This is a genomic window from Lishizhenia tianjinensis, assembly GCF_900116425.1.
Taxonomy (GTDB): Bacteria; Bacteroidota; Bacteroidia; order Flavobacteriales_D; family Crocinitomicaceae; genus Lishizhenia; species Lishizhenia tianjinensis.
In genome coordinates this window covers 1,038,087-1,095,757 of sequence record NZ_FPAS01000001.1, presented here as the reverse complement: position 1 = coordinate 1,095,757, position 57,671 = coordinate 1,038,087, and the positions used below count along the sequence as shown (strand labels likewise).

The window sequence follows — 57,671 nt, the reverse complement described above, 5'->3', positions numbered from 1 at the left end:
TCAAATCTGGAGAATGTAAGGTGTTGATCACTACAGATGTTGCTGCGCGAGGAATAGATATTCCGGGTGTGGGTTATGTGGTGAATTATGATTTACCAGAAGAACCAGAAAACTATGTTCACCGTGTAGGTAGAACAGGACGTGGTAAAGAAAAGGGATGGGCCATCGCTTTTTGTAGTCCACAAGAAAAAGAATACCTAGAGGCTATAGAAGAATACACCGGTAATGAGATAGAGGTTTACGAAATCTCAAAAATGGAGTATAAATCGATAATAGATGACAGTGATGACGGTTCAGACGATTGGCAGAGTCTACTCAACAAAGCCAACGAAGAATTCGGCACAAAAGATAAATGGTAAAAGAAGAGAAGCAGATAATAAATCAATCTGCTTTTCTTATTTTTGGGCCTAATCAGAAAATCATTTCTTAATATTTTTGAGACAACTAAAATGAAGAAAGCATTATATATTTTCCTAGGAACTGTAATGATTGCAGGCTGTGCAACGAAAAAAGGTTTTGAAGCCATGCAAGCGTACAATTACTTCGAAGCAAAAGAGAAGTTAGAGAAAGTAGTTCAAAGAGATTCTACGCTAGCAAGTTTTGCTTTGGCTGCTTTGTATAGTAGGGGAGACAATCCTTTCACAGATTTAGATAAGGCCTACCTAATGGTGAATACGGCGATAAACGCTTATGTAGATTTAGAGCCCAAAACCATATTGGAGTACAAAGAGAACTATGATTATTCCATAGATTCTTTAAGAAGTTTAAGGGCAGACATTAACGAGAAATACTTCTTGAAAGTTCAAGAAGAAAATACCATAGCGCGTTACAATTACTACATCAATACGCATACAGAGAGCAAGTATGTAGATAGTGCGGTTTTTTTGCGCGATCAATTGGCATATATTATTGCTAAGGCGGATGACAGTAATAAGGGATATCAAGAGTTTTTAAGTAAATATCCTACCTCAGTATTTGCCGACGAAATTCAACGTGATTATTTCAGAACTCAGTTTTCAGAAAACACAAAAGAAGGTACAGTAGAGGCTTTCCATAAGTTTTCTTTGAGTTATCCCAACTCGCCGTATAGAAAGTATGCGCAAGATCAAGTGTACGAATTAAGTATTCCTAATCATTCTATAGAAGAATATGCGCAATTTGTAAGTAGGTATTCTAATCACCCAAGGGTAAATGAAGCTTGGATGAAGTTGTATAAACTTTCTACCGTAGATTATTCCAAAACAAGTATAGAGAAGTTCAAAAAGAAATACCCTGCCTTTCCTTTTGGAGATAAGGTAGAAAAGGAGTTGGCTTTGGTAGAGGAAGATTTATTGCCGATACAAATAGATGGGAAGTATGGTTACATGGATTCTAAAGGAAGCTTAGTGGTGGAAGCGCAGTTTTTATCTGCAGGTTTCTTTAAAGAAGGTATGGCCATAGTAGAAAAGGATGGATTATACGGTTATATTGATAAAACCGGAGTGCAAGTGGCCGACTATGTTTTTGACGATGCTTATGACTTTGTGAACGGTAGAGCAGTGGTTGAAATGAACGGTAAAATGGGAATGATAGACAGAACAGGAGAGATGGTAATTCCTACCATTTTTGAAGATTTAGGTCCGTTTATGGAAGGTATGTGTTACGGTAAGAAAGAAGGTCAACTCTACGGTTACTACGATGCCTTTGGAAGTACTTTGTTAGATCCTATTTACCAAGAAGCATATTCCTTCAATGATGGCGTTGCAAAAGTTACAGAAAATGGTAAAGTAGGCTACATATACAAGGATGGTACTTATTATTTACAACCGAGATATGAAGATTTAATTTGGCTTTCTGATGAGGTGTTGAAGGCGAAAAAATATGGGTATCAAAAACTGGTTGATGTGAACTACGATGAGGTTATCTTAGAACCTTTGGACGAAATAGGAGTGTTGTCAAGTAATCGTATTTTATTCATGAAAAATGGTAAAATAGGTTATGTAGACGCACGTGGAAATATGATTATTGATGCACAAACCTTTGACGTATTCGATAATGCACAGGAATTGGCTGAGTTTAGAAATAACTATGCTCGTATCAATCAGGCCGGAAAATACGGAATGATAGATTCATTGGGGAAAGTAGTGATACCAGCTGTGTTTAGTTACATAGGAGATTATGGAAAGCTAATAGCGATAACCAAAGGAAATGGATGGGGCTATACCAACTTAACAACACGTTTGATTATTCCTTACCAATACGAATATGCCGAGAGCTTTAGATCGGGCATAGGTATTGTGCAACAAAATAGTAAATACGGTGCTATCAACGAGATGGGCGAGTTTGTTATTCCTGCAGAATACATGGATATCCGCTATTTAACAGATGAATTGTTGGTGGTTAACCAAAACAATAGAATGGGAATCATTAACGTTAAAGGAGAGGTAGTTGTTCCGCCGATTTATCATAGAATTAAACAACAAGATGAGGATTTGTTTATCCTTTACGCAGGAGAAACTTTTAGTTATTATCAAATCAGTACAAATCGTTTTATTTCAATTCAATAAGTGTATAAGTTTACAGCCTTCATAGAGAAACATAAATATGGTATACTCGCAACTTTGGGAGTACACGTAGCCCTGTTTTTTTATTTTCAAATCGCAACCTATGAAGAGAAAGTAGATTACGAGAAATGGAATTTTGAAGGTCGATACGATGAGAAGGACGATATAGAAATTACCCCCGATCAAATTGAAACTCCAGCCGAACAAGAACTTTACGAAATGACAAAGGACGTAAAGAACATGGTTCAAAATGTAGATGATACCCGAGAAAAAGTAGAGCAACCAGAAAATTATACTTCGTCCGTAACAGATCCTTCTCAAAATGCCTATGATGTAGAAGAGGCGATGAAACAAGAGATTGCCGGACAAAAAGAGGGAAGTAAACCTACTGAAAGCAATATGGATGTTACGGAGAATGAAAGTAAACCCAAGCCTCAACCGCAAACCAAAACGAAGACGCAAAATCAGGCCTCTAGCTCTACGGGTATAAAAGCGGAGACTATGGTGAGCTTTCAATTGTCTAAAAGAACGCCGCTGAACAACAACGATTGGTATGTAAGAAATCCCGGTTATACCTGTGGAAATGTAGATGGAGTAGTGGTTGTGGATATAAAAGTTGGACAAAATGGTAAGGTGATTTCTGCCAAATACGACCCGAAAAGAAGTTCTAATGCAAGTCCTTGTATGATAGCCAAAGCAGAAGAATATGCGTTAATTTCTCGTTTCAATTATGCCGAAAGTGCTCCAAGGAGCCAAAATGGTTACATTAAATACACCTTTATCTATCAATAATGGCACTCAAAGATTTTGTGAGAAGTAATACTCCTCAGTTCTTATTAAATGCATTCCGCAAATACAAAAAAAAGAAGGTGAATGCAGCCCTAGAGCAACAAAAGCAAAAGGGGGATGTACTTACAACGGCAGATCTAATTCAAACTTTTAAGGCCATAGGCATAGTAGAGGGTGATAACCTTTTGGTACATTCTAGTTTGTCTAAAATAGGTTTTGTTGAAGGTGGACCTCAAGCGGTAGTAGATGCTTTGTTACAAAGTGTTGGCGAAAATGGAAATTTATTGATGCCGAATTCTCCCAATGCATCACTTCAATTGGATTACATCAGAAATTTAAAGTGTTTTGACGTAGTGAATGATAAAAGTGCGCTGGGGGCAATCACTGAATATTTTAGAAATTTACCCCAGGCCATTCGAAGCTTACATCCTACAGAACCTGTGAGTTGTATAGGTAAAGATGCCGAGTATTTTACCAAAGATCATCAATTGGATAATACGCCTTATGCCCAAAATTCACCCTGGTATAAGTTGGCAAAAAGGGGAGGGAAAATTCTCTACATAGGCGTTAGTTTAGACAATGCAGGTACAAGTTTACACTGTATGGAAGATGCGGTGGCAGATTTTAAATATCCCGTTTACTTTAAAGAAGAATTTACAGTTGATTTAAAAGATGTGAACGGTAACCTAAGCACTATTACAACAAAGGTGCATAACCCAGAATTTTCGGCTTTGAGAAAATGTGATGAATTGCTGCCTTTATTTATAGAGAAAGGTGTGGCCAAGGAGGTACGCGTTGGGAAAGCAAAGACCTACTTGTTTGATGCTGAAAAAATGCTCGAACACATGATTTATTACTACGAGAAGGAAGGGATAACAATGTATACACCGAAGGGTGAAAGTTTAGGAAACTAGGGGCAGACGAAAATAAAACTCTGTTCCCTCATCCAATTGGGAGGAAACTCCAATTTTACCTCCGTGTTCTTCGATAATTTTTTTGCAAAAAGCTAATCCAAAGCCTGTGCGCTGTGCACTTTCCTTATCTCCACTTTTGAAGAGGTTAAATACCGTATGTATTTTGTGTTCTGCTATACCAATTCCATTATCCTTAATTTTTATCACGCAATGTTTGTCTTCAATTTCTTGGTGTATCTTAACCTGTAATAATCTATCTTTTGACTGATAGGTAATTGCATTAATTAATAAATGTTCTAGAACTAAAGAAATATCTGATTTATAACCATATAATTTTAAGTTATGTATCTCCGAAGTATCAATTTTTTCATGACAATTTATCTTTGATGCTACCTCCGCAACAAGTGTTTTAAGATCAAAAGATTCTTTGGTATGCTTAACTCTACTGCCCGTGTAAACAAGAAGGTCAGACAAGAGTTTGTTGGCTTTACTTATACGTAAGTTTAAGTGATCAATGATTTTTTCGTTGAATATAATTTCACCCTTCTTTTTCTTCTTTTGGTACCGATTGAGTAGGGATTGAAACATACTTATAGGCTCCTGAATATCATGAGAAATGGCATAAGTAAGTTGCTCCAATTCGTGTTTTCTTTGGGCTAGGCTTTCATAACTTTTTTTCAGGGCTTTAGACTTTGCGGTAAGATCACGTATAAGTGGACCAAAAACAAAATAGAATTCTAAGAAAAGTAGGAGTAGTGATAATCCAAAGAGCAAGAATTCCACCTGTCTGATGTTGCTCAATTTTTCATCTGCTTTGTGCTGATACTCCAACACCAAGTCATCCATGGTTGTTAAAAAGTACTGCATAGATGAGTTTAATTGTTCTATGTTAGCTCTTGTAGGAAAACTTTTTAATAAGGGTTCTTGCGTTTCAATAAGGTGACTGAGATTTTGTAAAGTGCTAAAATCATCCTCTTTATTATCTAAGGAATGTTCGAGTAACTCTTCATTTTTCAATTTCCACTCCCTATACAAATCCATAAGGTCTGCTGGAGGGGTACCACTGATATACCACAGCTCGTATTCATGTAAAATCTTTTGACTGTACATACGTTGTTTCCCCGCTGTATTAATCAAAACTGCATCTTGGTTCTTTAAGTTTAAACAATACTGTATGTAGCCTTGATTAAAAGCGAGTACAAGTACAGCAAGTACGATGGCCAATATGTATTTCTTTTGGTGCATGCTTTGATTTACTTAGGTGTGAATCGGTAAAGTAAAGTTGTATGAAGTACCCTGCTCACCATCAGATTCAACCTTAAAGTCGCCTTGATAGTCGTTAATTATCTTTTTTAGAAGTGAAAAATGAAAAGCATTTACAGCTTGTTTTTCTGGGTTATACTCCAAAGTAGAACTAAGCTTAAAAAGTTTAGCTAAGTTTTCAGGACGTATTCCTTTTCCATTGTCTTTCACATAAATATGAACAAAGCCTTCTTTTATTTCATGATGAATAGAAATTTTAAGCGCCTCATTTTCTTTTTGGTTTTCCTTACAGATTTTGAATAGGAATTTGGCGAACAATAATAGGTCTTGGTTTTCGCACTTCACCCTTAATTCTGAAGGTAAATCTATTAAAGTGTTTTCTTGTAAATTAAAGTAATCAGCTATTTGATGAAAAGGCTTAGATAAATTAGTAGAAACATCCGCCTCTTGCACGCTAGATTGAAAGTACAAGTTCAAAGTGTTTAAGGCATGTTTAATTTCGTAGAGATTATCATCAATGAGCTCCTGTGCTTCTTGGTCAACATTTTCTAAATTGGGCAGCAATTGTTCAAGGTTACTTAAGTGCTCTTTTATACCAAAGGTTTGAACGTAGATGTTTTCACCTAAATTACTTTGCTGTGATTTTAAGTCGTCTATGGTTGACTGCTTTTTCAAGTTTTCTTCCGAAAGTTCTTGGTTTGTTCTAAAAATACCGGCATAAAAGAGGTAGCCAATTACTAGAAAGATTGCGATGTTAAAACTTAGTTGCCAATTTTGAATGGATGTAATATCATCTACCTCCTCTTCTTCAAAGTGGGCGATGATCATATCTAACTTGTCTTGTATGCCATTAATGGTATTGGCAAATAGGTAGGGAGTTAAATTATTTTGCTCTTTTTCATTTAAAACCAATAGTTGCTGAATACTCGTGTCTAGTATCGCTTTAAACGTTAAATATTCTTGACAGGTATTCTTTTGCATGAAGGTATCATTCCTGCGCTGTAGCTCAAGAATATTGCTTTTAAGGTTGATTTTTACTCCACCAGAATACAGCGGGTGGTAATACTCTGAAAGAATACTTTCACTCAGCAATTTTTGGTCGTGAGCCTGTTTTGTCCATGTACTGAACTTGTTGTGTATTTGATTCTGATTTGAGGTGAACTCCGCATTCGAGTAGATGACCAAAAACAGTATAAATACATAAATGATGTAGTTTTTATAACGCATTGAGAACCTAATATGTAATGAAGATAGATATAGATATAGGCATTCAACTTTTAATTCGATGAATAGACGTATCTAATCTGTTGAAAACACCTTAAAGCGTGTCGAATCGTTGGTGAAGTTAAAGGGAAGATACTAAGGAGGCTATGTTTATAAGTTTAGTGTATTTCCGGTTGGATGAAGCCGAGAAATTAAGAGCTTTATACCGTGATTAAGCGACTCAAATATTTCAGGAATAAATACGTAATAACATTCAGTATTTTCTTGGTGTACATCTTGTTTTTAGATGATGTGGATATCATTACCATTTTTCACCAAAAAGCTAAATTAAGCGAATTGAAAGAGGAGAGAGATGAAATGGAAATTCAATTGCAACAAACAAAAATGGTTTTGGATGAATTGAGTGATATTAACGCATTAGAAAAGTTTGCGCGCGAAAAAAAGATGTTCAAAAAAGAAGATGAAGACATCTTTGTAATTACCTACGAATAAAGGGATATACAATTAAAATTGTTGATCTATCAAGTAGATTAAAGCGGCCATACTTGCACATCCTAATTCCAACTCTCTTTTGTGTACATTCTCAAATACATCATCCGCTGTATGGTGAAAATCAAAGTAACGTTGAGAATCTGGTACAAATCCAAATAAGGCAATAGAAGGGTAGTTGTCTTTTAAGGGATTGATATCCACACCACCATAACCTTTTTCAAACTTATGTAACTCATAGGGTTTTAGCAGAGGTGCTAGTGTCTTTAACCAAGTAACATGCTCAGCTGTTCCAGCACAAGAAAAACCTCTAGGCGCAAAACCTCCTCTATCACTTTCAATGGCGGCAATTTGAACATCCCCACGTTCTAAGGTCCAGTCGGCATAGGTTTTTCCACCCATGTTTCCATTTTCTTCATTCATAAAGAAAACACATCTTAGGGTATGTTTGGGTGTATAGTTAGCTGCTTTTAATAAGCGCAAAGCTTCCATAGAGTGAACAATACCAGCTCCGTCGTCGTGTGCTCCTTCACCTACATCCCAACTGTCTAAATGTCCCCCAAAGGTGATGATTTCATTCTTTTTTTCACTTCCCCATAGCTCGGCTATTACGTTGTATGATTTTCGATTGGGAAGTGTTCTGCAGTTTAATTGAAGAGAAAGCGTGAGTTTTTCTTCCTGTATTCTTTCGGCAAGTAAATTGGCTGAATTTGTAGAAAGAGCAGCTGCTGGAATTTTTTCTACATCCTCATTGTACACCATAGACCCCGTGTGCGGATGATCATCCTGAGGGAGTCCTAAAGAACGAATGACTACTGCGTGAGCTCCTTTTTTAGCAGCTTCTATAGCTCCTAAACCGCGCATAGGCCAACACATGCCGTACGCATTAAAAGTGGTTATCTGCGTGGCATCCATAGCTTGGTTAATGAAAACAATCTTTCCTTCTACCTCTTTCTTTTTGGCTGCTTTTAAAGCTTCTAAATCTTTGAAGTATACAAGTTCATGATGCACGAGTCCTTGAGTAGGTACAGAACCACCCAAAGCTAAGATGTCCAGTTTAATAATTTCGCCCTTACTCGTTTCTACCCATGCTGCCTCTTTAGAACCTCTTTCCCAATGCGGGATTTCAATTTCTTGGAGGTAAACGGTATCGAAATCGTAAGACATCAGTTTATTCATTCCCCATTTAATGGCCATATCTGCCTCGGCTGAACCCGATAAGCGCGCGCCCACATCTTTACACAGACTTCTCAAATCTTCATAAGCTTTTCCTTCTGTTAAGGCGCTATTGAATAGTGATTTGATGAAAACGCTGTCTGTTTGCTGCGCTTGGACAATAGACAATGAAAAAAGGAGAACAAATAAACTGATGTACTTCATAATTATTTTATTAAGGTCATTTCATCAACAAGGTGACCAGCATTGGCGTAAGTATCCATGATCCATAAGACGTAACGAACGTCTACGGTAATGTTTCTACAACGAGAAGCATCAAACATGTAATCACTCATGGTGCTTTCCCAACTTCTGTCAAAGTTTAATCCGACTAAGTTTCCTTCAGCATCTAAAACTGGAGAACCTGAGTTACCACCTGTAGTGTGGTTAGACCCTGTAAAACATACCCATAACTCACCATCTTGTGCGTACTGACCGTAGTCTTTGGCTTCGTATAATTCTATCATACGTGGCAATACTTCAAAGTCAGGATTTCCTGTATTGTGTTTTTCTATCAAACCTTTAAGAGTAGTATGTGGTGTGTATTTTATTCCATCTGTAGGGTAGCTACCTTCTAATTTACCGTAAGTAACACGTAAAGTACTGTTGGCATCTGCCCAATGCTTATCGTCTGGGAACATTTCGTATTTACCCGCTACGTAAGTTTTCATCAATTCGTTCTTTTTCGTGCTGTAAATTCTTACATCGTTCAAGACCTTAGATCTGAAAGTGTTGTCTACATCATGGTACAATTGGAACATAGGGTCTTTCATGAATTTTTTAGCTGATTTCAAGCTTAATTTTTCAATGAACTTGATGTATTTTTCCTTGTTCGCAGTAATTGATTTTTCGTAAGCTTCTTCTGCAAATGAGTTCACATCCATGCCCTTTAAAATTTCAGGCATCATGCTTTCATCTAAATGCTTAATGTATTCAGCCGTTTGTAATTTGAAAATCTCTTTATCTATGTTGGCGTCGAAGTTTTTAAAATGACCTTCTGCTCCAGCGATTAAATCTGCTTTTAATTGAGCCAATTTCTCTGCATTTTGAAAGATTGCCGTATCTATAAGTTTTCCGTAAAGATTACGAGCTGTACGTATAGCTTCAGGACCGTAGTACATGTATTCTATGAACATCTCGTAAGCAAAATTGGCGTTGTTGTATTTGGTTGCCAAAGCATTTAAATCTTGAACAACTGTACCGTATTTTTCTTTCCAGTTTCTGTTTAAGTTGGCTTGTTCAGTGTAACGCTTTTCGTAGGCTAATTTTTTAGCTACGGCGTCGTTTCTCTTTAAACCATCAATTTGTCCTATCCATTTTTTCCAAGCGTTCGCAATTCTAGATTGCTTAGAGGCGTATTGTAAAGTGGTAGCTTCAGAAGCTTTCATAGCAGGCTTGATAACCGACAATGAGTGATCTCTCATTCTGATTTGAGCAGGTCTTTGTGTATCAATAATAAAAGCTAATTCGCTTGAGATTGTGTGTTGGTAAGTTCTTCCTGGAAAACCAAACACCATAGTAAAATCATTCTCTGCTCTATCCTTGATAGATACAGGAAGGTAGTGTAAAGGCTGGTAAGGCTTGTTGTTAGTACTGTATTCTGCAGGCTCGTTGTTTTCACCAGCGTAAATTCTAAATACAGAGAAATCTCCTGTATGACGTGGCCATACCCAGTTGTCTGTATCTCCTCCAAATTTACCTACTGTTGACGGTGGTGCACCTACCAAACGTACGTCTAAAAACTCCTCTTTTACCAAAAGGTAGTAACTATTACCGTAATCAAAAGGCTTGATTTCCGCTGTATAATGTGTTCCTTTTGTAGCCTCAGAAACTAGAAGTGCAATGTTAGTTCTAATTTTTAATGCCAAGTCGTTACCTGATAAATCTTCGGTACCAGCAAGGGTAGCTCGGGTAACATCTTCTATGCGAACCATACGCGTAGCTGTAAGTCCAGGATTGGCTAATTCGTCTTCCTTTGATTTGGCCCAGAAACCGTATTTTAAATAGTTGTTTTCTAAGGTAGAGTGGGCATTGATTTGTGAAAATCCACAGTGGTGATTGGTCAACATTAAACCTTGATCAGAAACGATCTCAGCTGTACAACCTCCTCCAAAATGCATAACGGCGTCTTTAATACTCGCGTTGTTGGCGTCATAGATATCTTCAGCACTTAATTTCATCCCCATGGCTTGCATGTCCGATTCAAAAGCTGAAAGTAGGGTAGGTATGATCATACCTTCTTCAGATCTACCGAAGAATCCGATACCTACACATAAAATCAAGAGTAATTTTTTCATGTAATTGTTATTATAGTTGTGCTTCATTTTTCCGCATGGTAAATATACCAAAGTGTCTAGGAAAAGCCTAAAAATTGCTTTGTAAATGGTTTAGAAATTGCATTTTTGTAGTGTGGATACATTGAATTTTATATTTCGTTTAGGGGTGGTGTTTGCCATCTTTGGTTTTATCTGGTGGATAATCAATGCAGGAATTAACTTGCTAAGAGGAGCAGCTCCGAAATCTCAAGTGGAGACCTATATTTTGAAACTCATTCGTTATTTCTTTTTGGTGGATGTGACCTTTATGTTTTGCATATACCAAGAAGATGGACTTATCAATTACCCGCGATTGGTGGTTGCAGGAGGAGTTTTGTTGATGTATTTCTTGGGGAAATATCAAAACGCAGAAGTAAGAAATGCCTTTGTTCAATTACAAGGAAGATTGATGAATAGAGGGGTAGGTGATACGTTTAACAAAAGAACTGAAGGAATAGTGATCTTGTTAGCCCTTGCTTTCTTTGTGCTGTTTGTAGTAGAACCTAGTTTGTCGCAAAACCCTGTAAGTAATTGGTTTTATGATAGCATTCTAAACATAGAAGATACACCTATTTTTGGTTTCATTTTTAAGGTGGTAGGATTCTTTTTCATGGTTTCAATAATATTGAAACTGGTTAATGGAATTCAAATGCTTTTAGGAGTACCCGCAAGAAATAATTCGGGGGGACCTCAAGGTTCTAACCACAATAGTTTGGGGAATAAAGGTGAGGATGAATTCGACGACTACGAAGAAGTTGAATAATTCGCAATAAAACTCAAAACCTGTGGAAGAACTAGTTGACTTCCATCATTAATAATTTCGAAAGGAGCAAAGGAGCGTTTTTCCGCATCGCTCATTTGGTTGGCTAAGCGCGCCTTAACCGCTTCTTCTGTAACCTTATCTCTGGCCATCGTTCGCTGAATTTTGATGTCCTCATCGGCGGTTACGAGAATAATATGGTCGAAGTTTTTATAGGCTCCTGTTTCGTATAAGATTGCTGCTTCATTGAATATCATGGGAGCCGAGCTATTCTTAGCTGCTTGGTCAAAGGCCGCGCGAACCGCCGGATGTACAATTTGATTAAGCGCTTCTATCTTTGACTTGTCTTTAAAAACGATGGCTGAAAGATGTGCCCTGTTAAGTTGGTTGTTTTCATAAGCTTGTTCACCAAACAAAGCAATGATTTGCTGTTTTAATTCTGAATTGTTTACCATTAAATCTTTGGCAACTTGATCTGAATTAAAAACAGGGTAGCCAAGGTGCTCGAAAATCTGAGAAACTATTGATTTTCCCGCGCCTATTCCACCTGTTATACCAACTTTTAAAGCTGTCATTTAGATTTCGTCTACTTCAACCATGGTGAAAGGAAGTTTGATAATGGCTTGGTAATCCTCACCAGCTTCTTCCATATCCTCGTCGTCTTCTTCGAAGTACCAATTAACCTTAATATCCGTTCCCTTACCGTTAATAGCTTCTAGGGCTTTTAATAAGTCTAATATACACTTGGAAGAAGAGGTGTTGAAATATTCTAATTTTATGTCAACCGTGGTGCTACCTTTAGGCTGCTCACCATAGTTTGCTATCCACTCATTAATTGGTTTGTAAAACTCTATAGAGTTTTCAGGAATGGATCTTCCTTTGATTTCCAAAACTCCAGTTTCTTTCGAAAAATGTATGCTAGGTGTTTTTTGTGTCCCTTCTATGATTAAATTTTCCATAATTCGAATTGTTTATAGTGTGTGTATAGTTATGTCTAAACAGAAAAAGCTTAGTTCTGAATTAAGCTTGTGAAAGTTAACGCGTAAAGGATTACCCGATTTTCTTCTCATATCAATAAACCCTAAACCTGCCGTTCCTTTTTCGCTTTGCGTAAGGGTGGCCAATTTACTTTGATAACTTTCTTTTATTTCAGTTTCACTTAAATTGTTAATCTCTTCAATTTTACGTTTTATCCTAGCTGTTTCACTAGCCTTCATAAAGTTACCCGTATGTACGTGATAATTGTCATCCTTGAAGGTAATGATGAAAATCATATTTCTATGCTTCTCGTTTATGCTCTTGGGATATTGCGTAGGATCAATTTGATGGTGATAGAGGTTTTGTAAACTCTCTATAACTATGTTACAGATGCGTTTGACTATGCGTTTGTTTTCTTTTCTGCTGTTAAGTAGATCTTCTGACTTTGTAATCAACTCTGAAATGACCTGAGGCGATATCTCTCCTTTGTAAGAAAAGAGAAGATAATCCCTTTCAGAATCTTCGTAGTAGTTAATTATATTGTCTATGTTCATCAAACGTGTTGTAGTCGTAGTGTCTATATACTCAAGTTGAGCAAATATAAAAATATCTTTTAGTAGACTTTCTTCTGATGCTTTTAATTTTTTACAGCTCGGAACTTTGATTATTTTTGGCCCCTGTAATTAAAAGTACCCATACATGTCAAAACCGTGGTTTGAGCAATGGTTCAACACAAAATACTACCATATTCTATACAAGAATAGGGATTTCGATGAAGCTGAATTATTTATAGACAATCTGTACAATTTCATGGGGTTAAGTAACGAACATGTTTGTGATTTAGCTTGTGGAAAAGGACGTCATTCTATCTATTTAAATAAGAAGGGGTTAGATGTGGTAGGGCTTGATTTAGCAGTCCAGAGTATAGCTCAAGCCAAAGTACATGAAAATGAAAAACTTCATTTTGATACCCATGATATGAGGGATGTGTATGAAGGAGCCAAATTTGATGTTGTATTCAATTTATTTACAAGTTTCGGCTACTTTGATGATCAATCCGATAATTTACAGGTGCTAAAATCTGTTCATCAGATGCTAAAACCAGGAGGAAGGCTTTTGATAGACTTTTTCAATGCAAAGCACGTGATTACCAATTTGGTAGAAGATGAAGTGAAAGAAGTGGATGGAATTTCTTTTCATATCGAAAGAAGTTTTAACGGAACACATATTTTAAAAAATATTCAATTTACAGCAGAAGAGAAGGAGTTTGATTTTACCGAAAGGGTGCAAGCTGTAAGTTATGATGATTTTAAACGACTACTTACCGAAGCTGGTTTTGAGGTGAAAGCCACTTTTGGAGATTTTAAGTTAAATGCCTTTGATGAAGAAAATTCTGAAAGGTTAATTATTGTAGCGAATAAACAAGATGGATCTAATTAATATATTATTCCTTATACTCTCTGTGTTTTTTGGAGGGTTTATTGTTGTTTTTTTAAAGAACAAAAGTCAGGATAAAACCATAAAGCTATTTCTTTCCTTTAGTGGAGGGTTTTTATTGTCTATCGCTTTTATCCATTTTATTCCAGAAATCTATTCAAAGCATGAGTTTGGGATAGGTTATTACATCTTGTTAGGTTTTCTTATTCAACTGTTTTTGGAGTATTTCTCAGGAGGTATAGAACATGGACATATACACGCCAAAGCGGGAGGTGCCATGCAATGGGGCTTGTTTATTTCTTTGAGTTTACACTCTTTTATAGAAGGTATTCCACTTACGGCTGAAGCCAGTGATACAGCAGAGTTTTTTCACCAAGGTCATGGTCATTACCACGGCGCACATACAGGTTTAAATACTTTATTAATGGGGATAGTTCTGCACAAGATTCCTGTAGCTATCGCTTTAATGACCTTACTCTTAAGTTCAGGTTTTAAGCAATCTAAAGCTTGGGTTGTGTTGGCAGCTTTCTCAATAATGGCGCCTTTAGGGATGTTGTTTGGAAATTATGGTTTTCCGGAGATAGGAATAGATTTGGATATTATCCTTGCCGTTGTTGTGGGTATGTTTTTACACATTTCAACAACCATCATCTTCGAATCTTCAGAAAACCACAAATTCAATTTTGTTAAACTAATTAGTTTAATTGCAGGGGTTCTGCTTTCTATTCTAGTGCATTAAGCCCATAGCAATCTTTGCTCTAATTATACGCTTGCAGGCTGTGTTGACTTGATTTCTAAAGTCTTCGTCTAAACTGTACAACCCTAATAATCGTTGGTGCGCCAAATCTGCGTCTAATGGCATTAATAAAATGTCACATCCAGCTTGAACGGCCAATACTTCAGCTTTGTCTACGTTTCTAACTCCTCCCATATTCATGGCGTCTGTTACGATCAAACCTTCAAAGTTTAAACTGTCTCTAAGAAGATCAGTTACTATCTTTTTAGAAGTTGTAGCTGGCATGTCATTGGTGTTGTAAGTAGGGTTGTTTTTCACAGCGATGTGCGCAACCATTATACTTAATACACTGTCAGCAATTAATCCTGGATAGTTGTGAAGTTCCTTAAGTTCTCCATCTATATAAACCAATTGTTTATGCGTATCTCCGGTAACGTAACCGTGCCCCGGGAAGTGTTTGGCTGTAGCAATGATGTTATTGCTTTGTGTTTGTTGGATAAATTCAGATGACCATGAAATAACGCTATCTGGTTCATGTCCAAAACTTCTCCAACCAACTGTTTTGTTGGGCGACATATCCACCACCGGAGCGAAATTGTAATTGATACCTATCTCTGTTAATTCATCAGAAATCTCTTGTGCACACTTGATAACTTCCGCCTTAGTTTGAAGTGTATTTGCTTTTTGTATGGTGGGTGTACCAGAAATTTTTCTGTTGATTAGAGAGGGTTCTGCATCGGCGCTGTATAAGAAAGGTAAATAGTTTAAACTGTCGTTGATGGCGTTTAAATCTTTGATCCAATTAGCAAATTGAACTTTACTACCGTTTAACATCAATACACCACCTATTTTTCCCTCTTGGGTAAGACGTTCTATTTTAGAATATTCTTGACCATAACGTCCCACAGCAGGCATGAGTAATTGTCCCACGCGTTCACCGTATGAAAGTTGGTTAAAGTGCATATCCACTAAACTGTCTAGCACTGCATTTTCCCCAAAAAAATCTCCTAACTTAAAGGTGAGTGGAGTAGTTTCTGTACTGAAGATGGTGTTTACAGGTATAAATTGTTCTCCTGGTTTTGTTCGCTGACCAAATGCAAATGCTGTGGCTGCAAGTGTAACCGCTGTTATTATCGTTTTCATGTTTAAAAAATATAATTCTTGTAAGCCTTAAAATTAGCGTCTCCTATCTTATGTATGTCGGTAAGTTTAAACATACTACTCACACCTTCTTGTTGAAGAACAAAACCGTAGCCCATCAAGGGACTTAAATTTTTACCTGCAGAAAGTTTACTGAGGGTTCCAAATTTTAAGTCATATACAAATAAGGTATCGTGCTTTTTTTCGGCAGCATAATAGCCCTTGGTTAAAAAAGCTATTTTCTCAATTTGTTTTGGACTTAAATACCTGTCGAGTAAGTGATGATTTTTAGGTATGTATTCTTCCCAAACAAAAGAGCTATCCTTTATCAAATTCCTATAACCAATATCAAATCCTTTTTCTCCTTCTAACATGGCAGTCCAGTATAAGGAAGTCAAGGGCATGGGTTTTACTTCGTGTTGAATGAAATTCTCGTGTACAGGGTTATTTGCTACATCCCTATATAAGGACTCTTTTATCCCTAAAGTGATGATTAAATAGGTACAGGAAAGTACCAGACCTAAGTAATTTAATCGTCTACGTTTTTTGGAAGTTTTAGGTAAACATATGGCCCAAAGGCAAAGAATAAGGAAGGGGAGGGTATAAATGGGATCGATTACGAAAATAGAATTGAAAGCTATTCTATCCTGAAGTGGCCAAAAGAATTGGGTCCCCCATGTTGTAAATGCATCGAGCATGGGGTGGGTAACGGTACTTAAAAAAGCTAAACTAAAAAGTCTGACTTTCGTAATTTTTCTATTGAATATTTTAAGTAGTAGGGGAGTTGAAATCAAGGCGAGTAAAAGGGCAAATACAATGGAATGACTAAAACCTCTGTGGGCTAAGTCTTGGTCTATCACACCATCTATAACGTATTTGAGAAATACGTCCAGATCGGGAATGGTGCCAAAAATAGCACCTATTAAAGGTGCTTTTCTGCCGATTTGTTTTCCAGCAACGGCCTCACCAACCGCAGCGCCTAATACAATTTGACTTAAAGAATCCAAAAACTAGAAGTTATACGTTAATTCAACTTCTACATTATCCTTTAGCGTAATTGCTACAGGACAATTTTCTCCTGCATTTTTAATCTTAAGTTGTGTTTTATGATCCCAGTTATTTCCAGAAAAATCTAGGTCAATTACCAACTTTGAAATTCTTCTTGGACCGCTGCCCATAATCTTTGTAATTTCTGCCTCACCATGTTTAAATTCAATATCATGATTGTTACAGAATATACCTATTATAGTAAGCATACAAGAAGCGTATGAAGTTGCTGCTAAATCTGTAGGTGAAAACGTGCTTCCCTTACCGTTGTTATCCACTGGTGCATCGGTAATAATTTCTGTACCCGATTTCACATGTGTGCATTTCGTTCTTAGGTCACCTAAATAACTTACTCTAGAAGTTGTCATAGTTTATACTTTTATTATGCTTAATTTTGTGGTTTATTACGAAGAGGTAAAGATATTATTTTGAACGGATAGCCCTTTTACTTTTGAGGTAAAAGCGAGAATTATCCATAAAGTAACAAAAGATAGATGACGGAAGTATTGGCCGAAGACGGAGAAAAAGTACGTATTAAAAAACCGAAATGGTTACGTGTTAAATTACCGACTGGAGAAAACTACAGAAAAGTTAGATCACTTGTAGATGAGCACAAGTTACACACTATATGTGAAAGTGGAAGTTGTCCGAACATGGGAGAATGTTGGGGAGAAGGAACGGCTACTTTTATGATTTTAGGGAATATCTGTACACGTTCTTGTGGTTTCTGTGCAGTGCAAACAGGTAGACCTGATGCTGTGGATGAATTTGAACCAGGAAGAGTGGCAAACTCTGTTAAGTTGATGGGAGTTAAACACGCCGTATTGACTTCTGTAGATAGAGATGATTTGGCAGATGGAGGAGCAAACATTTGGGCACAAACCGTTAGAGCAATCCGTCACCAATCTCCAGGTACTACCTTAGAAACTCTAATTCCTGACTTTGCGGGTAAATGGGAGAACTTAAAAATCGTAACAGATGTAGCCCCTGAAATCGTTTCACACAATTTAGAAACGGTAAGACGTTTAACCAAACAAGTTAGAATTCAAGCCAAATACGATAGAAGTTTAGAAGTTTTGTTCCGCTTAAAGAAAGCAGGAATGAGAACGAAGTCGGGGGTGATGTTAGGTTTGGGAGAAACTGATGAAGAAGTAATTGAAACCATGCAAGATTTAAGAAGCGTTGGTTGTGACATACTTACATTAGGGCAATACCTACAACCTACACCAAAGCATTTGCCAGTGGCTGAGTTTGTTACCCCAGAACGTTTCCAAAAATACTTTGATTTGGGAATGGAAATGGGATTCAGGTATGTAGAGAGTGGACCTCTTGTTCGTTCTTCTTACCACGCCGAAAAACACATTTTTGATTTAGACGAAAAATAGACATGTAAAGTATTGAACAATCTTTAAGGGATTGTTGTTTTTATTGGAGAAGTGATTCTTTAATTTTACATGATGATGCGGTCAAGTTATCCGAAAATTTAATTTCTGTTAAATTAATTATTTGTAACTTGGCGCTTGCTTTAACTATTAATAAAGGAAATAAATAACTTATGAAGCGTAACAAATTGTTATTAGGAACCTTGTCTGTGGCTGCAATTGCTTCAGCTGCAATGGTTTGGTATCCTTCATCTTCGGAGGAGAGTCAATATACCCCGAAGAGTTTACAGTCGTTCGAGTCTTACTCTGCTTTGTCTGAAAGACAAGAGTGGTTCCAAGCTCGATTGATAGACCATCAAACAGGAGAAGTAGCTACTCCTGAAAAAATAGGCCAAATTATGGAGCAGTATAAATATGCTGCAAAATCGAATGTAATTAAATGGCAAGAAGAGGGTCCTGCAAACATTGGGGGTAGAACAAGAGCTATCTTAATTGACCACCAAGATGAAAATAACGTTTGGGCAGGTTCAGTTTCTGGAGGTTTATGGTATTCACCTTGGAAGGCGAACTACTGGACAAGAGTTCAAAACTTCCCTGGAACGAATTTTATTTCTTCTATGGCACAAGACCAGTCTGGTAATATTTACGTAGCAACTGGTTTAGGAAGTGCATACAGTGAAGATTTACAAGGATTAGGAAACGGTTTATGGATGTCTCCAGATAAAGGAGCAACATGGAGTTTAGTACCTGGAACTGATAGTTACAATGTAATTATTGAAGTTGTTGGTTGTGCAAATTCAAACACAATTTATTTTACTACTCAAACAGGATTAAGAAAATACACTTCAGGAGCTACTCAAACAGAGTCAGTAGACTTAGGAACACCAGGTTCAATTTCTGCATTGAAAATGTCTAATGACGGTATGGTTATAGTTGCAGCTGTGGGAACAAGAACTCATGTTTCTACGGATGGAGGTTCAACTTGGGAGAATAGAGCTGGTAACGGAACAGGAGAAATAATTCAATCTTTTGGTAGAGTTGAATATGCAATTTCTCATGAAAGAGTAAATGGAAAGTACAAAGTTTACGCTGCACTTACTTACCCTGCAGGAGGTTCACCAACTTCAGGAACTAATGCCGGACAATGGTTATCTGTGGATAATGGAATTACATGGGAGCAACACACTCCTCCAACAGCTGCAGATCCATTAAATATTTACAGCAACCAAGGAGTTTACAACTCAACAGCTTCATTTGATCCAACTGACGCGGACAGAGTAATTATCGGTGGAATCGATTTATGGGAATGGCAACAACAAGTAGCTTCACCAGCCGCAGGTTCTTGGGATAAAATTTCTGAATGGTTTAGAAGTCCTCAAGATCCTTTATATGTTCACGCGGACAACCACGAATTAAAGTGGAGTAATTCAAATACACTTTACGTTGGTAACGACGGTGGTGTTGGTAGATCTAGTGATTTAGGAACTACGTTTACACCTGCAAATAGAGGTTTTAATGCAACCCAGTTTTACGATATCGCTTACGGTTTAGATATGTCTGTAATCGGTGGAGCACAAGATAACGGTACATTATATAATGACCACACGAATGCAACTTACCAAGACTTTATCGAGTTTTCTGGAGGAGATGGTTTTGATTGTGCCATTTCATCTTTCAACCCTAATGTTGTATTCTCTTCTTTATACTACCAAGTAATCTATAGATCAGCAGATAGAGGAGAATCAGTTAGTCCAATGCCTTTAGGATTACCAGCTTCAATTTACGGAACAAATGGTTTAGGAGGAACAGGTACACACTACTTCTTCCATACTCAAATGGAATTGGCGGAATACTACGATGAAAATTCTGAGGATAGTGTTTTGTATGTACCGTTACAAAGTTACGCAGCAGGTGATGCGTTAAAAGTGCCTTCTGCCTCAACTGGTGATACAATTGATTACATTACTCCTATAGATTTAAGATATGATGATACTTTATACTACAATCCGTCTTTAACAGGACTTGATTATTTAGTCGAAGATTCAGCAGGAAATCAGTTTGACTTAGGTCAATACCCTTACACAGCAATTACAGGTTCTGGTTACCCACCAGCAGTTGGAGATTCAATTGTTATTGATTTACCAGCAGGAATGGATACAGTAATCGTAGAAGGTGTAACTGCATACGACCACTACTACGGAAGTAACTCGATTAACCCTTCTGAGATTTATGATATGGGAATGGATACTATCGCTATAGGTGTAGCATGGGATACATTAACTGTTCAGGATCCTTTCCAATCTTGGTTTGTTATTGCTACTACGAATAATGGTGGTGAATTATGGGGTACTAGAGATGCCTTAAGATTTGCAGAGCAAAACCCAAAATGGGTTAGAATTGCTGAGAACTTAGGTTCTGTTAGTGCTGGTTCTATCAACAGAGGTATGGATGTAGAATTCTCTGAAGATTTAAATCACATGTTTGTTGTAGCTGGTGGACAATTACACAGAATCGATGGTTTAGGTTCAGTTTACTCATCTGACGATGATTTCGAATTGAAATGTGATTTAGATGAAGGAGCAACTGCTACATCTGTGGTACAATTCTCAGGAGCAAACAGTTTAAGAGCTTTAGGTATTGATCACAAAAACCCAGATTTATTAGTTGTAACTCAAGCAGGAGTTAACAATGGTGTATTTAAATCTACAAATGGTACTTCTGCAACACCAACTTTAACTCAGGTTGGAACAGAAGCAATGCCAATTTACGATGTAGTTATTGAAAGAAATAACAGTCAGTTATTGGTAGCAGCAACATACAATGGAGCTATGGTTTCAGAAGATGGTGGTGCAACATGGTCTGTAGCAGCAGGTGGTAAAGACTTGTTTGAAGGAACACCAGCTTTCACTGTTGAGCAAAACTGGAGAGATGAGAACTACTTAGGAGGTAACCCAGGTTACGGAGAAATCTACATCGGAACATTTGGTAGAGGTATCTTCAAAACAACATCTACTGTTAATGTTGAAGAAACTACTTCTAACAATCCAATGAATGAAAAAGTTGAGAAGGAAGTATTAACGATTTATCCAAATCCTTCATCTGGATATGCTGCTGTAGTATTGAATGATGTTGAAGCTTCTAACGCAACGATTTACTTCTACAACCTTGCTGGAACTGTTGTGAAAACGGTTGATGCAAAAGGTTTAGTTAAAGGTAAAAACAAAGTTAACTTCGATGCAAGCAATTTACCGAACGGTACTTACATTATCAAAGTAGCTGGTCAATCAGCAACTGGTAAGTTTGTGAAGTTATAATACAATAATTTATTTCCTTAAAAGTCCGACGTGAAAGCGTCGGACTTTTTTGTTGCATGAAAGTTTGTTTCGGAGTAAGAGTTTGAGATTTTGTGGAGGTACAGAGGTGATGGTTGAATGAAAAATTAGACCTGATTAGTCGCATGTTTGCCAAAGGCTGATGTCCCTATTTTACTGAGGTTTGGAGCCTTTTTCTTAATAAACGTCTCGAGGTTTTTGTGATTTTCTTTAAGTTTTAGGTGGAATAATTTCTTGAAGTACCTCTAGGAGTTTATAGAAGCTAATAAAACCAAGGGATAACAAGAAGAAGTGTTTTGGCAAACATGCGACTAATCAATAAAAAATAGCTTAAGATCTCCAACTGTTCACTCCATCACAATCTCAACGTCTTCCCGTGCTGGATAGAAATGAATAGCTTTTGCTGATGGATAGCTCGTAAATACAAACAAAGCCCAAACGACCTTAGAAGTTTGAGCTTTGTTTTAAGTATTTACAGGAATGCAGCTGTAAAACTAGTAATGTATAGCCAGATAATCACGGCCTATTTAATATTCCATTTAACGCCTATGAATACTCTTATACCCTGATTGGGTGCATATACATAAGACGGATCAAAAGTCAGTGCTTCTGGATTGTTCGGCGTGGCCAAGGCGTTTCCATCGGCATCAAAACTGACCTCTTTATCAAAGGGATCAAAAGCCCTTGCGATACTGTTGGCTGGCGGTGTGAAATTTAGTAAGTTTTTAACACCTGCATATAACTCTACGCGTTTAAAGTAATTGAAATTTATCTTAATGTTCTGCAAGCTCCAGTAAGGGGAAAATTCATCTCTGCTGTCTAAATCACTTACAAGAGGAAGTCGCATAGGTCCATACAAATTCCCGGTGTAATCTATACTTAAATGCAAGGGATTTATAGGGAAAGAAACAGACCAAGTTCCTGATATTTTCTCGGTTAGTATTTGAGTTTTACGTTGCCCATTTTCTGTAAAGGAAACGTCCTGCAAGTTGAATCCTAACCTAAGGTTGATGCCATTGGTAAAATGTGCCTGAGCGTTCATAGATGCCCCTTGTGAAACGGCAAAACCATCTAAATTGTCGTAAATGATTTTATCGGGATCACTTTCGTAATCAGCTATAATTCTATTGGTGAAGTAGGTATAGAATAAACTAGCGTCTAACGTAAGAAGTACTTTGTCAAATTTTACGATGGTTTGATCTAAATTGATATTGGCATTGTAAGATGTTTCTGGCGACAATGCTTCAACAAATTCAACCGTTCTTGCGCCTGTTAAAGCTGCGTGATCTTCTGTAAATACATTGGCAACTCTATATCCGTTTCCTAGTCCAAGACGAAGAATGGTGTTTGTTTTTTTAGAATTCCATTTATAATTGAGTCGAGGAGAGATGATGTTTCCATGCTTGCTGTTGTAATCATAACGAATACCAATAAGAAGATTGTTCTGAGCGTCGATTTGTATTTGATCTTGAAGAAATACACCCGGAAGTAAGGTGTGCAAGTTTTGTAGAGCTTCAGTGGCAGGTGTGTTATCGTCATAATGGGTATATCTCATTGCAACACCACTTAATAGTTTGTGGTTTTGTCCCAAGGTTTTATTGTAGGTTAATTGACCAAAAACAACGTGTTGCTGTGCATTAAAAGAAGTAGTACCATAATAGGAGTCCTGGTAATGTCCATTGGCTGAGAATTGAAGGTTAAGGTGTTTGGCTTTGTCGAGTTGATGTTTGGAAAAAATTTCCCATCTATTTGTTAAAATGCTTTCGCCGTAAATACTATCGGTTCCTCTAAATTCAGGGGTCCAATTCATTTCTCCTCCCCATCTATTTTCATGCACAACACGGAAAGCGAGACTGTGAGCTTTATTCTTTGGAGTGATATGGTTGAAGGTGTTAAAAAGAGACAGTCTGTTCGATAAGGTTACATCGGTAAAGTTGTCATGGTTGTTATCTATAGGGAAGGAATAATTAAAAAAATTGAACCCTAATAAGGCTTTTGTTTTTGCACCGATTTTATAGGCAGAAGAAAAATCTAAGTTGTTTTCTCCCCATGAAGTGAGCATGTTATTGATTACAATTCCCTTGGTTAATGATGGATCTTTTGTGATCACATTTATCAGACCTCCTACAGCCTCCGAACCGTAAAGTGTACTGGCTGGACCTTTGATGATTTCTATTCGTTCTATCATAGACTGTGGAATTCCGGATAATCCGTAAACTGTGCTAAGTCCGCTAACTATAGGCATACCATCTATGAGTATCATAGTGTAAGGACCTTCTAAACCATTGATATGTATATCTCCTGTGTTGCAAACATTGCAATTCAATTGAGGGCGAACGCCATTCACATTTTGCATGGATTCGAAGAGCGAAGGAGTAGGGTTGGCTTCAAAGTATTCTGAGCTGTAGACTTCGACGTTTACGGGACTATTTTTTTTAGAGAGTTTTGAAAGTGTTGCACTTACAACCACTTCATCGAAATCTTGTAAAAGTTGCTTTCTGGGGATGCTCAAGGTTAGTTGAGAGTAAGGTGGAGTGAGTAGGAGGGTAGTGTCTTTTATTTCTGCGTGTCTAATGGTGAGTTTGGTTGGGGTTTGCTCAATAAACTGCATGTCTATGCTTCCATGTGCATCAGCAATACAAAGTGTATCTTTTTGATGAAAATAAACTTTTGCATAAGCCAAAGGAGCTTCTTTTTCATTGACAAGTTGTAATTCTTGCGCAAGAAAAGGCAGACTGTTTATTGTTAGTAGTATGTAAAATAATATTCGCATAGTATGTGTTTCTAAATTTACTTTTGCAAATATATAAATTTAGATAAGTCTAAAAATGATTTTATCTACTTAAAATAGAGTGCAATAAAAAAGCCGACATATTTTCATATGCCGGCTTAGTAATTTCATCCTTATCATTTAAATGATGTGCTGCGCTTTGCTCACTATATCGGGTGTTGGGTATTTTTTAAGGGCAGAAAAGTCTTCTTTCCAAAAATCCATATCCAAGAGCTTCTGATCTTTGTCTACAGTAAGTGTTACAACAACGCGAACGTGGTCTTCATCTTTAAATTCAATGGCCATAATATCGCCGAGATAATTATCTGTATTGTCATTGTCGAAATTAATGCTCCCCATCTTTCCACCTTCATATTCAAAGACCCTTTCGGTATGTGGAAAATCGGCAATGTTCAAATTAGCCAAATTTAACATGTGGTGCAAGAGAGTAATTTCTTCTTGACGTATCGTTCTATATTTATTTACGTATTCCATATTTAAAACAAAGTTGGGTTACCATCGTCTGTTTTTTTGGTCATATCCCATTCTACTTCAACACTTCCTTCTTCGTTGTTATCGTCTTCAGCGCTGTTGTTTACCTCTTCTTTTTTTACTTCATCCGGCCAAGGTTCATCTCCCTCAATAGGATGATCTAATACAATCTCTTTTACCTTTAATTTAGTAAGTTGATTCCCTTGAGACTTCATTCCTTTTACATCGATGAAATCTGCCAAATTCACCTCTCTATCCGGTAAGTTTTTGGTTGCTTTAAGTAGTTTGTTGTAAATGATTTTTATACGCGGTTGATGTGCTGTAGATACAACGTCTAAATAAGATCCTTCGGCATCGCTAATAAATGATACTCGTTTGTCTGTTGTAACTTCACATTCGAAACGCTTCACAAAATGGATGTCTTTTTCACCATCATAGTATACACAAGATAGAGCATGGTGAGGGTTCCATTTTTCTATGTGTATCATATCCTCGTCAAAGTGTGTAGATAAATCGAAGTGCGACAATCTGTATTCTCCGTTGCTGTAAAGGGTTAAGATTTTGTCTTCACCTTTAAAGCTACCTAAGAATTTACCTCTTTGGTCGTCATTTAATCTACCCACTACATCGTCGTACCATATTTTACGTGCGGCAAGCGTTGAACCACCCACTTCTTTTTGTGTGATTTTAGAAACGATTTCTTTAGTTACGATATTACCACCGGCACTTCTACCTTTGATTAGGAGTTCTCCCAAATCCAAATCCCAACGTATACGTTTCAAGTGTGGACGAGGTCTTAAGTGTACAGTTACCACTTCACGTTCTCCATTTGGATGAACAGAGAAGTATAACATTTTAGATCCTTTGGTACCTTTCGTTAAATCATATTCTTTATCTCTGGTGATAGATTTCACGCTAAATCGCTTCATCATAGTTGGTCCACCAGTTCCATCCTTGTAGAAGAGATGGTAAATAGTACGTTTATCACCTCTTTTCCAAACTGCTGCGTGTACAATTCCTTTTCCTACGAATTTTTTGTCGGCAATTTTAGTAATCATCATTTTACCTGATTCGAAGAAAATGATAATGTCGTCTATTTCAGAACAATCTTGAATGTACTCAGCATTTCGTAAACTATACCCAATAAATCCTTCCTTCTTGTCTACATAGAATTTACGGTTAGCTATAATTACTTTAGAGGCATTGATGTTATCAAATACCTTAATTTCCGTTTTACGTTCTTTTCCTGCAGAGAATTTTTTCTTCAGGTCTTTGAAGTAATCAACTGCATGTTCTATTAAGTTGTCTAATTTGTATTCAACGTTTTTCAATTCATCTTCCAAACGGTTGATGATTTCATCTGCTTTGAAACTGTCGAATTTAGAAATACGCTTAATTCTGATTTCAGTTAATCGAGCGATGTCTTCTTCTGTAACCTCGCGCTTCAAGTGCGTAATGTGAGGTTTTAATCCTGTATCAATGGCGCTAATAACTCCTTCCCAAGTTTCTTCCTCTTCAATTAAACGGTAAATACGTTTTTCAATGAAGATTTTTTCCAAAGAACTAAAATGCCATTGTTCCTCTAGTTCTCCTTTTTTAATTTCTAACTCTAATTTTAAGAGCTGAACAGTATTGTCTGTATTGGTTTTTAGGATTTGTGTAACACCTAAGAATTTAGGCGTATCCTTATCAATTACAGATGAGTTTGGAGAAATAGATACTTCACAGTCTGTAAAGGCGTAAAGTGCATCTATAAGTTTATCTGGACTCACACCCGGTGGTAAGTGAATCATAATTTCAGCATCTTGTGCTGTATTGTCTTCTATTTTTTTGATTTTAATCTTTCCCTTATCGTTGGCTTTAAGGATAGATTCAATCAAAGATGTAGTCGTTGTACCGTAAGGAATTTCGTTAATGACTAAAGTCTTTTTATCAACTTTAACAATCTTAGCACGTACCCTTACTTTTCCACCTCGTAAACCATCGTTGTAATTGGTGAAATCTGCCATACCTCCATTTGGGAAGTCGGGATAAAATTCCACTTTTCTACCTCTTAAGTGATTGATAGAGTTGTCTATCAATTCAATGAAGTTATGAGGTAATATCTTACAAGCCATACCCACAGCAATACCCTCGGCACCTTGTGCTAATAAGAGAGGGAACTTTATGGGAAGGTTTTCGGGTTCTTTGTTACGACCATCGTAACTTGACAACCAATTTGTAGTCTTTGGGTTAAAGACAACGTGATTGGCAAATTTTGAAAGTCTAGCTTCTATATATCTGGCAGCCGCTGCGGAGTCCCCCGTTAGTGTATTTCCCCAGTTTCCCTGACAGTCTATCAGTAAATCTTTTTGTCCCAATTGAACCAAAGCATCACCAATAGAAGCGTCACCATGGGGGTGATATTTCATGGTGTTACCAATGATGTTGGCCACTTTGTTGTAACGACCATCATCCATTTCTTTCATGGAGTGCAAAATTCTACGTTGCACAGGCTTCATCCCATCGTACAATCCTGGAACGGCTCTTTCTAGAATTACATAAGATGCGTAATCTAAGAACCAGTTCTCATAGAGTCCACTTAATGGAACTATTTTATCGTCAAGCTCTCTGGTGTTATCGTCATGTTCAGGATTCTCCTCAGGGTTGATATCCTTGTTTTCTTCTTCGTCGTATGGGTTGCTGTTTTCTTCTGACATAATTTTACGAAGCTTTTTCTATGGTTTCTTCAATATCGGCCTTGATTTCGTCTTCTAAATCTTTTTCAACTCTTAGGTTGTCCATGATAAATTCTTGACGCGTAGGAGTGTTTTTTCCCATGTAGAAACTCAAGGTTTCTTCTATCGAAGCTTTTTTAGTAAGTAATACGGGCTCTAGTCGAATATCCTCTCCAATGAAGTTTTTAAACTCATCGGGTGAGATCTCTCCCAATCCTTTAAATCGTGTGATTTCGGCATTTTTACCCAATTTGGAGATAGCATCTCTTCTTTCTTCTTCAGAGTAACAGTACTTGGTTACTTTTTTATTTCTTACCCTAAACAATGGTGTTTGTAACACATATACGTGATTTCTTTTCACCAAATCTGGGAAGAACTGTAAGAAGAAGGTCAACAACAACATACGTATGTGCATACCATCCACATCGGCATCGGTTGCAATTACGATTTTATTGTAACGCAAGTTGTCCATGTCATCCTCTATATCCAAAGCAGCTTGTATAAGGTTAAACTCTTCGTTTTCGTATACAACCTTTTTGGTTAGGCCATAAGAGTTTAATGGTTTTCCTCGCAAACTGAATACGGCTTGCGTGTTAACATCTCTCGATTTGGTAATAGATCCAGATGCAGAGTCACCCTCGGTAATGAACAAGGTTGTTTCTTCTCGTCTATCTTTTTTTAGATCAGTAAGGTGTATCCTACAGTCTCTTAATTTTTTATTGTGTAAAGAAGCTTTTTTAGCACGGTCTCTCGCCAGTTTACGTATACCTGAAAGTTCTTTTCTTTCTTTTTCTGACTGCTTGATTTTTTTCTCAAGTATGTCTGCAACTTGTGGGTTTTTGTGTAAGAAGTTATCCAGCTTTACCTTCAAGAAATCATTCACAAAAGTACGCATGGTTTTTCCACCCGGTTCTATTTCTAAAGACCCCAATTTGGTTTTCGTTTGTGACTCGAAAACAGGTTCCATCACCTTCACAGAGATTGCTGCAACGATAGATTGACGTATGTCTGAAGATTCATAATTTTTCCCGTAGAAGTCCTTGATTACCTTTGCCACAGCTTCTCTAAACGCACTTTGGTGTGTTCCACCTTGTGTGGTGTGCTGACCGTTTACGAAGGAATAATAATCCTCTCCGTAGGTTTTACCGTGCGTGAATGCAACTTCTATATCATCTCCTTCTAAGTGAATGATTGGGTAGAGTGGATCACCATCCATGTTGTTTTCCAACAAGTCTTGTAAACCATTCTTAGATTGATATTTGTTCCCATTAAAATGAATAGCCAACCCTCTGTTCAAGTAACAGTAGTTCCAGATCATTTTTTCCAGGTAAGGAATTTTATAAGCGTATTTTTTGAAGACCTTCTCATCGGGTAAAAACTCAACGTAAGTACCGTTTCTTTCGTCGGTTTTTTCAACCTTGGTTTCTTCTACCAATTCTCCACGAGAGAAAGTTGCTCCCTTTTTTTCTCCATCCCTAACGGCATAGACCATGAAGTGACTACTCAAAGCATTCACAGCCTTGGTACCCACACCGTTCAAACCAACAGATTTCTTAAAGGCTTTAGAGTCGTATTTCCCCCCAGTATTCATTTTGGAAACCACGTCAACTACTTTACCCAAAGGAATACCACGACCGTAATCACGCACAGATACCAAACCGTCTTTCAATTTGATTTCTATCTTCTTACCATTCCCCATAACGAACTCATCAATACAGTTGTCCATTACCTCTTTGGCAAGAATGTAAATACCATCGTCTGCACTAGAACCATCTCCTAGCTTACCAATGTACATTCCGGGTCTTAGTCTAATGTGTTCTTTCCAATCGAGTGATCGTATGTTGTCTTCGGTATATTTGCTTTCTTCCTCCATGTGTTGCTTTATTCTGGGTAACAAACAAATATAATGAAATGAAGGGCTTTTTCTACCTGAAGTTATCAAAGGTTATACACGTTGTCGTGTGGATAGCTTTATTTCTCTAAACCCCCAGTAAAATATAAGCTTGAGCTAATTTTTAAGTCGTGGATATTTCGGATGAATTGTCAGATGAAAAATGTGGTGATTTTCTTTTCTTTAGCAAGTTGAATTTCTATACTTTTATTTTGTTATTTTCGTTTTATGCACAAAATTTTAAGCCTTTTTATCCTAAGTTGTTTTCTGTTTTTTTCTTGTTCAGATAAAAAAGCAAAAGCCAAAGTGGATTCCGGATTAATGGGAGAGACCTATGTTACGCAGTTTGGTAATGTAAGTATGACCTTGTGGAAGGATTTAAAACGAAATGGTAATGACATATCTCTCAACGGCGGTGAGAATTTAAAAGATGACGTTAGAGGGATAAGCTTTTCTTCGGACGAGTTTAAGATCAATGACTTGAATTATTACAAGGAGAACTTTGTAAATATTGGAGGCAAAGATGATGCTCAGTTCATCCTTAACCTCGCTGTTCATTTAAAACGTACAGATATGTATTCCAACCAGGTTAGCATAGAAGATGTTGTAAAAGGGGAATATGGTCATGATTTGCGCACCATTCAAATCAGGGGCAAAGAGAGTTACTACGATGATAATTTGTGCTTTCTATATGCAACGCTTCAAAACGGGAGTAAAGTAGCATTATTTCAGTTTGTATGTCATGAAAAAGATATGCCTTTCTACTACCCCGAGCTACTTAAAAGTTTATCTTCTATTCAGCTTTAAAAATGGAAAGATTTGTTCATCAATTAAAAAATGCACTGGAGTATTTACCCGGGGAAGACGCGCATTCATTAATGTTGCCTCGCAACAGAGCAGAAAGTGTACGTCAACTTAAGGAGGACAATGATTTTAGGGAAAGTGCCGTTGCCATTATTTTATTTGAAAAAGAAAGGAAACTACATTTCACCCTTATTCAACGCCCTGATTACAATGGTGCTCACAGCGGACAAGTAGCCTTTCCCGGTGGAAAACAAGATAAAACGGATTTGTCTTTATGGCACACAGCTAAGCGAGAGAGTAGAGAGGAAATTGGTGTGAGAGAAGAGGATTTAAAGGAAATTGGAGCTTTAACCCCTATTTATATTCCAGTAAGTAAGTTTAGGGTGAGTCCCTTTATTTTCTGGTGGGAGGGCAGCTATAGTTTTGTAGCAGATGAAAGAGAAGTAGATGAAATACTGATTGTTCCTTTATCTGATTTATTGGAAGAGCACAGAATTAAGAGTTCACAATTCAAAGTGGGGGGAGGTTTAACCTTGAAGGATATTCCCTTCTTTGATTTAGCTGACAAGCGCGTTTGGGGAGCTACAGCCATAATTCTTTCCGAGTTTAGAGCTGTTCTACAACACCTTTCTTTCTAGTTTTAGTTAAACTTTCTGTTTTTTATTCAACAATATTTTATTTTCGCGACATGGATGATACTAGAAAGCACATAGAAGTTTGTTTTACACCCGGTGAATACGAATATTTCAAAGATGAATATGAAATAGTAGTGGTAATTGATGTCTTGAGGGCTACCTCGGCAATTTGTTCGGCGTTTAATAATGGTGTTAGTGCTTTAATTCCTGTTCCCACCATAGAAGAAGCAAGGGAGTACCAAGCGAAAGGTTATCTAGTAGGAGCTGAACGTAAGGGACAAATTGTGGATGGTTTTGATTTCGGTAACTCTCCTTATAGTTACATGAAAGAAGAATTGAAAGGTCAGGAAGTCGTGTTATCTACAACCAACGGAACAAAAGCAATCAATATTGCCAAAGATGCCGATACGGTGGTTATTGGCGCTTTATCTAACCTAGACGCCTTGTGTGCATGGTTAATTGAGCAAAACAAGAATGTCTTGTGTTTGTGTTCGGGATGGCAAGATAAATTCAATTTAGAAGATACCATCTGTGCAGGAGCTATTATGGAACAATTAATTGCTACGGGTAATTATACTTCTGACGAAGACTCTAGTATCGCCGCAAAATATTTGTATCTTTCTGCAAAAGACAACTACATGGGGTACTTGAAGTCAAGTTCTCACCGTAGAAGATTAAAAAACCTAAATCTCAACGAGGATATCAAATACTGTTTAACACCCAACCAAACAGATGTGATTCCTATTTTAAAGAATGGTAAATTGGTTAAAATATAGCCTTGTTTTCTTAGGGTTGAGCTGCTTGTTCAGCTTTGCCCATACTTCATCTTGGGGATTTTACGGACATAAAAAAATAAACCGTTTAGCGGTATTTAGTTTGCCCAAAGACCTTTTTTACCTCTACAAACACAACATAGAGTTTATCACAGAACATGCAGTGGATCCTGATAAAAGAAGGTATGCTGTAGAAGGTGAGGCGCCTAAGCATTTTATTGATATAGATCATTATCAGAAAGGAGATAGTTCTCCCTTTGTTTTAATGCCTCGGCATTGGAATGAGGCAGTAGCCAAATACACGGAAGATACGCTTCAAGCCTACGGAATTGTACCTTGGAATGTACTAGCGATGAAGGCTAAGCTCAGTAAGGCTTTTCTAGCAAAAGAACTTCCTCGCATAATTAAACTCAGTGCCGACTTAGGACATTACATCGCGGATGCTCACGTTCCTTTACATACAACAGAGAATTATAACGGTCAGTTAACCAATCAAAAAGGGATACATGCCTTTTGGGAAAGTAGACTACCCGAACTTTTTGCCGATGACTATAGTTTTTGGGTAGGTCAAGCCACATACATTGATGATCCAAATGCGTTTATCTGGGAAGCCATAGAAGCTTCACATTTAGCGCTAGATAGTGTTTTATTGTTTGAAAAACAGCTGACTGAAGAATTTGGAGAAGAGAGAAAATACAGTTTTGAAAAAAGAGGAAATCAAACCGTGAGGGTTTACAGTAAGGCTTTTAGTGAAGCTTATCATAACAGGTTAAACGGCATGGTTGAACGAAGAATGAGAGAAGCAATTCTTGCAGTTGCAAGTTTCTGGTACACGGCATGGGTAGATGGGGGACAGCCCGATGTAATGGAATTGTTGGCAGACACAAATGCCGTTCTTTTACCTGAAGAATTTCAATTTACCGGTATTCAAGATACGAGCAGAGTTCACGAACATGAATAAAAAAAAGTAACCGGTTAGGGTTACTTTAATGTGATTTAGAGGGTGTTGTAATAGTAATTCTATAAATATTTTAATTTTATTTTCTGAGATAAATGTAATTCATCAAATACGATAATGCATACTTTCTTTTCTTAAGGGTAATGTTCAATTTTTTATCGGTGAAAAAAGTTTAGACATAAAAAAAAGTAACGCGTGGGTTACTTTTTTTGATAAGGGTGATTAGTGCAGGAGCACCATGCTATGGTTATATATGATCTAAAGATACAGATAAAATATATTTAACTAAAACGTTAGTTTTCATAAAGAGAGAATTAATTTCTAAACGGTATTAAAAGTACTCACTAATGAAAGCTTTAAAATCGTCTCTTCTAGAACGAGCGATAGGCAAGGTCTCTCCGCTTGTGAGTAACAAACTACTTTTATCTCTAGCGATAGATTCTATAAAATCTCCATTAACCAAAAAGCTTTTGTGTATACGGAAGAAAGAGCTGAAGTTCTTGAGCTTCTCCTCAATATAATTGAGTGGTTTACTCAGGTACTCTTCGGCATTGTCTTTCATGAAAATTTTACAATATGCACCATCTGCTTGGGCGAAAATGATTTTTTGTGTTTCTAGAATTTTGTAATCTGAATTGTAAGGAATAGAAATTTTACCCAATTCCACATTTTTGTTCTGCATAATACGCATTACTTTCTCGGTGGCATCTATCAATTTTTCTTCCTCTATCGGTTTTAAAATGTAGTGTTTGGCACCAACCTCAAAGGCTTTGATACCGTATTGCTCGTAAGCGGTAACAAAAATTATATTTAATTCATTATGATCGAGTTGCTCAAATATTTCGAAGCTATTTTTGTCTTTGAGCTGTATATCTAAAAAGATTAAATCTGGTTTATCCTCCTTAATTATCGTAATGGCTTCATTTAAATTAGAGGCTTCACGCGTAAATTCAAAAGTTGGGAAGTGTTCTGATATTATTTTTCTGATGATGCGTCTGGCTAAAAGTTCGTCGTCAACAATTAGTATTTTCATATACGTTATAAAATAGGGATGAAGAGTTTAATGAGCGTACCATTGTAAACATTTTCTATTTCCATTTTGTACTGCTCATAGGTGTTTAAATTATTGTAATTCTTTAATCGAGATCGGGTAATACCAACGGCGTTTTTCTCTGTAGATTGATGCAGTTTTTCTGCTATTTCAGCGGAGATCTTTCCTGTGTTGAATATTTTTACTTCGATGATTTGGTCATTTATTTTTTCTATATCTACTTGTATGCGCGAGTTCTTATCGTCGTGATTTAACCCATGCACAATGGCATTTTCCACAAAGGGTTGTATCATTAACGATGGAATTTCTAAAAACTTATCTGTATTGTGGATTTTTATATCGTATTGAAAAGAATTGTCATGTCTTAAATTCTCGAGTTCTAAGTAATTCTCCAAGAGTTTTACTTCATCACTTATCTTCACTTTCTCATCGCTAGAGTTTTCTAAAACGCTGCGCATCAAGGCAGAGAATTTTAAGAGGTAGTTCGCTGCATTTTTGTTTTCGTTAAAAAGGATGAAGCTGTATATAGAATTTAGTACGTTAAAGATAAAGTGGGGCTTCATTCTCGCATTTTGCATACGTTGCTGATAAGACAGCATTTCGTTTTCTTTTTCGAGTTTTCTTATCTTATTGGAGTTAATTCCTTTCATAACAAGGAAAACAGCAAATGCTAAAAAGAAGAGTAGAATCACAAAGAACCAAACAGAGGTGTAAAAAGGTTCTCGTATACTTCCCTCTATTAAAACCACACTATCACTCCATGTATTATTGCTCATGTAATACCTCAGGTTGATTTTAAGTCTTTTTTGTGGGTTGGTTAAAACAATTTCGGGCGATAAAATATTTATCCATTCCCCCTCATTTATTTGGTATTGATAGCGTTTGTTGAACCAATTTTTTAGATCTTTTATTTGAAAGCTTATGCTTAATACTTGCGCGTCCGTAGGTAACGAAATGAGGTTTTTATAGTTTTCTGTATCTACTCTTAAGTTGGTTACTTCTGGATGTATTTCGTTGGAACTGTTGATTTTACTCAAGTTTCTTATGTCGTGATAACTTATTTTATAAAAGCCTTTTTCCGTGGCTATGTATAAGATTCCCTCAGCTTCCTCTAGTTTATTTACTTTTAGATCCGTTAACCCTTGATTTTTTGAAATACTGATGCATTTACTGGTGAAATGATCGTAGATCTCCAGTCCTTTAAAACATCCAATGTAGAGATATCTGTTGTTGGCAGATTTAGCCATCACATTTACATTCTCATTGTTGAGACCGTTCTTTTTGTTTAAAAAGTGTTTTGTTTGCCTGCCATCATATTGATAGATACCAAAGTTCTTGGTAGAGATAAGTAACCTGTCTTGGTAAACAAGTAAGTCTGTAATTTCCTTGTTACTGAAATCGTAAATGAGTTCTACGCTGTCGTTAATAACCTTATAAAGTTTATTCTTTGAGGAGCAGTAGAGTTCGTTTCTGTAACGGGCCACTTGAGAAATAAAGCGAATTAAGTCTCGGCGGAAAAGAACTGTATCGTACTCGAGGTTAACGGTATTTGTTCGATGTATGTAAGAGGTGGTGGCAAAAAACTCGTTTCCATCTACATAGATATCTCGAGCATGATTGACAAACTGTGTGTTTTTTGGATATTTTTCTAATTCAAAATGGTTGTCTATTCTCCAAAGGTTGGAAATGAAGAGGTGATTGTTTTTAAAAACTAATTTAGAATGATCAGAAGGGTAACGCTGATTGCTGTTAACATCTAAAATGTGGTTTTTAAACGAGAGAATGATTTGGTCCTTATTGATGCAAAAATCCAAGACTTCATCCTCTATTTTATTACCCGACGCATTGCTAAGGTGATGAACTTTGTATTCGGGAAGGTAAATAATACCTTCTTCTAAAGTAGAGAACCATGTATTACCATCTTTATCGGCATAAATAGAGCTTACATATAGGTTTTGGTTAATGTCCGAGTTGAGAATAGGTATGAGTTTGTTATTTGAAAATTCTGCCCTGTATGTATAATTGTTTTTTGAAATCCAATACTCTGTTGTATAAGGTATTTTCTCTAAGGCGGTTACGTTTGTAGCTAATATGGTAGTTGACGGTAAGGAAATTACCTTTCCACCAATTAAGATTAAACCTTCTAACGTGTTTAGTTCAGGGTCTATATTTAGGTTGGATATATCAGAAGGTAAGTTTAAACTTAAAGAATCAATGATATTATGGGTATAATTATTTTTCGATTGAATATTAAAATTAACTAATCCTTTTTTGTTCCAACATGAAAGTAAAAATTTACCATCGATTTCGATAATCTCAAATTTCGAAATGCTTTCAGAGTATACTTGGTAATTTCCGTTTTTATCTATACTAAAGGTTCCATTAAAAGCATTACTAAAGTATACGGTACTGTCTTTGTCGATTAATATTCTTTTAAATAAGTACTCATCATTGTCTAAAAGGGTGTCAAGTAAAGAATTATAGATGTAGGGATGAATACTGTCATTTTCTATGTAATACAATTCTTTGCGTATGCTTAAGGCCCAAATCCTTCCAAAAGGATCTTCGTAGGATTGGAAAACAACATTGCTGGGCAAGCCATTTTTTGTGGTGAAGGAAGTAGCGTTGAATCCATCGTAGCGCACCAACCCCATGTCTGAACAAATCCAAAGGTTGTTTTTGCTGTCCTTCATTACATGATAAGCCTCTGTACTTTTTAGACCACATTGCTCATTAATTTTATAGGTGGCTTGTGCAAAATTGGCCTGCCCCGAGCTTAGAAGTGGCAAACACATCATCAATAGAACTAAGGTGATGACAGAAGGAAAACTTATAGGGTTAAATTTTTTCATGCAACAGCTACCAAAATTAATATATTATTTAAGCTTCTCTACCTTCCGATTTAATTATTGGTAGTACCATTACAACACATGTTAGGTTGTCTCTTCTTTCAATTTCCATGAACAATTCTGCATTGTTGTGTAACAACCTAAGGTTTTTGATGCGTTCTTGGGTAATACCTACAGCATTTTTAACGGATGAATTGTTCCACTTACTTAGTTGATCAGAAGGAATTATTCCGGTGTTACAAATCTCAACACGCACAGAGCGATCTGATACTCTACTAAATGCTATTCGTATCTCTGCTCTATCTTCCATGTCAGAAATACCGTGAATCACCGCATTTTCAGTAAAAGGTTGTGTCATCAATGCAGGAATATTGAAATGTTTTAATTCATTCGGAAGATCTATTTGAAATTTGAACTTATTTTCTTTTCGAATTTGCTCTAGGGATAAGTACGCATGGAGTAACTCAACCTCACTTTCTAGAGAAATAATATCATCGCTCGATTTCTCCAATAAATTACGCATCAATTGCGAGAATTTAATAAGGTAATTAGAGGCCTGTTTGTTTTCATTGAAAAGTATGTGTCCATTAATAGAGTTTAAAACATTGAATATGAAATGAGGCTTAATACGAGCGTTTTGCAAGCGTTGTTGGTGTGATAGTAGGTTGTTTGCAATTTGTAGCCGTTCTACTTTTCTTTTTAATCTGAATCTTAATATTGAAAAAAGGAAAATGAACGCCAAAAGTACAATTAAGACATAAAACCAGAAAGTTCTATAAAAAGGTGGTGAAATATTTACTGTATGGTTTATTACTACATCACTCCAAGTGTCATTGCTTTTTAAATATCTTACTTCTACATTAAAGTTTTTTCTAGGGTTAGGCAAGAGTATCTCTGGAGATAATATTGTATTCCAATTTCCTTTTTTATCGAGGCGGTATTGGTATTTTTTGTTTTTCCAAACGCTGTAATCCTTCACATTAAAATTAAGTGTGATGAAATCTGCGAAGTAAGAAAGTTGATTGAGCGATTTTGATTTTATTCCATCTTGTAAAATCCCCGTTATTCCAGATGCGATTCTGGTATTTTCTGCTTTTGTTTGGAAAAGATTTACTATTTCTTCATTTTTTACCTTATAGATTTTGTCAAAACTGGCCACAAAGATTTCATCATTGAATTCTTTTATTATACTAATTTTTGAATTGACAAACCCGTGGTTTTTGTTGAGCTGAACGCTTCTACCACTTGGAACGTGGTAGATAATTAGTCCTTGATAACCTCCGATGTATAAGCAAGATGTTTTTTCTGAATAGTGTATACAAGATATGTTTCGAGTTAAATCGTTGTTTTCTTCAAGTTGAAAGGCTTGTAATGTGCTATTTTGGTATCTAAAAAGTCCTTGACTTTTTGATGAAATAATAATACCTATGGCTGGTATGTGAGCTAGGTCTGAAATTTCCATACCCTCCAAATTCTTGAGAAGATAAACAGTATTTTTTTTTAACTGAAAAAGTGCTGTTGATGATGCAAAATAGATTTCATTTTCGGTTGCTAAGAAACGAATCAAATGATGGTCTTTGAGTTTACTAAGGTTACTTTGGTAGATAACTTCTAATCTTTTTGAGGGAACATTTGTTTTCGTTATTAAATTGGAAAGTAGATATATATCATTGTCTTTTTGCAAAAAATCACGTGTAAAATCAATACTCATTAAATTACTTTCCATTCCCCCCCAATCATGTGGTTTACGGATTAAGTTACTTGCAATGAGTAAGGAATCCTTGTAATTTTGAAGAAGTGAATAATTTGCAGTAACCACTCTTTTTGTATTTGTATTTACCAGATGGAATTTTGTTGACACATACAGTTGAGATTTAAAAACTTCAAAGTCCCTTACATTCTCTTGATTTTCTAAAAAAGGAGTTATTTCAAGTTTGTGTATACGTTGTTTTGGCAAAAAACAAAGTCCTTTTTCTAAACTTGTTACCCAAGTGTTTCCGAGGTCGTCACAGTAAATAGAAGTTATGAAGTTACCAGCTAATGTTTCTGAATTCTTAGTTTTAATTAAACGTTTGTTTATGAATTTAGCATGGAAGAATCCATTTTTTGTTCCTATCCAATATGCATTATCCAGAAGTGGATCCGGGTAAAAACATGATACATCTTTGAGTAAAAATTGAATCTCAGGAAATTTGTATAAAGCACCTCCTAATATGGCAAATCCTTCGAGGTCGTTATCATTAACGTTTAGGTGTCTTATATCAAATTTTTTATGTCGTTCTACAGAGTCTGCATTCGTTTGATAGATGTTCCCTTCTTTGTTAATATACAAAGGGCGATATTTTACTTTATCCTTAAGTATTTGTTGAAGCGTTCTTTTTGTGCTTTTATATCCTATTGTACATAAACTATCCTCTAATATTCCAAGGGTAAGTCTTCCCACAGGATTGTTGTTTTCTATAATTTGCCCCTTATTGGTAATGGTGAAATAACCACATAAATCAACTGAGTAATAAACGTTATTTGGTGTTACAATAAGTTTTTTTCTATCAGTGGTAGGGTAGATACAATGTTTGATGATTTCCGAGTTATATTCATAACTCTTTATGACTCCACCTTCGAGATAGCATAAGAGAGTAGATTTTGTTAAAAACCATATTCTTCCTTTGTAATCTTCATATATTTCAAAAACAACGTTACTTAATAAACCGTCATTGATGCTATAGTGTATGGTATTGTAACCATCATATTTGTATACCCCAAGGTCTGTACAAATCCAAAGATTGTCTTTGCTATCTTTTGTTACAAAATAACACTCCCTGCTGTTTAGTCCACATTCTTCATTAATGGAAAGCGTGGAATATTCAAAATTAAAATTCTGTCCCCAACTCATTGAAGAGAATGCAGCGGCACAGATAAAGGCAAATAGGTATTTAAGTAATAATACTCGCATTGTTAATCTATAGATTCTTTTTTTGGTTAGGGATGATGGGTAATATTAAAATGATTTCCGTGTTGTCATCTTTTGGAACTAATTCAATAGATAAATCTTTTCGTTTAAAAAGTCTGTTATAATTAACAATTCTACTTTTTGATATATGAACCGCGTGTCCCTCTTTAGATTTTTGCCATTTCTCAATTTGTTCCAGGCTCATCTGAGAATTGTTGCTAATAGATACTTGAATCGTCTTACTACCCTGTTTTTTTAGGCTAATGCTGATGATATTTTGATCCTTTTCAGCATGAAGTCCGTGTACAACCGCATTTTCAACAAAGGGTTGTATCATAAGAGAGGGAATGTAAAGACTTTTTAAGTTTAACGGCAGGTCAATGGTATATTCAAAATTATTGTTTCGAATTTGTTCGAGGTTTAAAAAGGATTGAATTAAATCTACCTCATGTTCTATCAGAATGATGTCATCGCCAGATTTTTCGAGTAGGTTTCGAAGCAGTTTTGAAAACTTGATGAGGTAGTTAGAAGCCTGCTGGTTTTCATTGAAAAGGATATGACTATTGATAGAGTTCAAAACATTGAAAATAAAGTGAGGTTTGATTCTCGCATTATTCAACCTTTGCTGATAAGATAGTAGGTTGTTTTGAATCTGAAGCTTTTTCATTTTTCTATTCAAACGAAAACGTACAAGTAAGAGTATGATTAATCCTAAACTGATTAAATACAGCACCAGCATGATCCAGTGTTTGTACCAAGGTGGGGTAATGGTGATTTGTGCCAATTGAATGGGAGATGACCAGGTAAACGCATCAATTTTGTATCGTGCCTCCAATTGATATTTGCCGTTCAAGTTGGTTAATGTAAAAGAGGGGGTGTTGGTAGATATCCAAGTATTACTGGTGTCTGTTCTAAATTGGTATTGTTTATGAAACCAATTGGAGTAAGAGTAGGTACTGAGGTCAAACTCTAAGAACTTAAGTCCAGAAGGGAAGCTAAAATTGGATTCCTCGTAAATAGCTATACTATTTGAGTCAGAGGTGAGTAATGTGGCTTTTGCTTTTTGTGATTTAATAGGTTGTTGAGGAAGATTTGAACTAAGGTGATAACGGTATACATTACCTTTAACTCCAAAGTATAAGGTGTTGTTTTCATAGTAAAGACTGTTAATTTGATTGGAGGATAAACCGTTGTTTTTATCAATAATTCTGATAGAACTATCTCTACAGATAAATAAACCTGAATTAGAAGCTATATAGTATTCATTTCTGTTCTTTTCGTAGTAAAAGCAATTGAATTCTACCTCGGGTAAAAGTCTATTGATGTTGTTGAGTGCTTGAATTTCTTGGGTTTCAATATTAAAAGAAAACAGTCCTTTGGTTTTGTCTAGAATGAGTATTTGCTGACGATCAATATTCTCCATTTGTTGAACATTGTATGCATCTGAGAACTCTTTCAGGGTAGCGTGTTTCTTAAGAATTCTAATCTTTTCTAAACTACTGTGGAGTATAGTGCTACTATCAATAAGAGCAATTTTTTTTGAGTATGTAATTTTAGAATCATCGAAAGGGGTGAAAAAAGGCGTGATTTTTAATTGGTCGGGTTTTATTGTGTAAACCCGGTCTGAGGAAGAGACAAAAATTTTATTGTCTATTACCTTTAGATCTCTGGAGAATGGAAGTGTGTAGCCAAATTCAGTTTTGTAGGGATGGAGTATTCCTCCCTTAGATAATACCAATTTATCTTCCAGAATAGCGTAGTTGCAATACTCTTGATTCGCTTCTGTTGAAAGAAATGTAGATGTTGATAGGTTGAATAAATGATGGTAGCTTAGGGCGTAAAGATTGTTTTGGAAGGTGAAGATTTTATGGATGTTTTTATCCGTTTCTTCTTCGATATAAGTTGAGGACTGTAAGTTCAGATCTTGGAAATAAAAGATACCATTCTCTAAAGTAGATACCCAAATTGCGCCTTGGTTGTCCACCAAAATAGAGGTGATGTAATCATTGCGAAGTACCATTGGTGAGCTACGCGTAATGCCTGATTGCGTTACTTTACCTATGTAAAAGCCTCCGGCGGTTGCAACAAGAATGTCATCGTGGTAAGGGGTGAGATAAACACTTTTGGATTCTGTTTCCACAACTTCCATTTCCTTAAATACCGTATTATAGAGAATACTGAAATTTGATCCCTTTATTTTTTGAAAAGGTTGTATGGCCGAGTTGACTTGAGGTGTTAACAATGCTTTCACTTGATTCTTGAAATATAAATCAAGTTTTAAGGTGTCGAGATTCTTACCCACCCTGTAATTATCTTTAAGCATGTTACAGGAAATCATTAAATGGTCTTCAATTTCTAAAATTTCAATGCCGTCTTTTTGCTTGATTTTAGTTATGTCTCCTTCTTTTGTTATTTTATGACAACCCGCACCGTTGATGGAGTAATACACAGCATCATTGGAATCAACATAAATCTCTTTCCAGATTCTAACTTTGTTTTTTAAGCGTTGTTTCAACAATTGATTGTAACGATAGGAGTGAATTTTACCCTCATGGAAGTAACAAAGTTCAAGCGACATTCCTAAAAACCAAATTCTACCGAATTGATCTTCATACATGTCAAATATGGTGGAATTTGTTAAGCCATCTTTTGCGGTGAATATTTTTGAAGTGTTTCCATCGTATTGGATTACACCTGCATCAGATAATATCCAGATATTACCCTTGCTATCTTGTTTTATTTTGTAGGTCTCTAAACTAGGTAGGTTAAGTTGTTCACTCACGTTTAAACCCTGGGTTTCAAAGTTGGGTTGCCCTTGTGCAAAGAGGCATAGAAAGAGTAGGTAAATAAGTAGAGTGAATCGCATAAAAATAAAAAAGCACTAATCGCTAAATTAGTGCTTTTTCTGATTTAATCAACTTCTTCGTAATCTACATCTTCAGCTTCCTTTCGGCCTCTGAGTATGGAGACTTTTCCGATATTACGTTGTGTATCTTCTTTCTCTTTGCGGTAAGCTTCTTTTTGCTTATTAAAGCGCTCTTGTTCACTTATATTTCGTTTGGCATTCATTAATCGGCCAATGAAGCGAACAATTACAAGAACAGCGATAATAATTAAAACTGTTCTCAGAAAATTAGCTGCATAGAGTAAGAACAACATATTATCTTGATAAGTATAAGTTTCTTTCAGAGAATACTTTTCTAAAGAATGGGTCTTTCAAATCTTTGATAAATCTGATCGCCTCTCCTGTAGATTTCATCTCTGGTCCTAATTCTTTGTTTACGTTAGGGAATTTGTTGAAAGAGAATACTGGAATCTTGATCGCATACCCTTCTTTTTTCGGGTTGAATTCGAAATCAGTTACTTTCTTTTCTCCTAACATTACTTTTGCAGCGTAGTTTACATACGGCTCGTCGTAAGCTTTTGCAATGAAAGGAACTGTTCTAGAAGCTCTTGGGTTGGCCTCGATCACGTAAACCATTTCATCTTTAATTGCAAACTGTATGTTCATTAAACCTACTGTCTTCAACTCAACGGCAATCTTCTTTGTAATGTCTTCGATTTGTTGCATTACGAAATCACCTAAGTTGTATGGAGGCAATACTGCGTAAGAGTCACCTGAGTGAATTCCTGCAGGCTCTATGTGTTGCATTACACCGATGATGTGAACGTTTTCTCCGTCACAAATTGCATCAGCTTCTGCTTCAATTGCTCCTCCTAAGAAGTGGTCTAATAAGATTTGGTTCTCTGGCATATCTCTTAAGATATCTACCACGTGGTGCTCTAATTCCTCCTCGTTGATAACGATTTTCATTTTCTGACCACCCAATACGTAAGATGGACGAACCAACAATGGGAAACCTAAATCTTTTGATAATTCTATTGCTTGCTCAGCACTTTCTACCACACCAAACTCTGGGTAAGGAATGTTGTTTTCTTTCAATAATTTAGAGAATCTACCTCTATCTTCTGCTAAGTCCAAAGCATCGTAGCTTGTTCCGAAAATTTTAATTCCGTAACGCTCTAATTTCTCAGCTAGTTTTAATGCTGTTTGACCACCTAACTGTACGATAACACCTTCTGGTTTCTCGTGCTTGATGATGTCGTAAATGTGCTCCCAGAAAACAGGCTCGAAGTATAACTTGTCAGCTGTATCAAAGTCAGTAGAAACTGTCTCTGGGTTACAGTTGATCATAATTGTTTCGTATCCACATTCTTTGGCTGCCAATACTCCGTGTACACAAGAGTAATCGAATTCAATACCTTGACCAATTCTGTTAGGTCCAGATCCTAAAACAATTACTTTTTTCTTGTCAGATACTTCACTCTCGTTTTCGTATTCGAAAGTAGAGTAGTAGTATGGCGTTTGTGCTGGGAACTCAGCGGCACAAGTATCTACTAATTTGTAAACTCTCTTGATACCGAATTCTTCTCTTTTCTCGTGTACTTCAGATTCTAAACATCTTAATAAGTGACCTAATTGACGGTCAGCATATCCTTTTTGCTTAGCTTCGAATAACAAGTCTTTAGAGATATTGTCAATTGAGAACTTCTCAATTTTTCTTTCTAATTTGATTAACTCTTCAATTTGCTTCAAGAACCATACGTCAATCTTAGTCTTTTCAAAAATAGTTTTGAAAGGTATACCTAATTTGATCGCGTCGTATACGTGGAACAATCTGTTCCAGCTTGGGTGTGCTAAAGAGTGAAGAATTTCGTCTTGGTTGGTAACTTCTTTTCCGTCTGCTCCTAAACCGTTACGGTTAATTTCTAGTGACTGACAAGCTTTTTGTAAAGCCTCTTGGAAAGATCTACCGATTCCCATTACTTCACCAACTGACTTCATCTGTAATCCTAACTGGCGATCAGCACCAGGGAATTTGTTGAAGTTCCAACGTGGAATCTTAACGATAACGTAGTCTAATGTTGGTTCAAATAATGCAGAAGTAGTTTTTGTAATTTGGTTATCTAGTTCATCCAATGTGTATCCAATCGCCAACTTAGAAGCAATCTTCGCAATAGGGTAACCAGTTGCTTTAGATGCCAAGGCAGAAGAACGCGATACACGTGGGTTAATTTCAATTGCAATGATATCTTCTTTCTCGTCTGGAGATACGGCAAACTGAACGTTACACCCTCCGGCAAAGTTACCGATAGAACGCATCATTTTAATAGCCATGTCTCTCATACGTTGGAAAGTAGTATCAGATAAGGTCATTGCTGGAGCTACTGTAATTGAGTCTCCTGTGTGTATCCCCATAGGGTCGAAGTTCTCAATAGAACAGATAATTACAACGTTGTCGTTCTTATCTCTCAATAACTCTAATTCGTATTCTTTCCAACCCAATAAAGCTTTGTCTATCATCACCTCGTGAATAGGAGAGGCGTGTAAACCTTTATTTAAGTTGTCGTCAAAGTCTTTTTCGTCGTGTACGATAGCAGCACCAGCTCCTCCTAAAGTGTAGGATGCTCTAATACAAACAGGAAGTCCGTACTCTTGCATTACGCTTTTACCTTCTAAGAAAGATTTTGCTGTTGTTTGTGGAGCCATTGGTACATCAATTTCCTCCATTAAGTTTCTGAATGCCTCACGGTTTTCAGTAATTTCAATCGCGTTGATGTCAACCCCGATGATATCTACTCCGTGATCTTCCCAGATACCCATTTCATCACATTTGATGGCAAGGTTTAATGCGGTTTGACCTCCCATTGTTGGAAGTACTGCATCAATGTTGTGTTTTTCTAAGATTTCTAGAATGCTCTCTGGCTCAAGAGGTTTTAGATAAACGTTGTCTGCAACAACCTTATCTGTCATAATTGTAGCAGGGTTCGAGTTTATCAAAGTAACTTCGATTCCTTCTTCTCTTAATGAACGTGCTGCTTGAGATCCTGAGTAATCGAACTCACATGCTTGACCGATAACAATTGGGCCACTACCGATAATTAATATCGATTTAATGCTTTCATTTCTAGGCATTCTGAACTAATTTTTTTTTGTTTCCAAAAATGTTAAACCAAATTGGGGGCAAATTTAGCACCTTTTATTCTGTTTAAAAAGTTTATTGGAGATAGTTTTCAAGAAAGCGTTGTTTTTAATTGTAATTCCTTGGACTACAACCTTAGAGGGGGATTCTTTTTTTCTGAAGGGCTTTATTTTCTGTACGATATCGTACGCGTTCTGTTCATTATCGTACACTTAATGAAGAGTTCTTATTTTGTTTTGTCTTGATTTTTAAGGGTTTGACTTTTTGGCACAATCATTCGCTAGCTCTTGTAAAATTAAAGGAGGTTGTGGACATAGAAATTGAAAAAAGTTTTTGGGAAAAACATAAGGTTAAAATCTACTTGGTGGGTAGTGTTTTCTTGCTGGGTGCGTTGTTGACGGTTTATCTTAATAATAATATTGTACAAGTTCCTTTCAAACAAATCAAATTAGGTAAAGTGAGTTTTGGCGAATTTCAGGAAATAGTCATCGCCAATGGTACCGTTCAACCGAAACGAACTATTTTAATAGATGCCAAGGAGGGGGGAGCTGTTCTTTATAAGTACAAAGAAGATGGTGATACCGTAAAAGCAGGTGAAGTTTTACTTGCCTTGCAAAATGAAGCTTTGGTTTTAGAATACATGCAAAGAGAAACCCAAGTAGTGGAGCAATTGAATAACTTGAGGAATACACAAATTACACTTCATCAAAACTTGAGAAGGTTAGAAGATGATTATGCTTTAACGCTGAAAGAGAAAGAAAATATCAGTAGAAGTTTTAAAGGGGATTCTGCTGTATTTGTCATGAAAGGCTTGGCTCAATTGGAATATGAAAAGCAAAAAGAAGAAAAAAGCTATACTACAAATCGCTTAAAGGTTTTGAAACAGCGCTTAGAAGAGGATAAGCATTATTTGAAGGTGCAGAATGATAGGATAAAAGCATCCATAGCTTTGATGGAAAGAAACCTTGAAATGATACGCTCTAAAATTGAAGAAATGCAGGTTTTAGTTCCCTTGAGTGGTCGTTTAACTTCGTTTGATGTGGAAATAGGTCAGGTCTTAGCAGCTAATGAAATTGTAGCCCGTGTGGATGTTCCAGGAGCTTATAAAATTGTGGCTTTAGTAGATCAGCATTATTTAAATAGAGTAGTGGTTGGACAAAAAGCAGAGATTAAAGTACAGGGAAAAAGCTTTCATTTATCCATTACTCGTGTGAAACAAAATGTGGTGAATGGTCAGTTTGAAATTGAGTTGTTTTTTGAGGATGAACTTCCTGAGAATTTAGGTAGAGGACAAAGTTTTCAAGTGGCCATTGCAATTAGTGGAAAAGAGGAAACCCTTAAAATTCCCCGCGGATCCTATTTTTCATCGTCGGGAGGAAAATTTGTATACGTTGTAAAAGAAGGTAGAGCCTACAAACGCAAAATAGTTTTAGGCAAACAAAACCCACAGTATTACCAGGTGATTGAAGGCGTGGAAAAAGGAGAAGAATTTATAATGAGTTCTTACGAAGGTTATAGTAAAGAAGATGAGATATTAATACAGAACTAATATGTTGAAATTAGAAAATATTGTAAAGAAATACAGAACCTCTGCGGTTGAAACTTTGGCCGTGAATGGGTTGAGTATAACTATTAATCAAGGTGAATTTGTAGCCATTATGGGGGCTTCAGGTTGTGGAAAGTCAACTTTATTGAACATTATTGGGATGTTGGATAATGCAGATAGCGGTTCTTATTTTTTAGATGGTAAAGATGTGTCGTCTTTAAAAGCGAATGAAAGAACAGATGTGAGAAAAAACACCATAGGTTTTGTGTTTCAAAACTTCAACTTAATTGATGAATTAACGGTGGGAGAAAATGTGGAGCTTCCGCTTCAATATTTAAATATTCCTAAAAGTGAACGCAAACAGAAAGTAGATAGGGTTTTGGAGAAAATGGGGATAGCGCACCGCAAGAACCATTATCCTTCGCAGTTGTCGGGCGGACAACAACAACGTGTGGCCGTGGCAAGAGCCGTGGTAACAGAACCTAAATTGGTATTGGCCGATGAGCCTACGGGAAACTTGGATAGTCATTTTGGAAATGAGGTACTTGACATCTTAAAAGGCTTAAATGCTGCAGGTACTACCATAGTTATGGTGACGCATTCATCCAATGACGCTAAAGTTGCGCAACGAATCATAGAATTACGCGATGGTAAATTACTTACTGAACGTGTGGAAGCTGTAAATCAATTATAAGAGAAGATGCTAGGAAATCAGTTAAAAGTATTGTGGAGAAATCTTCTTGGAAATAGGGTGTACACCTTGTTGAATGTCATTGGATTGGCCGTTGGTATAGCCGCCAGTACCTTAATTGGCTTATATGTTATTGACGAGCTCTCTTACGATAATTATCACGAAAAAAAGGACAGGATTTATCGTTTAACTACCACCCTTGATTTAGGAGGAGATATGCAGGCGGCCGTTACCAACATGGCGGTGGGTCCAACCCTTAAACGCGATTACCCTTTGGTTGAAAATTATGTTCGCTTTTTTGGTGGTGGAGGTGAAGTGGAATTAACGGTGGATAATACCGTTTACAAAACCGATAATATTCGCTTTACAGATAGTACTTTGTTTGATGTGTTTACCTACGAATTTATTCAAGGTGATCCGAAAGACGCGTTAAAGGCCCCAAATACGGTGGTGTTAACCAAGACTTTGGCCCTAAAAGTTTTTGGTGCTACAGATGTGTTGAACAAGCAATTGAAAATGAACAACTCCATGTTGCGGGTGACTGGGGTCATTGAAGATGTAAAGCCAAATTCAGAAATGCAATTCAAAGCCGTTGTGTCCATGTCTACACTACCACAGCAAACACGAGATGTATTTACGCAAGACTGGTTTAGAATAGGCGTTTTTACCTTTATTTTAATGAAGGAAACTATAGATCCTTATGACTTTGAGGATGAGTTGGATGAGGTCAATGAGAAGTATGTTTTACCTTGGGGACAAGCCAATGGTTCAGAGGCATCGCATGATTTTAGACTTACGGCACTGAAAGATGTTCATTTTGATAATAGGCATGAATACGATTTGCCGAAAGGGAAGAAAAGTACACTTTATATCTTTGTTTTACTCGGCTTTTTCTTGCTTTTGATAGCTGCTTTTAACTTCATTAATTTGAGTTTAGCCCAGCAAAGAAAAAGGTCTAAAGAAGTAGGGGTAAGAAAAACCCTTGGAGCAAGTAATTCGAGCATTATGCGTCAATTCATTTTAGAGAGTTGTTTGCTCACAGCCGTTTCTATGCTTATTGGCCTCATGTTGACTGAAATCTTTCTAGAACAATTTAATCAAGTTTCTGGAAAATATATTGTAGCATGGGATGTGTTTACTCCGAAAGTGTTGGCTATTGAATTGGGGATATTTGTTTTTATCGCTTTGCTTTCTGGGGCGTATCCTGCCTTCATATTATCAAATCTAAAACCTACTACAGTGTTGAAGGGAACACAACAGAAAGAGGGGAGTGTTGGCTTGTTTAGAAAATTATTAATTGGTCTACAATTTCTGTTTTCCATATTCATGATAACAGGTTCCTTTTTGGTGGGAGATCAACTGGAGTACATTCGTTCTAAAAATTTAGGTTTTGATAAAGAAAACTTAGTTACAGTTACGCTGCCCAGTGATACTACGGCCAGAAAGAATGCCTTGCCTTGGATAGATTTATTAAAGAATGATGATAGAATTAAAAGTTATTCACGCAGTAATTTACCCACAGGTGGTAGTCCTGAAATTATGTTTAGAATAGAAGATGGGGAAAGGCTACAAGAAAGAACTGTAAAGTGCTTATTTGTGGACGAATACTTTGCGGAAGTATTGGGCTTAAAGCTCACTCAAGGAAGGTTCTTTTCGTCTAAATTTCCTACAGATGCACAACAAGGTTTTATCGTGAATCAGACAGCCGTTAAGGAATTTGGTTGGGAAGATGAACCTTTGAACAAACGTGTACAGTGGGGCTTACTGGCCGATAATCAAGCCGAAAATGACGGAAAAGTGATCGGGGTGATTGATGATTTTAATTTTCAGAGTTTACACAATAAACTAGAGCCGCTTATTCTGCTCTATAACCCAAGTTTGCAAGGAGGAACTACGGTATCTATTCGGTTCAAAGAAGGTGACTACACAAAGACCTTGAGTTATTTAGAAGAGGAATGGAATAAAACCGTAAAAACGCATGCCTTTGATTTGAGTTTTTACGATCAAGATATAGCGGAAAACTATAGAGACGAAAATAAGCTCTTTACCATATTCATGTTTTTTTCAGCCGTATCCATCATTTTGGCAAGTTTTGGTTTGTTCTCCATTTTGAGCTACAGCATACAAGCCAGATCGAAAGAAATTGGGATACGCAAGGTGTTGGGTGCAACAGATGTTCAAGTAATGTGGATAATTGCCAAAGATTTTGTTTGGCTCATGATAGGTGCATTTGTTTTAGCTACTCCAGTTGTTTATTTCTTGTGGAGCAGTTGGTTAGATGATTTTGCCTACCACACAAACTTGCAAATAGGAAGTCTAATCTTGAGTTTGCTTATCGCTTTGGTTCTTGTTTTAATTACGGTGATATATCATGGAATCAAGGTGTCTAAATCAAACCCTATAGATACCATACGAGTAGAGTAAAGTTATTGGGGAGCACATTAAAAGTGATTGAATTTGTTTTAGCAGTACAATATAAATCGACCTGAAGGTACAAGTAGTTTATACATAGGTTGTTGCTCCCCTTTTTTAAGTTTTATCTTTTAAAATTAGTGTGAAATGAAGCATATATTGAATTTATTATTGTTGTTAATAGCAGGCTTGTTAAATGCTCAGCAGCATTCACCGAAGACGGCTGTGGAGTCTTACTTAGAATATTATAAAGCTGGAGACACCACGGGTTTGAAAACTGTTTTTCATGAAGATTTTCAGTTGACCTATATAAGTCCATGGGAGCAAGGAGCAAAGGCGTATAAGAAGGTGAACAGAGCGGAGATGTTTGGATTTTTCAATGCACATTGGAAAGAATTGAATATCTCTGGGACCTATAGCGAATTGAGTGTTACGGGTAATATAGCACAGGCAAAGGCAATTGTGAGGTTGGAAGGAATAGTAGAATGGACGGATTATATTACCCTAATTCAAATGGAGGGTAAATGGTGGATCATCGCCAAATCTTCAACGGGGGAACTGTTGGAAGAAGATTAATCTACCAGCGGTTGAAGCGGCAGCCCGCAACCCCAAGTTTATTGGGGGAGGACTATAGCGGAAGACGCGGCCCACATCCTTTAGGTGTGGGGGGGGCAAAAATAAAACAACGAAAAAAGTGTTCATTATCGAACAATCCTTATTTTTAAAGTATGTCCCAGAAATATCCCAATAAAATTGCCTTGTTTGACGATGATGAGAATATACTCATAGCGTTGAAATTAGTCGTGCAAAAACACTATTCGAAAGTAAGCATGTTCAGTGTTCAGGAAGAATTATTGGCAGCACTTGAAGCGGAGGAGTATGATGTGTTGATGATGGATATGAATTATACCAAGGGAGAGGTGAGCGGTGCAGAGGGTTTGAGCTTTCTTAATGAATTGGTTGCAAAGTTTCCGAGCTTAAGCATAGTCGTAATGACAGCTTTTAGTGAAATTAATTTGGCAGTAGAATCCATGAAGTTGGGTGCAAAGGATTTCGTTAAAAAACCTTGGGAGAATGCACGTTTGTTAAAAACTCTAGAGCAAGTTGTTCAGTTAAAATCAACTACTCAAGAGTTACAAAAGGTGAAGGCCGTACAACGTATGGATTTTGTGGAGAATGCTGCAGAGCTTGACTTTGGGATGATAGGTGATTCTCAAGTCATGCGCGATTTAAAAGCGACCATAGCCCAGGTGGCCGAAACGGATGCCAATGTTCTGGTGTTGGGCGAAAACGGAACGGGAAAAGAATTGGTAGCCAAAGCCTTGCATGCAGCCAGTTTGCGTAAGGAAGAAGCCTTTGTGAAAATTGATTTGGGAACTGTTCACGAACAGCTGTTTGAAGCTGAACTTTTTGGGGCAAAGAAAGGGGCGTATACAGGACTTAATGCCGATAAGGAAGGTAGAATGATTTTGGCCGATAAAGGAACTTTGTTTTTAGATGAAATAGGAAATCTAAGTTTACCACTACAGGCGAAAATGTTGTCTGTTCTTCAGAATAGAGAGGTGATTGCCGTAGGGGACACGAAAGCCAAAAAGATAGATGTTCGTTTGATAGCTGCAACCAACATGCCTTTGGAAGAGCTGTTAGATGGAGGAAAGTTTAGACAGGATTTACTCTACAGGATAAATACGGTGGAGATTGTTCTCCCCCCTTTAAGAAATAGAAGGGAAGATATAGATGATCTGTTGCATTTTTTTAAGCAAAAGTTTATACGAAAATATAAGAAGGAAGCCATAGAGTTTAGTCCGAAAGCCATAGATGAAGCGAGATCTTACAGTTGGCCTGGAAACGTTAGAGAATTAGAGCATGCGGTTGAACGCGCTGTGGTATTGGCCAAAGATGGTGTAATATACGCCAGTGATTTAGTGAATGCGGCTAAGAAAGAAATTTACGCCGGACCCGGTGTTTTGGCCAACCTGAATTTACAGGAGATGGAAATAGCTTTGATCAATGAAGCGTTGAAAGTACACCGTGGAAATATGACAAAAGCTGCAAAAGATTTAGGCTTAACAAGAGCTGCTTTGTACAGACGTTTAGAAAAATACGACCTGTAGCATGAAAATCAAGAGATTTACAATATTCTTGGGACTTAGAGTTGTTATGCTCTTGGTTTTGATGGTGAGCTTTAGCTTTGTTTTATGGAGTAAAGAATGGGTGGTTACTCCTTTTGTTTTGGGAGGATTTATCCTACTTTCCATCCTAGAATTAATTCGTTTTTTATTTCGCTTTCAAAAAAAGTTGAGTAATACTTTGCACCAGTATAAGTATGAAAACGAAGTGCCTATTCGTTCAGATTTTCCAGAAGTTTTTGAAGCCTTGAAAGAGATCATGGAGATTCGTTGGAATCAGGATGCCGTTTTGGAGGATAATTTGGTGTTGTTTCAAAGTCTTGTAGCGTTGCAAGCACAAGCTGTTTTGATTTGTAACCGCAATGGTGAAGTGGTTTTTCAAAGTGATGCTGTTTCTGAACTTCTCTCTTATAAAGTTGTGAGTAATTTCTCTGAATTGGAGGGATACAGTCTTAAGGTTTATTCCACACTTAAATCTATGGAGAGCAATGATCAGGTAGTGTTAGAGGCAAAAGAATTTGAATTTATCTTTCCAAAAGATATCAAAGTTGAAATGACGAAACTGTTGATCAGGCGGCAAGAGTTTAAGGTCTTCCACTTTAGTTTAGAACAAGCCAATGCTCAAGAATTTGAAGCTTGGGCGAATTTTGCAAAAGTAGTTGCCCATGAAATCAGAAATGGTATTTCTCCGGTAAAAAGTTTATCTAATTCATTGCAAGATGATTTGGATGTTATTGGCGATGAAAATATCAGGAGTGATTTTAAATCGGCCTTAACCATTATTGAAAATAGGTGCGATAATTTACTTGAGTTTACGGAGAAATACAGAAAGTTGGTGAGAATAACAGCGCCGCAAAAAGCATATTTTTCATTGAACGTATTGTTGGAGAAATTAGAAAGGTTAAATCTCAAAAGCCTTGAAAACATAGATTTGCATAAAATAGGTTTTGAGTATGAAATTATGTTGTTTGGTGATGAGAAGCAGCTCATGCACGTATTTGAGAATTTACTTTTAAATAGTTTGCAAGCTTTTGAGAGGAATGAGATTGTTCAACCAGAATTAAGTATAGAAATCAAAGATCAAAAATCTGATGTACTTGTTTTTATGAGGGATAATGGAGGCGGAATTTCTGAAGAAGATTTACCGCATATCTTTTTACCTTTTTATACCACTCAAGAGGAGGGTAGTGGAATAGGTTTAAGTGTTGCGCAACAGATATTAGCTAAACATAAAGGACAAATTCACTGGGTGAAGGAGGAGCAACCTTTTACGACTTTCTGTGTGCGTATACCCAAGGGTAGAGGGTGATTAATCCATTCTTAGTCGAGATTTAAGAAGAGAAACGTTTTGAATTTCAGTTCTACTATCTAACATTTCAATAAAACTTTTGAACCCTATGAGGTATTGGTTGATGCCTATTTTCCCATGTTTTTTGGTGCTCACAAAAATCTTTGCACTAAAAGCGTTGTAAGTAACATCTTCTAAATCTGACCAATCCATGGTGTAGCTTTGTCCGTTGGTTTTAAATACAGTAAGTTCGTCAGAATTAAAGGTGATTTTATGTCTGTAATAACTCATTACAGCATAGATAGCAAGGGGGAGAATGAGTAAATCCACTAAGAAAATAATATGCTCTTCATTGATACTGTTGAACGTCATTGTTTGGAAGAGCATAATATTAATTCCTACAAAAGTTATTAGCGCTATAAGTCCACCAAAGAGGTAAACCTTGTTCATTTTTAAAGTATAGTTACCCTCTTTATCAGGGTTAACTTTGGCGTTGGTACCTGAACTCAACAAAAAGAAGAGTCCAACAACCAATGCTCCAAGAACAACGTAAGGTAAATACGGGCGCATAACGAACTGTTTTGGTAAGTAAGTTATTGATTTGTAGGGAATGCGCCAAATTTTATCGCTGAACTGATATTTTTGAATTCCTTCGTAGGGAAGAGAATACTTCTATTCAGTATGATAAATTTTCTCTGTGCTGCCGTCGCTGTATATGTAAATTAAGAGAATGTTGGGTTTGATGCTTGTTTCTCGCCCTACAATATCTACTACTTTAACGAGTTCTTTTTTCTTGTGGAATTGTGGTTCCTCTATACCGACATAACCTAGGGTAATTTCTCTACAATATTCATCATTGGTAATGTTTAAATCTGTAAGGTTGTTTGGGTGACTTGAGTACACACATGTGTTTCTTAAGATAGAGTCTACGCTGGGTTGATAAAAACTTTGATGATTGAAAATTAATCCTAAATCTATCCATGCGGAATCTCCGGGTAATATATTTAGGTTGCTAAACTCTTGCGTGTAATAGATCTCTCCACAGGCTACGTGGGGTCCATGGTGATGGTTTAGTCTGCATGAGTTGAGGGGGAAATTCCCGTAATTTTTTAATAATGCTTGTGCGTATATTTTAACAGCGTATAAGCCGTCAACGTTTGGTATGTCCGAAATGTCTATTTGCGTGATGTTTAGGTTGCTCACACCAATATCTGTTCTATTCACCGAACTGTTTACATTAGAATTTAAGGAATAATCTAATTGCCTAATGACTTTATTGCTGTTGGTTATTTCAAAATTCGAATGAATACTTAAATGGTGTTCATTAAAATCTTTAGGGTCGTCTATGTTTACCACAGTAGGGATTTGAAGGTTGTTAAGCAATTGCAGGTCATGATCAAATGTTATGATGTTTTGAGCTGTATTTGAATGACTTATAAAAGATAGCTTGTTGTCATGATGTTTCAGGTGGGAGTAACTCGATAGGTTTTGTACAGCGTTCTGGGAAATCACCTGAAAGTTATTATCAATAGAGAAAATACTGTCTGTAGTGATGAGGTAAGTTGTGTCATTCACAGTTAAGAAGTCTGTAACCGTTGTGTTAAAAGACATTTCATTTAAAGGTGTGCCTGTTGCGGAGTATTTGTGGAGTTTGTTTTGTTCGGATGCTAGGAAAGTACTATTACTATTCGATGTTATTTTAGTTAAGTTAAAATGTGGAACTTCTATGCTGTCCATAAGAATTCCGTTCGTATTCAACGTATAGATTTTTGAACTAGAATTATTAGAAAAGTTCAAGTAAATGTTGTTTGAATTATTTAGGGTAAGTCCAGTAAATTTATCGTTGAAAATATCTATTTCCATCCACGGTTTTGTCCAAAGGTGATTTCCGGAGGCATCAAATTTTTGAATACCCCAAGAGGCGTAATTGGCTATGTCACAATGGTACATAGTTTCAATTAGTAAATAGACACCATCATTTTCATTAGGGATTATTTCATGAATAATCAAATATTCATTGTTGTCGTAAACAATTTCATGTGTCCAAAGGACTTGACCTAAGGTGTCGGTTTTGGTAAGGTAAGAGGGGGAGGAATAGTTATTGGAAATATAATTTTGATGAGTAGAATAAGTATACTTTCCAATGTTTACAACACCCGTTGCTTTTTGATCGTAATTGTCGTTGAGACCGTATTCATAGTTTAATCCTTGGCTGAAGCCAAAAAGAGAAATAAAACTAAAAAGGATGGATACATAAGATTTCATAAGGTGGAATTTAGTGATTGGTTTTGAGAGGATTAAATTAAGCAAAAAAAACGTAAAAAACTTTATAATATCCTAATAGCTCGCATGTTTGCCAAGTAATAAATTTTTAGGTGACGCTGAGTTTTCGTAACTTAAGATTCAACCTAATCTAATAAGTCATGAATTTCGAAGAATTTATCCGTCGTTTCGGTACGGAAAAGAAGTGTGTACAATATCTAAAAAAGGAAAGAGAACGCAGAGGTATTTGCTGTTCAAATTGCAAATCCAATGTTACAAATTGGAGAAGTAAACATATGTATTGGCGCTGTAAATGTGGGAAGAAAATTAGTTTAAAAAGTGGAACAATGTTAGAATCAACTAAGCTGAAATATTCAATTTGGTTTAAGGCTATTTTTTTAATGACACATATTAATAAATCTTATTCTTGCGCTGAATTATCAAGGGTTTTGGGTATTAAAAGGGAAAGAACTGTTTGGTATTTAATGATGAAAATTAGAACAGCGATGGGCAAGGATTTGAATGCTAAAGATTATTTTCAATACTTATATATTTATGCTGCGAATAAAGATTCGGAAAAGAATATTACAGGCTTGAAAAATCAATCTATATCCGCAATTTGTAGATCTGTCAAAAAAGGTAATGATGAGATAAGTTTGATTGCTCCAGTTGAATTACAGGTTAGTGTGTTTGCGAAAGAAAATAATTTAAAGCAATCTGGTTACCGATGTTTAAAGATATTAGGAGTTCAGGAAGCGATTGAATTGAAAGACCCAATGAGTCCAGTTAAATCCAGTGTTAAAAACTGGATGGATACTTTGCTCATGAATTCAAATCGGATACTCAACGGAGTGCATCATGGTGTGAGTTTTCTGCATATCCAGAAGTATATGTTTGAGTTTTCTTTTAATTATAATTATCGAAATAAAGATAAGTTTAGGCGCTTGTTTGAGTGTCTACTTACCTAAATTTTGGCAAACATGCGAGGTGTTAGAAATTTCAATTTTTTCAAAATTATTTTCAACAAAAAAAAGACAACCAACCCTCCCGTCAATTGTCTTTATCACTCAACTCTCATAACTCTTTAAATTAACCTAAACTTCACCGGTAAAGTAAATTGTTCCCCTTCCTGATCCGAACACAAGATCAATTGGTTGAGTGGCGTGTTGTTCACTGCCTCCAAAGCGGCGTTGTCTAACAGCTTACATACGCCTTCACTTACCCAAGCATTAATTTTTCCATCTTTTATGGTAAAGGAAATTTGAACGGTCCCTTCCTGTCTTCTTTCTATAGCCAGGGTTGGGTATTCCAATATTTCCTCTACCCAATTCTTAATTACTTCTGTGGTGTTTACACAGGTTTCTGCTGATGGATCTCCCGCGCTAAATGCGCTAAAACTGATGATTACACAAACCAGTGGGAGTACGACTAAATTTTTCATAACTCTTGTTTTTGATTGTTGAATATCCAATAAGAGTTATGCCAAAATCCTACAGCCCTTTGTAGCTGTGGGGTAGTGTAAAATGTGGTGACGAAGAACCGTGCATAATCGAACATGGATTGTTCGGAAATGAACAGCTTATGATCAATTTTAGTCTAATTATAGTACTGTTTCTTCAAAAAGTAAATCCAATGTTTTCTCAGGGTCTTGGGTGAGGCCCGTGTGCATCATAGAGGTTTGAATGATAGAACTTCTCGAAGCAGCCAACCATCTAAATCTATCGGTCAGTTCCATTTCTCCAATTCTTCCACCTGATCTGCCACCTTCACATACTTTTTGCCAGCCCTCCAAATAACTTTTAACTTTTTCGCAATCTACTGGGGTGTTGAAACAAGCTATTTTTCGAGCATCCACATGAACCTTCATTTTTAAGAATTTCTTGCGTTTGCAAAACAAGAGAACTC

45 protein-coding genes (2 of these 45 cut by a window edge) are annotated in these 57,671 nt (G+C 36.6%); 21 read left to right on the top strand and 24 right to left on the bottom strand.

The window, feature by feature from the left end; translation table 11 throughout:
- The 4 genes from BM327_RS05070 to BM327_RS05055 all read left to right on the top strand — a co-directional run.
- Positions 1-359, top strand: partial view of a DEAD/DEAH box helicase gene (locus tag BM327_RS05070; RefSeq protein ID WP_090247100.1) — the 3' end only. It extends 871 nt beyond the left edge of the window; 359 of the gene's 1,230 nt are visible here — the last part of the coding sequence; its start codon lies off the left edge, out of view; the stop codon is at positions 357-359.
- Between the two features lie 90 nt (positions 360-449).
- Positions 450-2,546 (top strand): WG repeat-containing protein, encoded by a 2,097-nt coding sequence (locus tag BM327_RS05065; protein WP_090247098.1) that lies wholly within the window; start codon positions 450-452, stop codon positions 2,544-2,546.
- Entirely contained in the window at positions 2,547-3,335 is a 789-nt protein-coding gene (locus BM327_RS05060) for a hypothetical protein (RefSeq protein WP_090247096.1), read from the top strand.
- Positions 3,335-4,246, top strand: coding sequence for an AAC(3) family N-acetyltransferase (locus tag BM327_RS05055; RefSeq protein ID WP_090247090.1), 912 nt, complete (start codon positions 3,335-3,337; stop codon positions 4,244-4,246). The genes BM327_RS05060 and BM327_RS05055 overlap by 1 nt, the downstream gene beginning before the upstream one ends.
- Here BM327_RS05055 and BM327_RS05050 read toward each other — a convergent pair.
- The gene (locus BM327_RS05050) at positions 4,235-5,491 is read right to left on the bottom strand and encodes a sensor histidine kinase (RefSeq protein ID WP_090247088.1); all 1,257 of its coding nucleotides are present in this window, start codon (positions 5,489-5,491) and stop codon (positions 4,235-4,237) included. The two genes, BM327_RS05055 and BM327_RS05050, sit on opposite strands and share 12 nt — an antisense overlap.
- A gap of 12 nt (positions 5,492-5,503) precedes the next feature.
- Positions 5,504-6,736: an ATP-binding protein gene (locus BM327_RS05045; protein ID WP_090247085.1), complete on the bottom strand. Its 1,233-nt coding sequence runs from the start codon at positions 6,734-6,736 to the stop codon at positions 5,504-5,506.
- Between the two features lie 204 nt (positions 6,737-6,940).
- Between BM327_RS05045 and BM327_RS05040 the strand changes: the two genes are divergently transcribed.
- Positions 6,941-7,225: an FtsB family cell division protein gene (locus BM327_RS05040; RefSeq protein ID WP_139230260.1), complete on the top strand. Its 285-nt coding sequence runs from the start codon at positions 6,941-6,943 to the stop codon at positions 7,223-7,225.
- A gap of 12 nt (positions 7,226-7,237) precedes the next feature.
- Here BM327_RS05040 and BM327_RS05035 read toward each other — a convergent pair whose 3' ends face one another.
- Together BM327_RS05035 and BM327_RS05030 are read right to left on the bottom strand one after the other, a co-directional pair.
- Positions 7,238-8,602: a M20/M25/M40 family metallo-hydrolase gene (locus BM327_RS05035; RefSeq protein ID WP_090247081.1), complete on the bottom strand. Its 1,365-nt coding sequence runs from the start codon at positions 8,600-8,602 to the stop codon at positions 7,238-7,240.
- A gap of 2 nt (positions 8,603-8,604) precedes the next feature.
- The gene (locus tag BM327_RS05030; protein ID WP_090247615.1) at positions 8,605-10,734 is read right to left on the bottom strand and encodes a S46 family peptidase; all 2,130 of its coding nucleotides are present in this window, start codon (positions 10,732-10,734) and stop codon (positions 8,605-8,607) included.
- A 121-nt stretch (positions 10,735-10,855) separates the two neighbouring features.
- Between BM327_RS05030 and BM327_RS05025 the strand changes: the two genes are divergently transcribed.
- Positions 10,856-11,515, top strand: coding sequence for a hypothetical protein (locus tag BM327_RS05025; protein ID WP_170853672.1), 660 nt, complete (start codon positions 10,856-10,858; stop codon positions 11,513-11,515).
- On the opposite strand, the gene coaE is transcribed toward BM327_RS05025, so the two are convergent.
- The 3 genes from coaE to BM327_RS05010 are packed head-to-tail and all read right to left on the bottom strand — an operon-like array spanning position 11,497 to position 13,044.
- Complete coding sequence (coaE, locus tag BM327_RS05020) at positions 11,497-12,087, bottom strand: dephospho-CoA kinase (RefSeq protein WP_090247075.1); 591 nt, start codon at positions 12,085-12,087, stop codon at positions 11,497-11,499. The two genes, BM327_RS05025 and coaE, sit on opposite strands and share 19 nt — an antisense overlap.
- Positions 12,088-12,471: a DUF1987 domain-containing protein gene (locus BM327_RS05015; RefSeq protein ID WP_090247074.1), complete on the bottom strand. Its 384-nt coding sequence runs from the start codon at positions 12,469-12,471 to the stop codon at positions 12,088-12,090.
- Positions 12,472-12,483: 12 nt separating this feature from the next.
- A complete protein-coding gene (locus tag BM327_RS05010; RefSeq protein WP_090247071.1) occupies positions 12,484-13,044 on the bottom strand; it encodes a SiaB family protein kinase in 561 nt (186 codons plus the stop codon).
- A 145-nt stretch (positions 13,045-13,189) separates the two neighbouring features.
- Between BM327_RS05010 and BM327_RS05005 the strand changes: the two genes are divergently transcribed.
- Together BM327_RS05005 and BM327_RS05000 are read left to right on the top strand one after the other, a co-directional pair.
- Complete coding sequence (locus BM327_RS05005; protein ID WP_090247069.1) at positions 13,190-13,930, top strand: class I SAM-dependent methyltransferase; 741 nt, start codon at positions 13,190-13,192, stop codon at positions 13,928-13,930.
- Positions 13,917-14,666 (top strand): ZIP family metal transporter, encoded by a 750-nt coding sequence (locus BM327_RS05000; RefSeq protein ID WP_090247067.1) that lies wholly within the window; start codon positions 13,917-13,919, stop codon positions 14,664-14,666. Before BM327_RS05005 ends, BM327_RS05000 begins: the two co-directional genes overlap by 14 nt.
- Here the strand turns inward: BM327_RS05000 and BM327_RS04995 are convergent.
- From BM327_RS04995 to BM327_RS04985, 3 genes are read right to left on the bottom strand one after another with little or no spacing between them, the layout of a single operon-like run.
- Positions 14,655-15,806, bottom strand: a complete 1,152-nt coding sequence (locus BM327_RS04995) for a glycoside hydrolase family 3 N-terminal domain-containing protein (RefSeq protein WP_090247066.1) — start codon at positions 15,804-15,806, stop codon at positions 14,655-14,657. The two genes, BM327_RS05000 and BM327_RS04995, sit on opposite strands and share 12 nt — an antisense overlap.
- A gap of 2 nt (positions 15,807-15,808) precedes the next feature.
- Entirely contained in the window at positions 15,809-16,810 is a 1,002-nt protein-coding gene (locus tag BM327_RS04990) for a metal-dependent hydrolase (RefSeq protein WP_090247065.1), read from the bottom strand.
- 3 nt (positions 16,811-16,813) lie between these two features.
- Entirely contained in the window at positions 16,814-17,218 is a 405-nt protein-coding gene (locus BM327_RS04985) for an OsmC family protein (RefSeq protein WP_090247064.1), read from the bottom strand.
- A gap of 126 nt (positions 17,219-17,344) precedes the next feature.
- Between BM327_RS04985 and lipA the strand changes: the two genes are divergently transcribed.
- Both lipA and BM327_RS04975 read left to right on the top strand, forming a co-directional pair.
- A complete protein-coding gene (gene lipA / locus BM327_RS04980) occupies positions 17,345-18,235 on the top strand; it encodes a lipoyl synthase (protein ID WP_090247063.1) in 891 nt (296 codons plus the stop codon).
- A gap of 170 nt (positions 18,236-18,405) precedes the next feature.
- Positions 18,406-21,546 (top strand): T9SS type A sorting domain-containing protein, encoded by a 3,141-nt coding sequence (locus BM327_RS04975; protein WP_090247062.1) that lies wholly within the window; start codon positions 18,406-18,408, stop codon positions 21,544-21,546.
- Positions 21,547-22,087: 541 nt separating this feature from the next.
- On the opposite strand, the gene BM327_RS04970 is transcribed toward BM327_RS04975, so the two are convergent.
- The 4 genes from BM327_RS04970 to BM327_RS04955 form a co-directional block, all read right to left on the bottom strand.
- A complete protein-coding gene (locus tag BM327_RS04970; RefSeq protein WP_090247061.1) occupies positions 22,088-24,337 on the bottom strand; it encodes a TonB-dependent receptor plug domain-containing protein in 2,250 nt (749 codons plus the stop codon).
- 138 nt (positions 24,338-24,475) lie between these two features.
- Positions 24,476-24,829: a DUF6984 family protein gene (locus BM327_RS04965; protein ID WP_090247060.1), complete on the bottom strand. Its 354-nt coding sequence runs from the start codon at positions 24,827-24,829 to the stop codon at positions 24,476-24,478.
- A gap of 2 nt (positions 24,830-24,831) precedes the next feature.
- Positions 24,832-27,525, bottom strand: a complete 2,694-nt coding sequence (locus tag BM327_RS04960) for a DNA gyrase/topoisomerase IV subunit A (RefSeq protein WP_090247059.1) — start codon at positions 27,523-27,525, stop codon at positions 24,832-24,834.
- Between the two features lie 4 nt (positions 27,526-27,529).
- Positions 27,530-29,416 carry a DNA topoisomerase IV subunit B gene (locus tag BM327_RS04955; RefSeq protein ID WP_090247058.1) on the bottom strand — a complete coding sequence of 629 codons (1,887 nt, stop codon included), beginning with the start codon at positions 29,414-29,416 and terminating at the stop codon, positions 27,530-27,532.
- Between the two features lie 246 nt (positions 29,417-29,662).
- On the opposite strand from BM327_RS04955, the gene BM327_RS04950 reads away from it, so the two are divergent.
- Genes BM327_RS04950 through BM327_RS04935 form a run of 4 tightly spaced genes read left to right on the top strand, consistent with a single transcriptional unit; the run spans position 29,663 to position 32,607 of the window.
- Positions 29,663-30,241, top strand: a complete 579-nt coding sequence (locus tag BM327_RS04950; protein ID WP_090247057.1) for a hypothetical protein — start codon at positions 29,663-29,665, stop codon at positions 30,239-30,241.
- A gap of 2 nt (positions 30,242-30,243) precedes the next feature.
- Positions 30,244-30,876: an NUDIX hydrolase gene (locus tag BM327_RS04945; protein ID WP_090247056.1), complete on the top strand. Its 633-nt coding sequence runs from the start codon at positions 30,244-30,246 to the stop codon at positions 30,874-30,876.
- Positions 30,877-30,926: 50 nt separating this feature from the next.
- Positions 30,927-31,649 (top strand): 2-phosphosulfolactate phosphatase, encoded by a 723-nt coding sequence (locus BM327_RS04940; RefSeq protein ID WP_090247055.1) that lies wholly within the window; start codon positions 30,927-30,929, stop codon positions 31,647-31,649.
- Positions 31,627-32,607 carry a zinc dependent phospholipase C family protein gene (locus tag BM327_RS04935; protein ID WP_090247054.1) on the top strand — a complete coding sequence of 327 codons (981 nt, stop codon included), beginning with the start codon at positions 31,627-31,629 and terminating at the stop codon, positions 32,605-32,607. Before BM327_RS04940 ends, BM327_RS04935 begins: the two co-directional genes overlap by 23 nt.
- 328 nt (positions 32,608-32,935) lie before the next feature.
- On the opposite strand, the gene BM327_RS04930 is transcribed toward BM327_RS04935, so the two are convergent.
- The 6 genes from BM327_RS04930 to carB all read right to left on the bottom strand — a co-directional run bounded on the left by BM327_RS04930 (position 32,936) and on the right by carB (position 45,431).
- A complete protein-coding gene (locus BM327_RS04930) occupies positions 32,936-33,637 on the bottom strand; it encodes a LytR/AlgR family response regulator transcription factor (protein ID WP_090247053.1) in 702 nt (233 codons plus the stop codon).
- Positions 33,638-33,642: 5 nt separating this feature from the next.
- Complete coding sequence (locus BM327_RS04925; RefSeq protein ID WP_090247052.1) at positions 33,643-36,507, bottom strand: sensor histidine kinase; 2,865 nt, start codon at positions 36,505-36,507, stop codon at positions 33,643-33,645.
- 28 nt (positions 36,508-36,535) lie between these two features.
- Positions 36,536-39,457 carry a sensor histidine kinase gene (locus tag BM327_RS04920; RefSeq protein WP_090247051.1) on the bottom strand — a complete coding sequence of 974 codons (2,922 nt, stop codon included), beginning with the start codon at positions 39,455-39,457 and terminating at the stop codon, positions 36,536-36,538.
- A 7-nt stretch (positions 39,458-39,464) separates the two neighbouring features.
- Positions 39,465-42,236: a sensor histidine kinase gene (locus BM327_RS04915; protein ID WP_170853671.1), complete on the bottom strand. Its 2,772-nt coding sequence runs from the start codon at positions 42,234-42,236 to the stop codon at positions 39,465-39,467.
- Positions 42,237-42,364: 128 nt separating this feature from the next.
- Positions 42,365-42,613, bottom strand: coding sequence for a hypothetical protein (locus BM327_RS15775; protein WP_139230259.1), 249 nt, complete (start codon positions 42,611-42,613; stop codon positions 42,365-42,367).
- Between the two features lies 1 nt (position 42,614).
- The gene (gene carB, locus BM327_RS04910) at positions 42,615-45,431 is read right to left on the bottom strand and encodes a carbamoyl-phosphate synthase large subunit (RefSeq protein WP_090247049.1); all 2,817 of its coding nucleotides are present in this window, start codon (positions 45,429-45,431) and stop codon (positions 42,615-42,617) included.
- A 314-nt stretch (positions 45,432-45,745) separates the two neighbouring features.
- Between carB and BM327_RS04900 the strand changes: the two genes are divergently transcribed.
- From BM327_RS04900 to BM327_RS04875, 6 genes are all read left to right on the top strand, one after another.
- Positions 45,746-46,987 carry an efflux RND transporter periplasmic adaptor subunit gene (locus BM327_RS04900; RefSeq protein WP_139230258.1) on the top strand — a complete coding sequence of 414 codons (1,242 nt, stop codon included), beginning with the start codon at positions 45,746-45,748 and terminating at the stop codon, positions 46,985-46,987.
- A gap of 1 nt (position 46,988) precedes the next feature.
- Positions 46,989-47,678 carry an ABC transporter ATP-binding protein gene (locus BM327_RS04895; protein WP_090247038.1) on the top strand — a complete coding sequence of 230 codons (690 nt, stop codon included), beginning with the start codon at positions 46,989-46,991 and terminating at the stop codon, positions 47,676-47,678.
- 6 nt (positions 47,679-47,684) lie between these two features.
- The gene (locus BM327_RS04890) at positions 47,685-50,099 is read left to right on the top strand and encodes an ABC transporter permease (RefSeq protein ID WP_090247035.1); all 2,415 of its coding nucleotides are present in this window, start codon (positions 47,685-47,687) and stop codon (positions 50,097-50,099) included.
- A 135-nt stretch (positions 50,100-50,234) separates the two neighbouring features.
- Entirely contained in the window at positions 50,235-50,663 is a 429-nt protein-coding gene (locus BM327_RS04885; protein ID WP_090247032.1) for a nuclear transport factor 2 family protein, read from the top strand.
- Positions 50,664-50,815: 152 nt separating this feature from the next.
- Positions 50,816-52,201 (top strand): sigma-54-dependent transcriptional regulator, encoded by a 1,386-nt coding sequence (locus BM327_RS04880; protein ID WP_090247029.1) that lies wholly within the window; start codon positions 50,816-50,818, stop codon positions 52,199-52,201.
- A 1-nt stretch (position 52,202) separates the two neighbouring features.
- Positions 52,203-53,525 (top strand): sensor histidine kinase, encoded by a 1,323-nt coding sequence (locus BM327_RS04875; protein ID WP_090247027.1) that lies wholly within the window; start codon positions 52,203-52,205, stop codon positions 53,523-53,525.
- Here the strand turns inward: BM327_RS04875 and BM327_RS04870 are convergent, their stop codons facing one another.
- Both BM327_RS04870 and BM327_RS04865 read right to left on the bottom strand, forming a co-directional pair.
- Positions 53,526-54,074, bottom strand: coding sequence for a hypothetical protein (locus tag BM327_RS04870; RefSeq protein ID WP_090247024.1), 549 nt, complete (start codon positions 54,072-54,074; stop codon positions 53,526-53,528).
- Between the two features lie 102 nt (positions 54,075-54,176).
- Positions 54,177-55,769 carry a hypothetical protein gene (locus BM327_RS04865; protein ID WP_090247021.1) on the bottom strand — a complete coding sequence of 531 codons (1,593 nt, stop codon included), beginning with the start codon at positions 55,767-55,769 and terminating at the stop codon, positions 54,177-54,179.
- Positions 55,770-55,927: 158 nt separating this feature from the next.
- On the opposite strand from BM327_RS04865, the gene BM327_RS04860 reads away from it, so the two are divergent.
- Positions 55,928-56,734, top strand: a complete 807-nt coding sequence (locus BM327_RS04860; protein ID WP_090247018.1) for a hypothetical protein — start codon at positions 55,928-55,930, stop codon at positions 56,732-56,734.
- Positions 56,735-56,850: 116 nt separating this feature from the next.
- Here the strand turns inward: BM327_RS04860 and BM327_RS04855 are convergent, their stop codons facing one another.
- Both BM327_RS04855 and BM327_RS04850 read right to left on the bottom strand, forming a co-directional pair.
- The gene (locus tag BM327_RS04855) at positions 56,851-57,207 is read right to left on the bottom strand and encodes an energy transducer TonB (protein WP_139230257.1); all 357 of its coding nucleotides are present in this window, start codon (positions 57,205-57,207) and stop codon (positions 56,851-56,853) included.
- Between the two features lie 159 nt (positions 57,208-57,366).
- A protein-coding gene (locus BM327_RS04850; protein WP_090247012.1) for a DUF3037 domain-containing protein crosses the window boundary here: on the bottom strand, positions 57,367-57,671 show its 3' portion. 79 nt of this gene lie beyond the right edge of the window; only the last 305 of its 384 coding nucleotides appear in the window; its start codon lies beyond the right edge, outside the window — the gene reads right to left on this strand; the stop codon is at positions 57,367-57,369.

Bases quoted from the DNA above. Each gene is read 5' to 3' on its own strand.
- BM327_RS04855 (WP_139230257.1), bottom strand. From the start codon at position 57,207: ATGAAAAATTTAGTCGTACTCCCACTGGTTTGTGTAATCATCAGTTTT.
- BM327_RS04870 (WP_090247024.1), bottom strand. From the start codon at position 54,074: ATGCGCCCGTATTTACCTTACGTTGTTCTTGGAGCATTGGTTGTTGGA.
- BM327_RS04920 (WP_090247051.1), bottom strand. From the start codon at position 39,457: ATGCGAGTATTATTACTTAAATACCTATTTGCCTTTATCTGTGCCGCT.
- BM327_RS04985 (WP_090247064.1), bottom strand. From the start codon at position 17,218: ATGACAACTTCTAGAGTAAGTTATTTAGGTGACCTAAGAACGAAATGC.
- BM327_RS04930 (WP_090247053.1), bottom strand. From the start codon at position 33,637: ATGAAAATACTAATTGTTGACGACGAACTTTTAGCCAGACGCATCATC.
- BM327_RS05005 (WP_090247069.1), top strand. From the start codon at position 13,190: ATGTCAAAACCGTGGTTTGAGCAATGGTTCAACACAAAATACTACCAT.
- BM327_RS05010 (WP_090247071.1), bottom strand. From the start codon at position 13,044: ATGAACATAGACAATATAATTAACTACTACGAAGATTCTGAAAGGGAT.
- BM327_RS15775 (WP_139230259.1), bottom strand. From the start codon at position 42,613: ATGTTGTTCTTACTCTATGCAGCTAATTTTCTGAGAACAGTTTTAATT.
- BM327_RS05030 (WP_090247615.1), bottom strand. From the start codon at position 10,734: ATGAAAAAATTACTCTTGATTTTATGTGTAGGTATCGGATTCTTCGGT.
- BM327_RS04995 (WP_090247066.1), bottom strand. From the start codon at position 15,806: ATGAAAACGATAATAACAGCGGTTACACTTGCAGCCACAGCATTTGCA.
- BM327_RS04860 (WP_090247018.1), top strand. From the start codon at position 55,928: ATGAATTTCGAAGAATTTATCCGTCGTTTCGGTACGGAAAAGAAGTGT.
- lipA (WP_090247063.1), top strand. From the start codon at position 17,345: ATGACGGAAGTATTGGCCGAAGACGGAGAAAAAGTACGTATTAAAAAA.
- BM327_RS04960 (WP_090247059.1), bottom strand. From the start codon at position 27,525: ATGTCAGAAGAAAACAGCAACCCATACGACGAAGAAGAAAACAAGGAT.
- BM327_RS04950 (WP_090247057.1), top strand. From the start codon at position 29,663: ATGCACAAAATTTTAAGCCTTTTTATCCTAAGTTGTTTTCTGTTTTTT.
- BM327_RS04880 (WP_090247029.1), top strand. From the start codon at position 50,816: ATGTCCCAGAAATATCCCAATAAAATTGCCTTGTTTGACGATGATGAG.
- BM327_RS05065 (WP_090247098.1), top strand. From the start codon at position 450: ATGAAGAAAGCATTATATATTTTCCTAGGAACTGTAATGATTGCAGGC.
- BM327_RS05000 (WP_090247067.1), top strand. From the start codon at position 13,917: ATGGATCTAATTAATATATTATTCCTTATACTCTCTGTGTTTTTTGGA.
- BM327_RS04940 (WP_090247055.1), top strand. From the start codon at position 30,927: ATGGATGATACTAGAAAGCACATAGAAGTTTGTTTTACACCCGGTGAA.
- BM327_RS04865 (WP_090247021.1), bottom strand. From the start codon at position 55,769: ATGAAATCTTATGTATCCATCCTTTTTAGTTTTATTTCTCTTTTTGGC.
- BM327_RS05055 (WP_090247090.1), top strand. From the start codon at position 3,335: ATGGCACTCAAAGATTTTGTGAGAAGTAATACTCCTCAGTTCTTATTA.
- BM327_RS04965 (WP_090247060.1), bottom strand. From the start codon at position 24,829: ATGGAATACGTAAATAAATATAGAACGATACGTCAAGAAGAAATTACT.
- BM327_RS04970 (WP_090247061.1), bottom strand. From the start codon at position 24,337: ATGCGAATATTATTTTACATACTACTAACAATAAACAGTCTGCCTTTT.
- BM327_RS05050 (WP_090247088.1), bottom strand. From the start codon at position 5,491: ATGCACCAAAAGAAATACATATTGGCCATCGTACTTGCTGTACTTGTA.
- BM327_RS04955 (WP_090247058.1), bottom strand. From the start codon at position 29,416: ATGGAGGAAGAAAGCAAATATACCGAAGACAACATACGATCACTCGAT.
- BM327_RS05035 (WP_090247081.1), bottom strand. From the start codon at position 8,602: ATGAAGTACATCAGTTTATTTGTTCTCCTTTTTTCATTGTCTATTGTC.
- BM327_RS04975 (WP_090247062.1), top strand. From the start codon at position 18,406: ATGAAGCGTAACAAATTGTTATTAGGAACCTTGTCTGTGGCTGCAATT.
- BM327_RS04885 (WP_090247032.1), top strand. From the start codon at position 50,235: ATGAAGCATATATTGAATTTATTATTGTTGTTAATAGCAGGCTTGTTA.
- BM327_RS05015 (WP_090247074.1), bottom strand. From the start codon at position 12,471: ATGGAAAATTTAATCATAGAAGGGACACAAAAAACACCTAGCATACAT.
- BM327_RS04875 (WP_090247027.1), top strand. From the start codon at position 52,203: ATGAAAATCAAGAGATTTACAATATTCTTGGGACTTAGAGTTGTTATG.
- BM327_RS05045 (WP_090247085.1), bottom strand. From the start codon at position 6,736: ATGCGTTATAAAAACTACATCATTTATGTATTTATACTGTTTTTGGTC.
- BM327_RS04895 (WP_090247038.1), top strand. From the start codon at position 46,989: ATGTTGAAATTAGAAAATATTGTAAAGAAATACAGAACCTCTGCGGTT.
- BM327_RS04925 (WP_090247052.1), bottom strand. From the start codon at position 36,507: ATGAAAAAATTTAACCCTATAAGTTTTCCTTCTGTCATCACCTTAGTT.
- coaE (WP_090247075.1), bottom strand. From the start codon at position 12,087: ATGACAGCTTTAAAAGTTGGTATAACAGGTGGAATAGGCGCGGGAAAA.
- carB (WP_090247049.1), bottom strand. From the start codon at position 45,431: ATGCCTAGAAATGAAAGCATTAAATCGATATTAATTATCGGTAGTGGC.
- BM327_RS04945 (WP_090247056.1), top strand. From the start codon at position 30,244: ATGGAAAGATTTGTTCATCAATTAAAAAATGCACTGGAGTATTTACCC.
- BM327_RS04890 (WP_090247035.1), top strand. From the start codon at position 47,685: ATGCTAGGAAATCAGTTAAAAGTATTGTGGAGAAATCTTCTTGGAAAT.
- BM327_RS04935 (WP_090247054.1), top strand. From the start codon at position 31,627: ATGGTAAATTGGTTAAAATATAGCCTTGTTTTCTTAGGGTTGAGCTGC.